Origin of the sequence: Cryobacterium cheniae, assembly GCF_004403395.1 — a bacterium.
Classification (GTDB): domain Bacteria; phylum Actinomycetota; class Actinomycetes; order Actinomycetales; family Microbacteriaceae; genus Cryobacterium; species Cryobacterium cheniae.
In genome coordinates this window covers 1-56,357 of sequence record NZ_SOGN01000047.1, presented here as the reverse complement: position 1 = coordinate 56,357, position 56,357 = coordinate 1, and the positions used below count along the sequence as shown (strand labels likewise).

51 protein-coding genes and 1 riboswitch (1 of these 52 running past the window's edge) are annotated in these 56,357 nt (G+C 69.0%); of the genes, 27 read left to right on the top strand and 24 right to left on the bottom strand.

Features of this window, described 5'->3' with window-relative positions; all coding sequences use genetic code 11:
- On the top strand, positions 1-1,427 hold the 3' portion of the coding sequence (locus tag E3T23_RS11420) for a phosphoenolpyruvate carboxykinase (GTP) (RefSeq protein ID WP_134370494.1). It extends 427 nt beyond the left edge of the window; only the last 1,427 of its 1,854 coding nucleotides appear in the window; its start codon lies beyond the left edge, outside the window; its stop codon occupies positions 1,425-1,427.
- Between the two features lie 129 nt (positions 1,428-1,556).
- On the opposite strand, the gene E3T23_RS11415 is transcribed toward E3T23_RS11420, so the two are convergent.
- On the bottom strand, positions 1,557-3,692 hold the full coding sequence (locus tag E3T23_RS11415) for an ABC transporter ATP-binding protein (protein ID WP_134370509.1): 2,136 nt from the start codon (positions 3,690-3,692) through the stop codon (positions 1,557-1,559).
- Between the two features lie 145 nt (positions 3,693-3,837).
- Here E3T23_RS11415 and E3T23_RS11410 point away from each other — a divergent pair, with 145 nt between their 5' ends.
- Genes E3T23_RS11410 through E3T23_RS11400 form a run of 3 tightly spaced genes read left to right on the top strand, consistent with a single transcriptional unit; the run spans position 3,838 to position 6,472 of the window.
- The gene (locus tag E3T23_RS11410; protein ID WP_134370493.1) at positions 3,838-4,764 is read left to right on the top strand and encodes an ABC transporter ATP-binding protein; all 927 of its coding nucleotides are present in this window, start codon (positions 3,838-3,840) and stop codon (positions 4,762-4,764) included.
- Positions 4,761-5,651 carry an ABC transporter permease gene (locus tag E3T23_RS11405; RefSeq protein ID WP_134370492.1) on the top strand — a complete coding sequence of 297 codons (891 nt, stop codon included), beginning with the start codon at positions 4,761-4,763 and terminating at the stop codon, positions 5,649-5,651. Before E3T23_RS11410 ends, E3T23_RS11405 begins: the two co-directional genes overlap by 4 nt.
- Positions 5,648-6,472 carry an ABC transporter permease gene (locus tag E3T23_RS11400; RefSeq protein WP_134370491.1) on the top strand — a complete coding sequence of 275 codons (825 nt, stop codon included), beginning with the start codon at positions 5,648-5,650 and terminating at the stop codon, positions 6,470-6,472. Before E3T23_RS11405 ends, E3T23_RS11400 begins: the two co-directional genes overlap by 4 nt.
- 193 nt (positions 6,473-6,665) lie before the next feature.
- Here the strand turns inward: E3T23_RS11400 and ribH are convergent, their stop codons facing one another.
- Genes ribH through ribD form a run of 4 tightly spaced genes read right to left on the bottom strand, consistent with a single transcriptional unit; the run spans position 6,666 to position 10,060 of the window.
- Positions 6,666-7,148, bottom strand: a complete 483-nt coding sequence (ribH, locus tag E3T23_RS11395; protein ID WP_134370490.1) for a 6,7-dimethyl-8-ribityllumazine synthase — start codon at positions 7,146-7,148, stop codon at positions 6,666-6,668.
- Positions 7,145-8,407 (bottom strand): GTP cyclohydrolase II, encoded by a 1,263-nt coding sequence (gene ribA / locus E3T23_RS11390; RefSeq protein ID WP_134370489.1) that lies wholly within the window; start codon positions 8,405-8,407, stop codon positions 7,145-7,147. Before ribA ends, ribH begins: the two co-directional genes overlap by 4 nt.
- Positions 8,404-9,036: a riboflavin synthase gene (locus E3T23_RS11385; protein ID WP_134370488.1), complete on the bottom strand. Its 633-nt coding sequence runs from the start codon at positions 9,034-9,036 to the stop codon at positions 8,404-8,406. Before E3T23_RS11385 ends, ribA begins: the two co-directional genes overlap by 4 nt.
- A 7-nt stretch (positions 9,037-9,043) precedes the next feature.
- A complete protein-coding gene (ribD, locus tag E3T23_RS11380) occupies positions 9,044-10,060 on the bottom strand; it encodes a bifunctional diaminohydroxyphosphoribosylaminopyrimidine deaminase/5-amino-6-(5-phosphoribosylamino)uracil reductase RibD (RefSeq protein WP_134370487.1) in 1,017 nt (338 codons plus the stop codon).
- Positions 10,061-10,166: 106 nt separating this feature from the next.
- Positions 10,167-10,298, bottom strand: a riboswitch (FMN riboswitch).
- A 95-nt stretch (positions 10,299-10,393) separates the two neighbouring features.
- Between ribD and glpK the strand changes: the two genes are divergently transcribed.
- Both glpK and E3T23_RS11370 read left to right on the top strand, forming a co-directional pair.
- Positions 10,394-11,908, top strand: coding sequence for a glycerol kinase GlpK (gene glpK / locus E3T23_RS11375; protein WP_134370486.1), 1,515 nt, complete (start codon positions 10,394-10,396; stop codon positions 11,906-11,908).
- A 379-nt stretch (positions 11,909-12,287) separates the two neighbouring features.
- Entirely contained in the window at positions 12,288-13,175 is an 888-nt protein-coding gene (locus E3T23_RS11370; protein WP_134370485.1) for an endonuclease domain-containing protein, read from the top strand.
- Positions 13,176-13,376: 201 nt separating this feature from the next.
- Here E3T23_RS11370 and E3T23_RS11365 read toward each other — a convergent pair whose 3' ends face one another.
- The 9 genes from E3T23_RS11365 to E3T23_RS11325 form a co-directional block, all read right to left on the bottom strand.
- Positions 13,377-14,186 (bottom strand): HAD family hydrolase, encoded by an 810-nt coding sequence (locus tag E3T23_RS11365; protein WP_134370484.1) that lies wholly within the window; start codon positions 14,184-14,186, stop codon positions 13,377-13,379.
- 93 nt (positions 14,187-14,279) lie between these two features.
- Positions 14,280-15,284, bottom strand: a complete 1,005-nt coding sequence (gene trpS, locus E3T23_RS11360; RefSeq protein ID WP_134370483.1) for a tryptophan--tRNA ligase — start codon at positions 15,282-15,284, stop codon at positions 14,280-14,282.
- A gap of 64 nt (positions 15,285-15,348) precedes the next feature.
- Positions 15,349-16,251, bottom strand: a complete 903-nt coding sequence (locus E3T23_RS11355) for an exodeoxyribonuclease III (protein ID WP_134370482.1) — start codon at positions 16,249-16,251, stop codon at positions 15,349-15,351.
- A 9-nt stretch (positions 16,252-16,260) separates the two neighbouring features.
- Positions 16,261-17,361: a YihY/virulence factor BrkB family protein gene (locus E3T23_RS11350; RefSeq protein WP_134370481.1), complete on the bottom strand. Its 1,101-nt coding sequence runs from the start codon at positions 17,359-17,361 to the stop codon at positions 16,261-16,263.
- 99 nt (positions 17,362-17,460) lie between these two features.
- Positions 17,461-18,228 (bottom strand): succinate dehydrogenase iron-sulfur subunit, encoded by a 768-nt coding sequence (locus tag E3T23_RS11345; RefSeq protein WP_134370480.1) that lies wholly within the window; start codon positions 18,226-18,228, stop codon positions 17,461-17,463.
- Between the two features lies 1 nt (position 18,229).
- Complete coding sequence (gene sdhA / locus E3T23_RS11340) at positions 18,230-20,044, bottom strand: succinate dehydrogenase flavoprotein subunit (protein WP_134370479.1); 1,815 nt, start codon at positions 20,042-20,044, stop codon at positions 18,230-18,232.
- A gap of 17 nt (positions 20,045-20,061) precedes the next feature.
- A complete protein-coding gene (locus E3T23_RS11335; protein WP_134370478.1) occupies positions 20,062-20,514 on the bottom strand; it encodes a succinate dehydrogenase hydrophobic membrane anchor subunit in 453 nt (150 codons plus the stop codon).
- 13 nt (positions 20,515-20,527) lie between these two features.
- Positions 20,528-20,941 carry a succinate dehydrogenase, cytochrome b556 subunit gene (gene sdhC / locus E3T23_RS11330; RefSeq protein WP_134370477.1) on the bottom strand — a complete coding sequence of 138 codons (414 nt, stop codon included), beginning with the start codon at positions 20,939-20,941 and terminating at the stop codon, positions 20,528-20,530.
- Between the two features lie 113 nt (positions 20,942-21,054).
- Entirely contained in the window at positions 21,055-22,209 is a 1,155-nt protein-coding gene (locus E3T23_RS11325; RefSeq protein WP_134370476.1) for a glycosyltransferase family 4 protein, read from the bottom strand.
- Positions 22,210-22,288: 79 nt separating this feature from the next.
- Between E3T23_RS11325 and E3T23_RS11320 the strand changes: the two genes are divergently transcribed.
- The 10 genes from E3T23_RS11320 (at position 22,289) to E3T23_RS11275 (ending at position 32,664) form a co-directional block, all read left to right on the top strand.
- A complete protein-coding gene (locus E3T23_RS11320; protein ID WP_134370475.1) occupies positions 22,289-23,410 on the top strand; it encodes a mannose-1-phosphate guanylyltransferase in 1,122 nt (373 codons plus the stop codon).
- 203 nt (positions 23,411-23,613) lie between these two features.
- Positions 23,614-24,714, top strand: a complete 1,101-nt coding sequence (locus E3T23_RS11315) for a BMP family lipoprotein (protein ID WP_134370474.1) — start codon at positions 23,614-23,616, stop codon at positions 24,712-24,714.
- 166 nt (positions 24,715-24,880) lie between these two features.
- Complete coding sequence (locus E3T23_RS11310) at positions 24,881-26,401, top strand: ABC transporter ATP-binding protein (RefSeq protein ID WP_134370473.1); 1,521 nt, start codon at positions 24,881-24,883, stop codon at positions 26,399-26,401.
- Positions 26,398-27,666: an ABC transporter permease gene (locus tag E3T23_RS11305; protein ID WP_174843875.1), complete on the top strand. Its 1,269-nt coding sequence runs from the start codon at positions 26,398-26,400 to the stop codon at positions 27,664-27,666. Before E3T23_RS11310 ends, E3T23_RS11305 begins: the two co-directional genes overlap by 4 nt.
- On the top strand, positions 27,663-28,958 hold the full coding sequence (locus E3T23_RS11300; RefSeq protein WP_420898324.1) for an ABC transporter permease: 1,296 nt from the start codon (positions 27,663-27,665) through the stop codon (positions 28,956-28,958). Before E3T23_RS11305 ends, E3T23_RS11300 begins: the two co-directional genes overlap by 4 nt.
- Before the next feature lie 5 nt (positions 28,959-28,963).
- Positions 28,964-29,392, top strand: coding sequence for a cytidine deaminase (locus E3T23_RS11295; protein ID WP_134370506.1), 429 nt, complete (start codon positions 28,964-28,966; stop codon positions 29,390-29,392).
- Positions 29,393-29,394: 2 nt separating this feature from the next.
- Positions 29,395-30,708 (top strand): thymidine phosphorylase, encoded by a 1,314-nt coding sequence (locus E3T23_RS11290; protein ID WP_134370472.1) that lies wholly within the window; start codon positions 29,395-29,397, stop codon positions 30,706-30,708.
- Between the two features lie 63 nt (positions 30,709-30,771).
- Positions 30,772-31,887: an adenosine deaminase gene (locus tag E3T23_RS11285; RefSeq protein ID WP_134370471.1), complete on the top strand. Its 1,116-nt coding sequence runs from the start codon at positions 30,772-30,774 to the stop codon at positions 31,885-31,887.
- 43 nt (positions 31,888-31,930) lie between these two features.
- Entirely contained in the window at positions 31,931-32,395 is a 465-nt protein-coding gene (locus E3T23_RS11280) for a PTS sugar transporter subunit IIA (protein WP_134370470.1), read from the top strand.
- Positions 32,392-32,664, top strand: a complete 273-nt coding sequence (locus E3T23_RS11275; protein WP_134370469.1) for a PTS sugar transporter subunit IIB — start codon at positions 32,392-32,394, stop codon at positions 32,662-32,664. Before E3T23_RS11280 ends, E3T23_RS11275 begins: the two co-directional genes overlap by 4 nt.
- 162 nt (positions 32,665-32,826) lie before the next feature.
- On the opposite strand, the gene E3T23_RS11270 is transcribed toward E3T23_RS11275, so the two are convergent.
- Together E3T23_RS11270 and E3T23_RS11265 are read right to left on the bottom strand one after the other, a co-directional pair.
- Positions 32,827-34,539, bottom strand: a complete 1,713-nt coding sequence (locus E3T23_RS11270; RefSeq protein WP_134370505.1) for a phospho-sugar mutase — start codon at positions 34,537-34,539, stop codon at positions 32,827-32,829.
- A 161-nt stretch (positions 34,540-34,700) separates the two neighbouring features.
- Positions 34,701-35,534: a purine-nucleoside phosphorylase gene (locus E3T23_RS11265; RefSeq protein WP_134370468.1), complete on the bottom strand. Its 834-nt coding sequence runs from the start codon at positions 35,532-35,534 to the stop codon at positions 34,701-34,703.
- 192 nt (positions 35,535-35,726) lie between these two features.
- Between E3T23_RS11265 and E3T23_RS11260 the strand changes: the two genes are divergently transcribed.
- The gene (locus E3T23_RS11260) at positions 35,727-37,163 is read left to right on the top strand and encodes an NAD(P)H-quinone dehydrogenase (protein ID WP_134370467.1); all 1,437 of its coding nucleotides are present in this window, start codon (positions 35,727-35,729) and stop codon (positions 37,161-37,163) included.
- Between the two features lie 125 nt (positions 37,164-37,288).
- On the opposite strand, the gene E3T23_RS11255 is transcribed toward E3T23_RS11260, so the two are convergent.
- Both E3T23_RS11255 and E3T23_RS11250 read right to left on the bottom strand, forming a co-directional pair.
- Entirely contained in the window at positions 37,289-39,076 is a 1,788-nt protein-coding gene (locus E3T23_RS11255; RefSeq protein ID WP_134370466.1) for an acetyl/propionyl/methylcrotonyl-CoA carboxylase subunit alpha, read from the bottom strand.
- Between the two features lie 109 nt (positions 39,077-39,185).
- Complete coding sequence (locus E3T23_RS11250; protein WP_134370465.1) at positions 39,186-39,839, bottom strand: Maf family protein; 654 nt, start codon at positions 39,837-39,839, stop codon at positions 39,186-39,188.
- A gap of 45 nt (positions 39,840-39,884) precedes the next feature.
- On the opposite strand from E3T23_RS11250, the gene E3T23_RS11245 reads away from it, so the two are divergent.
- The 4 genes from E3T23_RS11245 (at position 39,885) to E3T23_RS11230 (ending at position 44,286) form a co-directional block, all read left to right on the top strand.
- The gene (locus tag E3T23_RS11245; RefSeq protein WP_134370464.1) at positions 39,885-41,198 is read left to right on the top strand and encodes a class I SAM-dependent RNA methyltransferase; all 1,314 of its coding nucleotides are present in this window, start codon (positions 39,885-39,887) and stop codon (positions 41,196-41,198) included.
- 61 nt (positions 41,199-41,259) lie between these two features.
- On the top strand, positions 41,260-41,964 hold the full coding sequence (locus E3T23_RS11240; RefSeq protein ID WP_134370504.1) for a response regulator transcription factor: 705 nt from the start codon (positions 41,260-41,262) through the stop codon (positions 41,962-41,964).
- Positions 41,951-43,249 carry a sensor histidine kinase gene (locus E3T23_RS11235; protein WP_134370463.1) on the top strand — a complete coding sequence of 433 codons (1,299 nt, stop codon included), beginning with the start codon at positions 41,951-41,953 and terminating at the stop codon, positions 43,247-43,249. The genes E3T23_RS11240 and E3T23_RS11235 overlap by 14 nt, the downstream gene beginning before the upstream one ends.
- Entirely contained in the window at positions 43,246-44,286 is a 1,041-nt protein-coding gene (locus E3T23_RS11230; RefSeq protein WP_134370462.1) for a hypothetical protein, read from the top strand. Before E3T23_RS11235 ends, E3T23_RS11230 begins: the two co-directional genes overlap by 4 nt.
- Before the next feature lie 281 nt (positions 44,287-44,567).
- On the opposite strand, the gene E3T23_RS11225 is transcribed toward E3T23_RS11230, so the two are convergent.
- Positions 44,568-44,870, bottom strand: a complete 303-nt coding sequence (locus E3T23_RS11225) for an acyl-CoA carboxylase subunit epsilon (protein WP_134370461.1) — start codon at positions 44,868-44,870, stop codon at positions 44,568-44,570.
- 8 nt (positions 44,871-44,878) lie between these two features.
- Positions 44,879-46,492, bottom strand: a complete 1,614-nt coding sequence (locus E3T23_RS11220) for an acyl-CoA carboxylase subunit beta (RefSeq protein ID WP_420898323.1) — start codon at positions 46,490-46,492, stop codon at positions 44,879-44,881.
- 181 nt (positions 46,493-46,673) lie between these two features.
- Between E3T23_RS11220 and E3T23_RS11215 the strand changes: the two genes are divergently transcribed.
- Complete coding sequence (locus E3T23_RS11215; RefSeq protein WP_134370459.1) at positions 46,674-47,516, top strand: biotin--[acetyl-CoA-carboxylase] ligase; 843 nt, start codon at positions 46,674-46,676, stop codon at positions 47,514-47,516.
- Positions 47,517-47,522: 6 nt separating this feature from the next.
- Positions 47,523-48,080, top strand: coding sequence for a PH domain-containing protein (locus E3T23_RS11210; RefSeq protein ID WP_174843874.1), 558 nt, complete (start codon positions 47,523-47,525; stop codon positions 48,078-48,080).
- Here the strand turns inward: E3T23_RS11210 and E3T23_RS11205 are convergent.
- Positions 48,077-48,565, bottom strand: coding sequence for a GtrA family protein (locus E3T23_RS11205; RefSeq protein WP_134370458.1), 489 nt, complete (start codon positions 48,563-48,565; stop codon positions 48,077-48,079). The genes E3T23_RS11210 and E3T23_RS11205 overlap by 4 nt on opposite strands.
- Positions 48,566-48,686: 121 nt before the next feature.
- On the opposite strand from E3T23_RS11205, the gene E3T23_RS11200 reads away from it, so the two are divergent.
- The 3 genes from E3T23_RS11200 to E3T23_RS11190 all read left to right on the top strand — a co-directional run bounded on the left by E3T23_RS11200 (position 48,687) and on the right by E3T23_RS11190 (position 51,739).
- Positions 48,687-49,823 (top strand): 5-(carboxyamino)imidazole ribonucleotide synthase, encoded by a 1,137-nt coding sequence (locus tag E3T23_RS11200; protein WP_134370457.1) that lies wholly within the window; start codon positions 48,687-48,689, stop codon positions 49,821-49,823.
- Between the two features lie 87 nt (positions 49,824-49,910).
- Positions 49,911-50,378 carry a 5-(carboxyamino)imidazole ribonucleotide mutase gene (gene purE / locus E3T23_RS11195; RefSeq protein WP_134370502.1) on the top strand — a complete coding sequence of 156 codons (468 nt, stop codon included), beginning with the start codon at positions 49,911-49,913 and terminating at the stop codon, positions 50,376-50,378.
- The gene (locus E3T23_RS11190) at positions 50,375-51,739 is read left to right on the top strand and encodes an LCP family protein (RefSeq protein WP_241977859.1); all 1,365 of its coding nucleotides are present in this window, start codon (positions 50,375-50,377) and stop codon (positions 51,737-51,739) included. The genes purE and E3T23_RS11190 overlap by 4 nt, the downstream gene beginning before the upstream one ends.
- Positions 51,740-51,775: 36 nt before the next feature.
- Here E3T23_RS11190 and E3T23_RS11185 read toward each other — a convergent pair whose 3' ends face one another.
- Genes E3T23_RS11185 through rfbB form a run of 3 tightly spaced genes read right to left on the bottom strand, consistent with a single transcriptional unit; the run spans position 51,776 to position 54,758 of the window.
- On the bottom strand, positions 51,776-52,921 hold the full coding sequence (locus E3T23_RS11185) for a glycosyltransferase family 4 protein (RefSeq protein WP_134370456.1): 1,146 nt from the start codon (positions 52,919-52,921) through the stop codon (positions 51,776-51,778).
- Positions 52,918-53,772: a dTDP-4-dehydrorhamnose reductase gene (gene rfbD, locus E3T23_RS11180; RefSeq protein ID WP_134370455.1), complete on the bottom strand. Its 855-nt coding sequence runs from the start codon at positions 53,770-53,772 to the stop codon at positions 52,918-52,920. Before rfbD ends, E3T23_RS11185 begins: the two co-directional genes overlap by 4 nt.
- A complete protein-coding gene (gene rfbB / locus E3T23_RS11175) occupies positions 53,772-54,758 on the bottom strand; it encodes a dTDP-glucose 4,6-dehydratase (protein ID WP_134370454.1) in 987 nt (328 codons plus the stop codon). The genes rfbD and rfbB overlap by 1 nt, the downstream gene beginning before the upstream one ends.
- 228 nt (positions 54,759-54,986) lie before the next feature.
- Here rfbB and E3T23_RS11170 point away from each other — a divergent pair.
- The coding region (locus tag E3T23_RS11170; protein ID WP_134370453.1) for a reprolysin-like metallopeptidase at positions 54,987-56,357 on the top strand (1,371 nt) is incomplete at its 3' end.

The window sequence follows — 56,357 nt, the reverse complement described above, 5'->3', positions numbered from 1 at the left end:
GCGGTCCCATCTCCCAGCTCGGCGTGGAGATCACCGACTCGCCGTACGTGGTGCTGAACATGGGCATCATGACCCGCATGGGCCAGAAGGTGCTGCACATGATCGAGGCCGGAGCCCCATGGGTGCACACCGTGCACAGCGTGGGCTACCCGCTCGTCGACGCCGAGGGGCGCCGCCGCAAGGACGTGTCCTGGCCGTGCAACGACACCAAGTACGTCGTGCAGTTCCCGGAAACCCGGGAGGTGTGGTCGTTCGGCTCGGGCTACGGCGGCAACGCGCTGCTCTCGAAGAAGTCGTTCGCGCTGCGGATCGCATCCGTCATGGCCCGCGACGAGGGCTGGCTCGCCGAGCACATGCTGCTGATCAAGGTCACCTCCCCGGAGGGCGGAGTGTCGCACCTGGCCGCGGCGTTCCCGTCCGCCTGCGGCAAGACGAACCTGTCCATGCTGCGCCCGACCATCCCCGGGTGGAAGGTCGAGACCATCGGCGACGACATCGCCTGGCTGCGCCCCGGCCCCGACGGCCGGCTGTACGCGATCAACCCGGAGGCCGGCTTCTTCGGCGTCGCCCCCGGAACCGGCGAGGTCACCAACCCGACCGCCGTGGCCACCGTCTGGGGCAACACCATCTTCACGAACGTCGCGCTGCGCGACGACGGCGACGTGTGGTGGGAGGGTCTGACCGAGACCGCCCCCAGCCACCTGATCGACTGGGAGGGTAACGACTGGACGCCGGCCTCCGGCCGCCCGGCGGCGCACCCCAACTCCCGCTTCACGGTCGCTGCCGCGCAGTGCCCGTCGATCGCCGACAACTGGGAGGCCTTCGGCGGCGTGCCGATCGACGCCATCCTCTTCGGCGGGCGCCGCGCGACGAACGTGCCGCTCGTGGCGCAGGCCCGCAGCTGGAAGCACGGTGTGTTCATGGGCGCGACCATCAGCTCGGAGAAGACCGCGGCCGCCGAGGGAACCGTCGGCGAACTGCGCCGCGACCCGTTCGCGATGCTGCCTTTCTGCGGCTACAACATGGCCGACTACTGGGCGCACTGGCTCAAGGTCGGCAAGGGCCTCGGCAGCAAGGCGCCGGAGATCTTCCAGGTGAACTGGTTCCGCAAGGGTGCCGACGGCAGCTTCCTGTGGCCCGGTTTCGGCGAGAACTCGCGGGTGATCGAGTGGATCGTGCGCCGCATCGAGGGCTTCGCGGATGCCCAGGACACCCCGATCGGACACCTCCCGGTGGAGGGCGGCCTCGACCTCAAGGGTCTGCATCTGGCCGAGACGGATGTCGAGCAGCTCTTCGCGATCGACCCGGCCTCCTGGTTGGCCGAGTGCGACCTCACCGAGGAGTACTTCGCCAAGTTCGGTGACCGGGTGCCGCCGGCACTGCACGCCGAGCTCGCGAGCGTGCGCTACAACCTCCGACACGCCTAGCGCTGCCGCTTCCCGGGCATCCGTTCCGCGAAAGCGCACAAAATTCACCCACGGCACACCCCTGGGGGCATTTTGTGCGCTCTCGCCGCGGTGACACGCGGGCGGTGGGGGGGCGGGCGACCCCCGGGGCTAGACGAGCAGCTGGTGCTTGGCGAGCTCGCGGTAGAGCGGCGTCGAGGCGACCAGCTCGGAGTGGGTGCCGGTACCGACGACCTGGCCGTGATCGAGCACCACGATCTGGTCGGAGTCGACCACGGTCGACAGGCGGTGCGCGATCACGATCAGGGTGCGGTCCACGGCGACCGCGTCGATCGCGGTGCGCATCTTCTGCTCGTTGACGCCGTCGAGGCTGGACGTGGACTCGTCCAGCAGCAGGATCGGCGGCGCCGCCAGCAGGGCCCGCGCGATCGCCAGCCGCTGGCGTTCGCCGCCGGAGAGCATCACGCCGGACTCGCCGACGGCCGCACCCAGCCCGGCCGGGTCGCGCTCGAGCACCTCGGAGAGGTTCACGGCGTGCAGCACGGCGATGCACTCCTCGTCGGTGGCGTCGGGCGTGGACAGGGTCAGGTTGTCCCGCAGCGAACCGGCCAGCACGGGGGCGTCCTGTTCGACGTAGCCGATCTGCGAGCGCAGGGCCGTGCGGTCGAGGGTGCGGATGTCCAGGCCCCCCATCCGCACAACGCCGTCGGTCGGGTCGTAGAAACGCTCGATCAGGGCGAGGATGGTGCTCTTACCGGCGCCGGACGGGCCGACCAGGGCGGTGCGCTTGCCGCGCGGGGCGCTGAACGAAACACCGCGGAGCACCGGGCGGGGCTCACCGGCGGCGTCGGCGTCGCTGCGCTCGGTGGCGCGGTCGGCCGCATCGGCGGCGGCCTGTGCGGCCTCCCTCGTTGCGGCGTCCGATGCGGCCCGGTCGGAAGCGGCGCGCTCCGCTGCCGCGAGATCGGCCGCGGCGAGGTCCGGTTCGGCCAGCACGGCTTCCAGCACGGCCGGCACCACGATGGCCGTCTCGAGCACGAACGGAACGTCGACGGCGGACTCGATCATCGCGTTCTCGGCGGCGACGAGCTCGGCGTCGGATGCCGTGTGAGCGGAACGGCCGACGGCGGCCCCAGACTCAACCGCACCCTCACCCGACTCCGCAGCCGCGGCATCCGTCGCCGCCGGGGCGACCAGATAGCCGAACTGCACGTTCTCGAAGGAGATGGCCGGGGCGTCCGGCCGCACCGACTCGTTGGCGGCGCCGACCGTGATGGCCAGGGGCGCGATGTCGCGGTCGAACTGGTCCTCGCTGGGCAGATCGATGATCTCCTGGATGCGTCCGAGGGCGCCGAGCGCCGCGTTCACCGAGGTGATCGCGCCGAACGCCTGGCCGAGCGGCACGATCATCAGGAACAGGAACAGGATGAACGCGATCAGGTCCGCGATCGTGATGGTGCCGCTGGCCACGCGGAAACCGCCCACGCCCAGCACCACCAGGAACGACACCTGCATGGCGATGCCGGCGATCGGCACGACGAGGGCGGAGATCTTCGCGACCTGGATGCCCATCCGCCAGGCACCTTTGGCGTCCTCTTCGACGGCGGCGATCTCCCGGTCGGTGGCGTTCGAGGCGCGCACGGTGCGCACCGCGCTGATGGCGCGCTCGACACTGGCGGCGAGGTCGCCGACCTTGGCCTGCGCGGCGAGGCTGGCCGTACGGATGCGCTGCGACAGCAGTGTGACGGTGACCACCGACACGGCGATCACCAGCACGGTCAGCCCGAGCAGCACCGGGTCGATCACGAGCATGGCGATCAGCGCGCCGACGAACGTGAGTGACCCGCCGATCGCTTCGACGAGTCCCTGGGTGAGCACGGCCCGCAGCAGCGTGGTGTCCGACCCCACCCGGGAGACCAGGTCACCCGTGCGGCGGGTGTCGAATTCGCTGATCGGGAGGCGCAGCATCCGCCCGATCAGTTTGCGGCGGCTGGAGAGCACGACGCCCTCACCGGTGCGCTGCAGCAGGTAGTGCTGGTAACCGCTGATCAGGGCGGAGACGACGACGAGCGCGACCAGCGCCCAGACCAGGCCGCCGAGCGCGTCGCCCTCCTGCACGATGGTGATGACCTGGCTGACCAGGAGCGGCTGGGCGAGGCTGGCGGCGGCGCCGAGCACGCTGAGCACGACCACGAAGCCGAGCACCTTCTTATGCTCGAGCAGATACGGGACCAGCTGGCTGAACGTCGCGCGGGGCCCGCCGGCATCCGCGCCACGCCGCCCCATCCGGCCGAGGCGTCCGCGACCGGCCGGTCGGGTGGCCGGGCTGGCGGCTGGGCGGGCGGCGGAACGGCGATTGCTGGGGGTACTCACTGAATGAGCTTAACCGCATCCCGCTGCATGTCGGCCCGGCGGTCTACAGTGAGGAACTGTGCCGGAGCCAGTCATCGTTGCCCAGAACCTCGTCAAGAAGTACAAAGATTTCGCCGCCGTCGACGGCATCTCCTTCGAGGTGGCACCCGGCGAATCGTTCGGCCTGCTCGGCCCGAACGGGGCCGGCAAGTCGACCACCATGCGCATGGTGGGCGGCGTCTCCACCCGCACCGGCGGAGACCTCCGCATCCTGGGCCTGGACCCCAACCGGTACGGCCCGGAGATCCGCTCGAGGCTCGGCGTGGTGCCGCAGGCCGACAACCTCGACACCGAGTTGCGGGTGCGTGAGAACCTGCTCGTCTACGGCCGCTACTTCGGCCTGCCGCGGGCACAGGTGGCCCGCCGCGCCGACGAGCTGCTGGCATTCGCGCAGCTGGAGGACAAGGCGAAATCGAAGGTGGACGCGCTCTCCGGGGGCATGAAGCGGCGCCTCACGATCGCGCGGGCCCTGATCAACGACCCGAGCATCCTGCTGCTCGACGAACCGACCACGGGCCTCGACCCGCAGGCCCGGCACATCCTCTGGGACCGCCTGTTCCGGCTCAAGGAGCAGGGCACGACCCTGCTGCTCACCACCCACTACATGGACGAGGCCGAGCAGCTCTGCGACCGCCTGGTCGTGATCGACAAGGGCGTGATCATGGCCGAGGGTGCCCCGGCAGAGCTGATCCGCACCTACTCCTCCCGAGAGGTGCTCGAGGTGCGGTTCGGCTCCGAACTCAACGCCGACGTGGCCGGGCGCCTCAAGGGCATGGGCGACCGGATCGAGGTGCTGCCCGACCGCATCCTGATCTACAGCGAGAACGGCGAGTCCGAGCTGGTGCGCATCGTGGACGCCGGCCTCACCCCGATCACCAGCCTGGTGCGGCGCTCCAGCCTGGAGGACGTGTTCCTGCGGCTGACCGGACGGACCCTGATCGAATGAGCACCGATCCGACCGGCACCGATCAGCGCGGACCGCTCCGCATCGGGACGGCCCCGCCGCCCGGTTCGCCCGGCGACCGGGCCATCCGTGCCACCCGGCGCACCCGGCGTTGGGGCTCCTGGTACGTGGCCGAGCATCGTTTCCGGGTGATGCGCTCCTACGCCCAGACGGTGACCGTGACCGCCATCGGCAATCCGATCATCTACCTCTACGCGCTGGGGGTCGGGCTGGCCACCCTCGTCGACGCCAACCTGGGGGCGGATGCCGTGGGTGGGGTCAGCTACCTCGCGTTCGTCGCGCCCGCCCTGCTCGGCAGCGCCGCGATCGCCGTGGCGAGCGAGGAGTTCACCTACCCGATCATGCTCGGCTTCAAGTGGAACCCGGTGTTCTACGGCATGAACGCGTCCCCGATCCAGCCGGGCCAGATCATCAACGGGATCGTCATTTCGGTGGCCGTCCGCATGGTCCTGACCTGCGGCATCTTCTACGGTTTCATGCTGCTGTTCGGCGCGGTTCCCTCGCCGACCGGGTTCCTGGCCGTCTTCGTGGCGCTGCTCACCGGCCTCGGCTTCGGCGCCGTGTTGATGGCGTACACGGCCACCCTCACCGAGGACACCGGCCAGCTGGCCATGGTGATGCGCTTCGTCATCCTGCCGATGACCCTGTTCTCCGGCACCTTCTTCCCGCTCGACCTGCTGCCGGTCTGGCTGCAGTGGATCGGCTGGATCTCCCCGCTCTGGCACGGCACCGAGCTTGCCCGGGTGTTCACCTACGGCCTGAGCGAACCGCTCTGGCTGAGCGCGCTGCACGTGCTTTATCTGGCGGTACTGCTCGCCCTCGGCTGGGTCTGGGCCCGGCGGATCACGGCAAGGCGGCTGAACAAATGACCGGGACCGACCTCAGAACGGATGCCGCGGCATCCCGCCCGCTCGGCGCGCTCTACGCCGGAAACGCCCGCAGCGTCATGCTCCGGGGCTGGCAGGCGACGAGGAGCACCAACTGGCTCGTCGTGGTCAGCGGATTCTTCGAGCCGATCTTCTACCTGCTCTCGATGGGCCTCGGCCTGGGCGCCCTGGTCGGCACCATCACGACCGAGTCAGGTCAGGAGGTGCCGTACGCGGCGTTCATCGCGCCGGCGCTGCTGGCGGTCGCCGCCATGAACGGGGCCATCTACGACTCCACCTGGAACGTGTTCTTCAAGATGCAATTCGCCAAGCTCTACGAGGGCATGCTGGCCACCTCGCTCGGCCCCCTGGATGTCGCGCTCGGCGAAATCTCCCTGGCACTGCTCCGCGGGGCGCTGTACGCCACCGGCTTCCTGGTCGTGATGCAGGCACTCGGGCTCAACCTGTCCTGGTGGGCGCTGCTGGCACTGCCGGCCGTGCTGCTGATCGCGTTCGGCTTCGCGAGCGTGGGGATGGCCGTTACGAGCTTCATGAAGACGTTCCAGCAGATGGACTGGATCAACTTCCTGCTGCTGCCGATGTTCCTGTTCTCGGCCACGTTCTACCCGCTGAGCGTGTACCCGCAGCCGATCCAGTACCTGATCCAGGCGCTCCCGCTCTGGCACGGGGTCGAGCTCGTGCGCGGCCTGACCACCGGCCAGGTCGACGCCGGGATGCTCTGGCACGTGCTCTACTACCTGGTGATGATCCTGCTCGGCCTGGTCTTCACCACCCGGCGCCTGCGCACCCTGTTCCTCGACTAGCCCCCGTTCCTCACTCACTCGCTTGCTCGCCGCTCGCCCGCTCGCCGCTCGCCCGCTCGCCGCTCGCCGCCAGCGCCGGGGCTCGAGTTGCGGAGAAAACACCCTCCTTCGGCGCGGGAAGGTGTTTTGTCCGCAACTCGGCGGCCGTTTGTGGCAGCCGCCCGTGCACCCTACGGCCGGAGTCCGCGCGGGATCAGTCGAAGGTGTACGCGCGCAGCTTCTGCAGCAGCTGGGCGGTCGCGATGGCCGCCGCGGCCGCCTCCTCGCCCTTGTCCTCCTTCGAACCGGGCAGGCCGGCCCGGTCCAGGCCCTGCTGCTCGTCGTCGAGGGTGAGCACACCGAAACCCACCGGCTTGCCGGTGTCCAGCGCCACCCGGGTGAGGCCATCCGTCGCCGCCGCCGACACGTACTCGAAGTGCGGGGTGCCGCCACGGATGATCACGCCGAGCGCGACCACCGCGTCGGCGCCGTTGTCGAGGGCCACCTTGCACGCCACCGGCAGCTCGAAGCTGCCCGGCACCCGCACCAGCGAGTAGCGGGCACCGGATGCCTCGAGCACCCTGGTCGCACCGGCGATCAGCCCGTCGGTGATCACGTCATGCCACCGTCCGGCGACGATCACGATGTCCAGCCCGGTTCCGTCGATCTCAATCTCGGGGGAGCCTGCTCCGCTCATAGTGCGATTCCTTTCAGCATCTCTGCTTCTGCGATGTGGTGGCCCATCCGGTCGCGCTTGACGGCCAGGTAGCCCTGGTTGTGCGTGCCGACGCCGACGACGAGCGGCACCCGCTCGGTCACGGTGACGCCGTGCGCCTCGAGCTGGCGCATCTTCTCCGGGTTGTTGGTCAGCAGCCGCACGGAAGAGAGGCCCATTTCGTGCAGGATGGCCGTGGCGGCGCCGTAGTCGCGGGCGTCGGCGGGAAGGCCGAGCGCCACGTTGGCGTCGAAGGTGTCCAGACCGTCCTCCTGCAACTTGTAGGCCCGGAGCTTGTTGATCAGCCCGATGCCGCGGCCCTCCTGGCCGCGCAGGTAGACGACGATGCCGCCGAACTCCTGGATCGTCTCCAGGGCGGCATCCAGCTGAGGCCCGCACTCGCATTTGAGCGAGCCGAACGCCTCGCCGGTGAGGCACTCGGAGTGCACCCGCACGATCGCGCCGTCGGTGGGGGTGCCGGAGACGAGGGCCACGTGGTCGGCGCCGGTCATCCGGTCCCGGTAGGCGCGCACCTGGAAGTTGCCGTGCCGGGTGGGGACGGTGGTCTCCACCTCGAAATCGACCCGCGGCGACTCGAGGATCGGGCTGACCGTGGGCAGTGCCGTGTCGGTGTGGAATTCCTGCAGGTAGGCGATCAGGTCCTTGATGGTGATCACCAGCACGCCCTCGCGCTCGCCGAGGGCGAGGAGACCGGGCAGGCGCATCATTTCGCCGTCTTCGGCGACGATCTCGGAGATCCCGGCGACCGGCACGAGGCCGGCCAGTTTCATCAGGTCGACGGCCGCCTCGGTGTGGCCGTCCCGCTCGCGCACACCGCCGTCCACCGCGCGCAGCGGCATGATGTGTCCGGGCCGGTGCAGGCTGGACGGCGTGGAGGCCGGGTCGGCCAGCACGCGCAGGGTGTGTGCGCGGTCGGCCGCGCTGATCCCGGTGCTGAGCCGGTCGGCCGCGTCGACCGACACCGTGTAGTTCGTGCCGCGGGGGTCCTCGTTGTTCTGCACCATCACCGGCAGGTCGAGCTTGTCCGCGAGGTCGTTGGTCATCGGCGCGCAGATGAAGCCGGAGGAGTAGCGCACGGTCCAGGCGAGCCACTCCTGCGTGGCCATCTGGGCTGAGATGATCACGTCACCCTCGTTCTCGCGGCCCTCATCGTCGGCGACGATGACCGGTTTCCCCAGCCGGAGGGCATCCAGCGCGGTGGGAATGTCGGCGAGGCTCATGGGTGGCTCCTTTTCGATCCGGCGTCCGCCAGGGCGAGCATGCGCTCCACGTGGCGGGCCAGGATGTCGGTTTCGATGTTGACGTGATCATTGGCCACGCGCTGTCCCAGCGTCGTGGCGGTGAGGGTTTCGGGGATGAGCGAGACTTCGAACCACTGCTCCTGTTCGCTCGCCGGGCTGATGTTGCTGACGGTCAGCGAGACGCCGTCCACGGCGATGGATCCCTTGCCCGCCACAAGCGGGGCGAGTTCGGGGGAGAGGCTGAACCGCAGCACCCGCCAGGCCTCGCCGGGGGTGACGCTCAGCAGGGTGCTGGTGCCGTCGACGTGGCCCTGCACGATGTGGCCGCCCAGACGGTCGCCCACGAGGGCCGCGCGCTCGAGGTTGACCGGGCTGCCGGCCTGCGCGGCGTCGAGCGTCGACATCAGCAGGGTCTCTGCCATCACGTCGGCCGTGAAGGTGTCTCCGGTGCGCTCCACCACGGTGAGGCAGACGCCGTTGACCGCGATCGAGTCGCCGTGGCCGGCGTCGGCCACGACTCGCGGGCCGCGGATGGTGAGGCGGGCGGCATCCGCGGATCGCTCCACCTTCTCGACCTGGCCGAGTTCCTCGATGATTCCGGTGAACATGGGTGTCCTATCTCGGCCGGGCGACGACGAGGAGGTCGTCGCCGAGTCGGTCGTAGTGGTCGATGGCCAGGCGGCGCTGGTCGCTGATGCCCGCCACGCCGATGTCGCCCAGGGCGAGCCTCCCGCCGCCGAGCAGCGTGGGCGCGAGGTACACGAGGTACTCGTCGACCAGGCCGGCCGCGACGAACGCGCTCGCGAGCGTGGGCCCACCCTCGATGAACGCGTGACGGATGCCGCGCCGGTGCAGGTCGTGCAGCACGGCCAGCAGATCGTCGGTGGCGAAGAACAGGGGCGGATGCGGGTGGGAGCGGAGGGCCGCGTCGGCCGGGACGCCGCGGGTGCCGATCACGACCGGCACCGGTTGGGTCGGCAGGAGCTTTCCCGCGGCGTCGCGGGCGGTCAGTGCGGGGTCGTCGGCGAGCACGGTGCCGGTTCCGACGATGATGGCGCCGGCTGCCGCGCGGCGCCGGTGCACGTCCTGCCGGGCCTCCGGTCCGGTGATCCAGCGGCTCGTCCCGTCGTCGGCCGCCGCGCGCCCGTCGAGGCTCGACGCCCACTTGAGCGTCACGAACGGCCGCCCGAGGCGGGCGGCGACGAGCCAGTCGGCGAGGAACGCCTCTCCCGCGCCGGCCAGCACTCCGCCGGCGACGTCGATCCCGGCGCGGCGGAGCCGGTCGGCCCCGCCCGAGGAGTCGATGCCGGGGTCGGCGACGGCGTAGACGACCCGGGTCACGCCGGCCTCGATCAGGGCGAGCGAGCAGGGGCCGGTGCGGCCGGTGTGGTTGCAGGGTTCGAGGGTGACGACGGCGGTGGCTCCGCGGGCGGCACCCGCCGTGAGCCGGGCCAGGGCGTCGACCTCGGCGTGGGGGGTTCCGGCGCCGCGGTGCCAGCCCTCGGCGAGCACCTGCCCGGACTCGTCCAGGAGCACGCAGCCGACGCGGGGGTTCGGGCCCGTGGCCGGCCCGTTCGCGGCCAGCTCGAGGGCGCGCCGCATGGTGGCCTCGAGCGCCGCATTCTCGGTCATTCCCGTCCTGTCCGTTGGCGAAACGAACTCCGGGTTTTCGGTGCGGCGAACACCAGGTGGGTCGCGCATACGCGAAACCCGCCGACCGACCGGGATGGTCAATCGACTCGTGCGCCTCTCATCCGGACTTTAACCGTCGGTGCTGGAATTTCACCAGCTCAACCGTCACGCTCCAGGAGCGGTACGGGTCGCGGACTTTCACCGCCGGTTCGGACTTACACCGACCCCGGAGCACGTTTACTACTACTACTAGTTATATCTCAACGCGTTGTCCGCAGAAGAATTCCCGGCTGGTGCATAACCTTGTACTCACCATTGACAAAGGAGTTAATAATGGCAAAATTCGTCATCGCAATCGACCAGGGGACCACCAGTACCCGTGCGATCATCTTCGACAAGTCCGGATCGATCATCTCGACCGGTCAGCTCGAGCACGAGCAGATCTTCCCCCGCGCCGGCTGGGTCGAACACGACCCGATGGAAATCTGGAACAACACCCGTGAGGTCATCGGTTCGGCCCTGGCCAAGGCCAACCTGACCCGCCACGACATCGCGGCCGTCGGCATCACCAACCAGCGCGAGACCGCCGTCGTCTGGGACCGCCACACCGGCATCCCTGTCTACAACGCCATCGTCTGGCAGGACACCCGCACTCAGCCCATCGTCGACCGGCTCGCCGCCGACGGAGGCGTTGAACGCTTCAAGGCCAGGGTGGGCCTGCCGCTGGCGACGTACTTCTCCGGTACGAAAATCGTCTGGATCCTCGAGAACGTCGAGGGGGCCCGGGAGAAGGCCGAGGCCGGTGACCTGATGTTCGGCACCACCGACACCTGGGTGCTGTGGAACCTCACCGGCGGCCTCGAGGACGGCGTGCACCTGACCGACGTCACCAACGCCAGCCGCACCCTGTTCATGGACCTGGAAACACTGCAGTGGGACGACGAGATCCTCGCCGCCTTCGACGTGCCGAAGTCGATGCTGCCCGAGATCCGCTCCTCCTCCGAGGTCTACGGCGTCGCCAGCGGCCACAGCTTGCTGCGCGAGACCCCGATCGCCGGCATCCTGGGCGACCAGCAGGCGGCGACGTTCGGACAGGCCGCCTTCGACCAGGGCGAGGCCAAGAACACCTACGGCACCGGAAACTTCCTGATCTTCAACACCGGCACCGAGATCGTGCACTCCCAGAACGGCCTGCTCACCACCCTGGGCTACAAGCTCGGCGACGCCGAACCGCACTACGCCCTGGAGGGCTCCATCGCGGTCACCGGATCGCTCGTGCAGTGGCTGCGCGACAACCTGGGCATCATCAAGACGGCTGAGGAGATCGAGCCGCTCGCCCTGTCGGTCGAAGACAACGGCGGCGCCTACTTCGTGCCGGCCTTCTCCGGCCTGTTCGCGCCCTATTGGCGTGCGGATGCCCGTGGCGCCCTGGTCGGCCTCACCCGTTACGTGAACAAGGGCCACATCGCCCGTGCCGCGCTCGAGGCGATCGCGTACCAGAGCCGCGAAGTGCTGGACGCGGTCAACGCCGACTCCGGTGTGCCGCTGACCGAGCTCAAGGTCGACGGCGGGGCCGCGGCCAACGACCTGCTGATGCAGTTCCAGGCCGACATCCTCGGCGTGTCCGTCGTGCGCCCGGTGGTCGCGGAGACGACCGCCCTGGGTGCGGCCTATGCGGCCGGCTTGGCGGTCGGCTTCTGGAACGACCTCGGCGAGCTGCGGTCCAACTGGCAGGAAGACGCCCGCTGGGAGCCGAGCATGGACATCGCCGAGCGCGACCGTCTGCTGCGCAACTGGAAGAAGGCCGTCACCAAGTCCCTCGACTGGGTCGACGCAGACGTGGTCTAGCCCGCCGGTGCTCACCGCGCGGGGAGCACCGCACCGGTGCTCCCCGACCGGTGCTCCCCGCGCGGTGCGACGCACCCCACCGAGGCCCGGCGGCCGAACATGGCCGCCGGGTCTCGGTATCCGTGCCCCGAGCACTCCCTCCCCAGGCCTTCCGGGTCACTCCCGGTCTCTCCTCCCAGCCCACTCATTCACCGTGCTGTCCCTGTGCATAACTCCTGCAAATTCTTGGCATGTACTGCTCGAAGCCCGGATTCACGGGCTACTCGCATGGCCGCGAACACGATTTGCAGGAGTTATGCACAACCACGTGCGGCGAGGTGCTCTCCCCAGATCACGGCACGGTGCCTGCAGGGCGATCGAGTGCCGTCACGATCGCGGCATGACCCCCTTCACGAGCCTGGACTTCGGTCCGAGACGAATTGTCCATCGCCATGATCTGATCTCCGCGGGAATGACCGGAGCCCAGATCACCCTCGCTGTCCGTTCCGGGTCCCTGCTGCGGGTGCGCCGCGATCACTACGCCCGGCCCGGGACCGATCGCCACACGATGGAAGCGGTCTGCGTCGGTGGTCGACTGGCCTGCGTATCGGCCGCAAACGAACTGGGGATCTTCGCCTTCGACGCCCAGTTCACTCATCTCCACGTTGAGCGGGAAGGGTCGCGGCTGCGCGCACCTCACAGCCGTTTCGTGCGCCTGGCGGAGGCCCGGCGTGATGGCGTCGAACTGCATTGGGGGCCTCTGCTCGACTCTGGAGACGGCACGGAGTACTGCGTCGGGCCTCGGGATGCCCTGGCCCAGATCATCCAATGCCAGCCACGCAATTTCGCACTGGCCGCCCTCGACACGGCGTTGCACGAGGGCCAGATCGGCTCAGCAGATGTTCCCGATATTTTCGCGCACGTGCCGGCCAAGTACCGAGCCCTGCGATTCAGGATCGATGCGCGGTCCGATGCGGGGCAGGAAACGGTCCTCCGGCAGCTGATCCTCGATGCCGGCCTGCGTTGCGACATCCAAGTGCGCATTGACCGTGTGGGGCGCGTGGACTTGCTCGTCGAGGGGTGCGTCGTTGTCGAGGCGGACAGTCACCAATTCCATAAGAGCTGGAGCGACCACATTCGTGACCGTACCCGGGACCGATTGCTTGCTGAGCTCGGCTATCCGTCCCTGCGTGTGCTCTACCGGGACATCATGTTCGATCCTGCGGGCGTGGTCAAAGCCATCCGGAACCTGGTGAACCTTTGCCACTTCGGAAGCGCCCACGCCTGAGCACAGCCGTACTCGGCGCCCACCGCGACCGCCCACCCCGCCACCCGACAACGGGAGCAAGAGCCGACTTCGTGCATAACTCCTGCAAATTTCACGGCGGGGCACCGGCCGCCCCCGTAACGACTGGCCCCGACGAGGTGGCGTTGTCAATTTGCAGGAGTTATGCCCAGGAGAGAGGCGCGAGGGTGGGGTCGGCCGGGGCTAGGAGAAGGCGCGCGCCGTGAGGACGGCGGGCAGGGCGGCGAGGCCGGTGATCCGGAGCACGCCGAGCCGGGCGGCCTCGGCAGCATCCGGCCCAGCTCCAGCTCCAGCCCCAGCTCCAGTTCCAGCCCCAGTTCCAGCTCCAGCTCCAGCTCCAGCTCCAGCCCCGGCACCCGTCCGGTCGAGCCAGACCCCGGTCAGCCCGGCCGCGGCGGCACCGATCGCGTCGGTGCGCAGCCGGTCGCCGACGTAGACGGTCTGCTCCGGGGCCGACCCGAACACCGCGCAGGCGTGCCGGAAGATGCGGGGGTCCGGCTTGGCGACACCCAGGCTGCCGGAGGCGATCACGTGCTCCACCCGCCCGGAGAGCCCGGTGTCCGCCAGCTTGTGGCCCTGCGGCGTCGACTCACCGTTGGTGATCAGCCCGATCCGCACCCCACGGAAGGCGACGGCCAGGGCGTCGAGGCAGGGCAGCGCATCCGGGTGGAGGCGCCAGCTCGCCCGGTAATGCCGGAAGTACGCCTCGAACCAGGCAGCCGCCGCGGGCCCGGTCAGAGTGACGCCGTGCGCCGCCGCGAAGTCGCGGGCCCGCTCCCGACGCTGCCCCGCGAAGTCCAGACTTCCGGCGAGGTAGGCGTGGTAGTGCCGCTCTTCCAAGTCGTCCCAGAGCGCCAGCGCAGCGCCGGGGTCGGCGTCGGCGAAGGTGCCGCCCAGTGAATCGAGGTGCGCACGGATGCCGTCGGCCACGGCGCCGCGATGGGCGAACAGGGTGTCGTCCAGGTCGAACAGAACGACGGCGGGCGCGGGCATCAGCTACCCGACGGCACGACCGACGGCACGACCGACGGCACGACCGACGGCACGACCGACGGCACGACCGACGGCACGACCGACGGCACCGCCTCAGCGCCCCGGCAGCAGGCCGACGCGGTCGTAGGCGCGCGTCAGCGTTTCGTTGGCCACTCCCGCGGCCCGATCCGCGTTCAGGGCGAGCAGCCGGTCGAGTTCGGCCGGGTCGTCGAGCAGCTCGAGAACACGCGCCCGGATCGGTCCGAACGTGCCCGTGACCACCTCGGCGAGACCCTTCTTCAGGTCGCCGTAGCCGCGCCCGGCGTATTCGTCCTCGAGCGAGCCCACCGAGCGCTCCGCGAGCACCGAGTAGATCGTCAGCAGGTTGGCCACGCCGGGCTTGTTCTCGCGGTCGAAGACCACGCCCCCGTCGGCATCCGTGACCGCGCGCATGATCTTCTTGTGCGTCACCGCCGGTTCGTCGAGCAGCCAGATCACACCGGCGTGCGACTCGGCCGACTTCGACATCTTCGAGGTCGGGTTCTGCAGGTCGTAGATCTTCGCGGTCTCCTTGACGATGGCGACCTCCGGCACGGTGAACGTCTGCCCGAACCGGGAGTTGAAGCGCGCCGCGAGGTCCCGGGTCAGTTCGACGTGCTGACGCTGGTCTTCGCCGACCGGCACGATCTCGGTGTCGTACAGCAGGATGTCCGCGGCCATCAGCACCGGGTAGGCGAACAGTCCCACGGTGGTCGCGTCCGATCCCTGCCGGGCGGACTTGTCCTTGAACTGGGTCATCCGGCTGGCCTCGCCGAAACCGGTGATCGTGTTCAGCAGCCAGGCCAGCTGGGCGTGCGCGGCGACATGCGACTGCACGTACAGCGTCGACGCCGACGGGTCGATGCCGCTCGCGATGTACTGCGCGGCCGTGCGGCGCGTGTTCTCCCGCAGCTTCACCGGGTCCTGCGCCACGGTGAGGGCGTGCAGGTCGACGATGGAGAAGTACGCGTCGTGGGTCTGCTGCAACGCCTTCCAGTTCAGGAGGGCGCCGATGTAGTTGCCGATCTGCAGGGAATCGGCGCTCGGCTGCATGCCCGAGTAGAGGCGGGGTGTGGTCATGGGATCAGATCTTTTCGTAGCGTGGGGCCACCGGCAAGGCCGAAGGCGCGAAATGGAGGGGTGGTCAGAGTGCGTAGTCGACGACCACGGGGCTGTGGTCGGACCAGCGCCGGTCGTAGGCGGCCGCTCGGTCGACGGCGTACTCGGTGACGGATGCCGCGAGCGCCGGCGTCGCCAGCTGGTAGTCGATCCGCCAGCCGGTGTCGTTGTCGAACGCCTGACCGCGCCACGACCACCAGGTGAACGGCCCGTCCACTTCGCCGGCCCACCGGCGTCCCACGTCGACCCAGCCGAGGCCGGCCCCGGCGTTGTAGTCCGGGGCGTCTTCGGCGCCGACGATGCGGTCGAAGTAGGCGCGTTCCTCCGGCAGGAACCCGGCGCGTTTCACATTGCCGCGCCAGTTCTTGATGTCGAACCGGCGATGTCCGACGTTCAGATCGCCGAGCACGACGGCACGGTCGCTGTGCGCGGCCAGCGCGGGCAGCCGCTCGAGCATGGCGTCGAGGAACTTGAACTTCTCGACCTGCTTCGGGGTGTCCACCTCGCCGGAGTGCACGTAGGTGCTCACGACGGTGATCAATTTGCCGTTGACCTCGTAGTCGGCTTCGAGCCAGCGGCCGGCGCTGTCGAATTCGGTGGCGCCGAGCTCGACCCGGTGGATGGCCGCGGTCGACCGGCTGGCCAGGGCGACCCCGGCCCGGCCCTTCGCGGTGGCGGCGTCGTGCAGGATGCTCCACTCCGGTCCGAGCAGACCCTCGAGGTCCTCGGTCGAGGCGCGCACCTCCTGCAGGGCGAGGATGTCCACGTCGCGATCGGCAAGCCACTCAGCCATGCCCTTGCGGTAGGCGGCGCGCACGCCGTTCACGTTGACGCTGGCGATCCGCAGCCGCGTGGTGGCCGAATCGGAGGACCCGGCGGGGGCGGCGGACGAAGCAGGGTCGGGGGCGATGGTGGCGGCGGAAGGCATTCCCCGATTCTACTTTGGCTCCGGCCCGGACCCGTCGGCCGGAAGCTCCGCGGCCCGCTTCTCGGCGGCTCGCAGTCGGCGGCCGGTGAGCAGCCGGCCGGGCCAGGTCGCGTCGTCGTGCGCGAGGCGGGCATCCCGAAGCTCGGCCAGCACGACCACGCGGAACGCCTCCTCCTCCTGGCGGCGTTTCTCGGCGGCGACCTCGTCCACGCTGATCCGACGCGGTGAGAGTCCGGCGTCATCCATGCCGACGGCGATCCAGGATGCCGCGAGCAGCGTCAGCGTGCTGGTCAGGTTGAACCAGATCAGGAGCCCGATGATCACCGCGAAGGCGGCGAGCAGCGGATTGCGGCCGGCGCCGGCGAGCAGCGTGCTGCCGAGGATCTTGAGCACGCCGAGGCCCGCCGCGCCCAGGACGGCGCCGGTGATCAGCTGGCGGAACGGGATCCGCACCCGCGACAGCACCCGGAACAGTGCGGCGAGGGTGATGGTGTCGATCAGGAGCACGAGGAGCAGACCGACCGAGCGGGCGGCGGCGTTGAACCAGAACGAATCCCGGGACACCCCGAACAGCCCGAACAGCGCCCCGAGCGCCTCGGTGCTCGCGATCGAGATCAACGCCGACAGCACCAGCACCACCGCGAACAGCAGGCCGAGGCCCAGTTCCCGCAGCTTGACCAGGAGGATGAAGGTCTTGTCGGGCGGCATCCGGAAGATCGTGCGCACCGCGAGCGCCGTATTCGCGAGCCAGCCGAGCACGGTGGCGAGCAGGCCGATCAGAGCGAAGGCGCCCGACCAGCCCAAGACCCGGGCGTTGGCGAGGTCGCTCGGGTCGATCACACCGTCCTCGCCGATCAGCCCGGGGACGGACTGGTTGATGAAGGAATAGAGCGTCAGCTCCAGGTCGGGGTTCGACGTGATCCACAGCCCGGCGATGGAGAAGGTCAGCCAGAGCGCGGCGAACGTCGCGAAGATGGCCTGGTACGACATGCCGGCGGCGAGGATGCCGCCGCCGCTCTCCCCGAAACGGGTGAAGACCCGCACCGGGCGCGAACGCATGACCCGGCCGACGAGCGTCTTGGTCCGGTCGATCACCGCGGGAGTATTCACCAGTTCAGCCTAGGCGGCGGCCGTGCGGTCGAGAACGCGAAAGGCCGGTCTCGCCACGGATGTTCGTCGTGGGGAGACCGGCCGGTCGAGTTCGTGCGGCTACTGGGTGCCGCGCAGCATGGCCTGCTTGACCTCGGAGATGGCCTGCGTGACCTGGATTCCGCGGGGGCACGCCTCGGTGCAGTTGAAGGTCGTGCGGCACCGCCACACGCCTTCCTTGTCGTTCAGGATGTCGAGGCGCACGGCGGCATTGTCGTCGCGCGAGTCGAAGATGAAGCGGTGCGCGTTGACGATCGCGGCCGGACCGAAGTACTGTCCGTCGGTCCAGAACACCGGGCAGCTCGACGTGCAGGCGGCGCAGAGGATGCACTTGGTCGTGTCATCGAAGCGTTCGCGCTGGGCGACGGTCTGGATGCGCTCCTTGCCGTCGGTGGGGGCGCTGTTCGCCACCAGGAACGGCTGCACGGCACGGAACGATTCGAAGAACGGCTCCATGTCCACGATCAGGTCCTTCTCCAGCGGCAGGCCCTTGATCGCCTCCACGTACACCGGCTTGGTGATGTCGAGGTCCTTGATCAGGGTCTTGCAGGCCAGACGGTTGCGGCCGTTGATGCGCATGGCATCCGAGCCGCAGATGCCGTGCGCGCAGGAGCGGCGGAAGCTCAGGGAGCCGTCCTGCTCCCACTTGATCTTGTGCAGCGCGTCCAGCACGCGGTCCGTCGGGTACATCTGCACGTCGAAGTCGTCCCAGTGCGGTTCGGCGTCCACCTCCGGGTTGTAGCGACGGATGATCAGGGTCACGGTGAAGGACGCGATCTCCTCCGGCACGACGGGCGCGCCCACGGTTTCGGCGGTTGCGGTACTCAACTCAGTACTTCCTTTCCATCGGCTGGTAGCGCGTGATGGTGACCGGCTTCCAGTCGAGCGCAATGTGGTCGGCGGCGTCGGCGGAGAGCGGGTCTCCGGTCAGGTAGGCCATGGTGTGCACGAGATAGTTGGCGTCGTCGCGCAGGGGGAAGTCGTCGCGCATGTGCCCGCCGCGGCTTTCCTTGCGGTTGCGTGCGGAGAACACGACGACCTCGGCCAGGTCGAGCAGGAAGCCGAGTTCGACGGCCTCGAGCAGGTCCGTGTTGAACCGGCGACCCTTGTCCTGCACGCCGATGTTCTTGTACCGCTCGCGCAGACCGTGGATCACGGTGGTGACGTCGGAGAGCGACTCGTCGGTGCGGAACACCTGCGCCTTGGCGTCCATCGTCTCCTGCAACTCCTTGCGGAGCACGGCGATGCGTTCGGTGCCGGTGGAGGTGCGGATGCCCTCCAGCAGTTCCCGCACACCCTTGGCCGGGTCGGCCGGCAGCGGCGTGAACTGGGCCGTCTTGACGTAGGCGACGGCGTTGTTGCCGGCGCGCTTGCCGAAGACGTTGATGTCGAGCAGAGAGTTGGTGCCGAGACGGTTGGACCCGTGCACGGACACGCAGGCGCATTCGCCGGCCGCGTAGAGGCCGGGAACCACGGTGGTGTTGTTGCGCAGCACCTCCGCGTCCACGTTGGTGGGGATGCCGCCCATCGCATAGTGCGCGGTCGGCATGACCGGCACCGGCTCGGTGACCGGGTCGACGCCCAGGTAGGTGCGGGCGAACTCGGTGATGTCGGGCAGCTTGGTCTCGAGCACCTCGGCGCCGAGGTGGGTGCAGTCGAGGTAGAGATAGTCCTTGTTGGGCCCGGCGCCGCGGCCTTCCGCGACCTCCTTGACCATGCAGCGGGCGATGATGTCACGCGGGGCGAGGTCCTTGATGGTGGGCGCGTAGCGCTCCATGAACCGTTCGCCGGCGGCGTTGCGGAGGATGGCTCCCTCGCCGCGCGCGCCTTCGGTGAGCAGGATGCCCAGGCCCGCCAGGCCGGTCGGGTGGAACTGGAAGAACTCCATGTCCTCGAGCGGCAGGCCCTTGCGCCACACGATGCCCACGCCGTCGCCGGTCAGGGTGTGCGCGTTCGAGGTGGTCTTGTAGATCTTGCCGAACCCGCCGGTGGCGAAGATGAACGCCTTCGCCTGGAAGACGTGCAGCTCGCCGGTGGACAGGTCGTAGGCGACCACGGCCGACGGCTGGTCGACCCCGTCAACCTCGGTCATGACCAGGTCGAGCACGTAGAACTCGTTGAAGAAGTTGATGCCGCGCTTGACGCAGTTCTGGTAGAGCGTCTGCAGGATCATGTGGCCGGTGCGGTCCGCGGCGTAGCAGGCCCGGCGGACCGGTGCCTTGCCGTGGTCACTGGTGTGTCCGCCGAAGCGGCGCTGGTCGATCTTGCCCTCGGGCGTGCGGTTGAAGGGCAGGCCCATGTTCTCGAGGTCGATGACCGCGTCGATGGCTTCCTTGGCGAGGATCTCGGCCGCGTCCTGGTCCACCAGGTAGTCGCCGCCCTTGACCGTGTCGAAGGTGTGCCATTCCCAGTTGTCTTCTTCGACGTTGGCGAGGGCCGCGGCCATCCCGCCCTGCGCCGCACCGGTGTGCGACCGCGTCGGGTACAGCTTGGAGATCACGGCCGTGCTGGCGCCGGAGCCGGCTTCGATGGCGGCACGCATGCCGGCACCGCCGGCTCCCACGATGACGATGTCGAACTTGTGGTAGTGCACGCCGTCGACGACGGTGGGCTCGGAGGGCGCGGTTACAGCATCCGTTGACATATGAGTGTTTGCAGCTCCTAGCTGGCCGAGCAGAACGAGGGAAGAAGATCGGCGGGCGAGCCGGCCGGGCAGGGATCGAACGTGAAGACCACGAGCGTGCCGAGCACGATCAGGATCACGACGGCCGCCAGGATGGCGGACTTCAGGATGCCGCGGGTGAGGCGCTGCGTGGCGTAGTCGTTGACCAGCGTGCGCATGCCGTTGCCGCCGTGGATCAGGGCGAGCCAGAGCATCAGCACGTCCCAGACCATCCAGAACGGGGTGGTCAGCTTGCCGGCGACGAAGGCGAAGTTGAGGGCGCTGACGCCCTCGCCGACCATCAGGTTGACGAAGAGGTGGCCGAAAATGAGCACGACCAGCACGACGCCGGAGACGCGCATGTAGATCCAGCCCCATTTTTCCCAGTTCACGCCGCGGGAACGCGGAGCGCGGGAGTAGGGGCTGCGGGGAGCTTCGATTGTGGATGTCATGGCTCTCCCCGTTCTAGTGGCTGAACACGTTGATCAGGTGGCGCGGCACGAAGGCGAGCATCGTTACCACCCACAGGGCGATCACGACGTAGAACATGGCCTTCTGATACTTGGCGTTCCAGAAGTCGATCAGGATGATCCGCAGCCCGTTGAAGGCGTGGAACACGATGGCCGCGACGAGCGCGGTCTCACCGAGACCCATGATCGGAGTCTGGTAGCTGCTGATGACCGCGTTGTAGGCTTCCGGGCTGACACGCACCAGCGCGGTGTCCAAGATGTGAACCAGCAAGAAGAAGAAGATCGCAACACCCGTGATGCGGTGGAGGACCCATGACCACATGCCCTCGCGGCCCCGATACAGGGTTCCGGCGGGGCGACGTGACGTCGTCTTCTGCTGGGATGTCAGTGTCGCTGCCTGCTCTGGCATGACCAACCCTCCCTGGCTGAATAGCGGCCTCGACGAAGCAGACCGGCAATGCGCAATACGCACGTAACACAATCATAAGTGTCTCTGCGCCGAGATAAAACGCGAATGCCCGGCTAGCGCTGCATTGACAGCGGAACCGCAACCATGGCGCGAACGGCGGCCCGTTCGTCGATGACCTGCTCGTAGTGCCCGAGCAGTGCGCCGCAGACGTTCTCCCAGGACCGGCCGAGCACGCTCCGGCGTCCCGCCTCGCCCATCCTCCGCCGGAGGCCGGGGTCCAGGACCAGCCGGCTGACGCAGGCGCGCAGGTCCCGGTCGTCGTCCGGAACGAAGAGGAAACCGTTTTCGCCGTGGTTGACCAGGTCGATCGGGCCCCCGGCCCGCGGGGCCACGACCGGCAGGCCGGCGGCGTGCGCCTCCTGCAGGGTCTGGCCGAAGGTCTCCTCCGTGCCCGCGTGCAGGAACAGGTCGAAGCTCGCGTAGGCCCGAGCGAGGTCCGGCCCATCCAGGCGGCCGAGCCAGGTCACCGGCATCCCGGCCAGCTCCCGCTCGAGCGCCGGCCTCGAGGGGCCGTCGCCGACGAGGGCGAGACGGATGCCCGGCATCCCCCGCAGGGCCCGGAACCTCTCCACCTGCTTCTCCGGTGCCAGGCGGCCGACGTAGCCCACGACGACTTCGCCGTTCGGGGCCAGCCGGCGCCGGAGGGCGGTCACCTCGGGGTCGGATCTCCGGTTCGGGTGGTAGCCGACCAGGTCGACACCGCGGCTCCAGTGCGCGAGCCGGCGCAGGCCGACCCGGCGCAGGTCCGTCATCGATGCGGAGGAGGGAACCAGGGTGAGGTCGGCTCCCTCGTGCACCCACTTGACGAAACGCCAGGCCGACTGCGCGGCCGGGCCGAGCCGGTTGCGGCGGGCGTAACCGGCGACATCCGTCTGGAAGACGGCGACGCTGGGCACGTCCTGCCGGTTCGCGGCCGCGATGCCCTGGGCGCCGAGCAGGAACGGCGAGGCGGCGTGCAGCACGTCCGGGGCGAAATCGGCCAGCAGACGGTGCACCTGGGGACTGGGCATTCCCACCGGGAATTGCCGGTAGCGCGCCGCGGGGACGGCGTGCACCGGGAACCCGGCGTATTCGGCGGGAGCGCCGGCCGGAGCGATGACCATCGCGTCGTGGCCGGTGCGGGCGAGGTGCTCGAGCACCTTGCACACGCTCGTCGTGACTCCGCTGATCGTGGGCAGGAAACTTTCGGTGATCAGGGCAACCCTCATGAGGCGAGCGTAGGCACGCCCTCCGGCGGGCAGGTGAACGCACCGTGAACGGCACGGACCGGGCGGGTAGTCTGGCCGCATGCTTGAATCAACGGAACCACTCGATCGTTTCTACAGCGTGATTCCGGCCGGCGGAATCGGATCCCGGCTGTGGCCGCTGTCCCGCGCCGACGCCCCCAAATTCCTGCACGACCTGACCGGCTCCGGCCAGACCCTGCTCCGGGCCACCTGGGATCGTCTCGCGCCGCTGTCGGGCGAGCAGCGCATCATGGTCGTCACCGGCCGCGCGCACCGGGCCGCCGTCGAAGCGCAGCTGCCCGAACTGGCCGACCTGAATGTGGTGCTCGAAAGCGAGCCGCGCGAATCGACGGCCGCCATCGGCCTGGCCGCGGCGATCCTGCAGAAACGCGAACCGGGCGTCATCATCGGCTCCTTCGCCGCGGACCATGTGATCAAGGGCGAGGCCCAGTTCCGCCAGGCGGTCGCCGACGCCGTGCGCGCCGCCGATGCCGGGTACATCGTGACCATCGGCATCCAGCCCACCGAACCGGCGGTCGGCTTCGGTTACATCAAGACCGCCGGCCCGCTGGACATCGCCGGCGCCGCCAGCGCCCTGTCGGTGGACTCCTTCGTGGAGAAGCCCGACCTGGCCACCGCCCAGGAATACCTGGCCACCGGCACCTATTACTGGAACGCCGGCATGTTCATCGCCCGTGCCGACCGCCTGCTCGAAGAGATCGGGGCGTCCGAGCCCGACCTGCTCGCCGGACTGCTCGAGCTGGCCGACGCCTGGGACACCCCGCGCCGCGGCGCCGTGGTCGACCGCGTCTGGCCCCGCCTGAAGAAGATCGCGATCGACTATTCGGTCGCCGAACCGGCGGCCACCCGAGGCAAGCTCGCCGTGATCCCCGGCCAGTTCGACTGGGACGACGTCGGCGACTTCGCCTCGATCGCGAAGATCCACGCCAATGGCCGCAAGCGCGACCTCGCCATCCTCGGCGAGGGTGCCCGGGTCCTCGCCGACTCCTCGAGCGGGATCGTGGTCAGTCACACCGGGCGCATGATCGCCCTGATCGGCGTCGAGGACATCGTGGTGGTCGACACCCCGGACGCCCTCCTCATCACGACCAGCGCCAACGCGCAGAAGGTCAAGGCCGTCGTGGATGCACTGAAGCTTTCGGGCAGCAGCGACGTCCTCTAGCCGACACCGAACCCCCCGATCGGGGGCGATTTCGCGCTCGACGCGGCCGGGGTGGCGGGCGGCACCGCCACGGCCGAGTATCGCGTCTTGATAACCTTTCGCGCGCAGGCCGGGTTTGCTCCTTTGAGCAGAGAATCATTCGGTAGCGTGTACTCCAATACAGCCCCTTGCGAACCCGCGCCGGGCGACCATTGGAGGTCATTATGACAATCATGAAACGACGGGTCGCTTTCAGCGGCCTTGCCACGCTGGGCGTCGTGGCCCTTCTCGCAGCCTGCGCGCCGGCGCCGACCGATGAGGGTTCCGGGAGTGGCGCCGAATCGGACTACCTGCCCTGCATCGTCTCCGACTTCGGCGGCTTCGACGACAAGTCCTTCAACCAGTCCAGCTTCGAGGGCATCACCAAGGCGTCCGACGAGCTGGGAATCGAATTCCAGCAGGCCGAGTCCAAGTCGGAAGACCAGTACGGCCCGAACGTCTCCAGCATGGTCGACCAGGGCTGCGACTTCGTCCTCACGGTCGGCTTCGCCCTGGCCAACGCCACCCGCGACGCCGCCCAGGCCGCGCCGGACACCAACTTCGCACTGATCGACTCCGCGCTCTCCAACGACGACTTCAGCCCGCTGGAGCTCGAGAACGTGAAGCCGGTGCTGTACGACACCGCGCAGGCCGCGTTCCTGGCCGGGTACCTGGCTGCGGGCACCAGCAAGACCGGTGTGGTCGGCACCTTCGGTGGACTCCAGTTCCCGTCGGTCACCATCTTCATGGACGGTTTCGTCGACGGCGTCGCGTACCACAACGAGAAAAAGGGCACCAACGTCACGGTCCTCGGCTGGGACAAGGCCGCACAGACCGGTCTGTTCGCCGGTGGCTTCGACGACATCAACCAGGGCAAGGCGCTGAGCACCGGGCTGATCGACGGCGGCGCTGACATCATCCTCCCGGTCGCCGGACCGCTCTTCCAGGGCACCGCTCAGGCCATCCAGGACTCCGGCAAGGACGTCGCCATCATCGGTGTCGACAGCGACCTGTTCGAGACCACGCCCGAATTCGCTTCGCTGTACCTCACCTCGGTGCTCAAGCAGATGACGGATGCCACCGAGCAGATCATCCTCGACGACGCCGAGGGTACATTCTCGGCCGACCCGTACGTCGGCACGCTCGAGAACAAGGGCGTCGACATCGCCCCGCTCCACGACTGGGAATCCAAGGTCGACCCCGCGGTCATGACCGAGATCGAGGCCATCAAGGCCGACATCATCAGCGGCACGCTCAAGATCGAGTCGCCCGCGACCCCGAAGTAGCACTAAAAGGCAGTCGGGGGAGGCACGCACCATGCGGGCCTCCCCTCCTGCGTTAACCGGGCGGCAGCGCCGGCCGGCCTGATACACAGTCGAACGAACCCCGCCACCCCGCCAACATATGAGCAAGAGCATCAACTTTCGCTCGTCACTGAATAGAATCGTCCACATGAAGCTCGAACTTCGAGGCATTACGAAGAGATTCGGTGCCCTGGTCGCGAATGACCACATTGACCTCACCGTCGAGGCCGGAGAAATCCACGCACTGCTCGGCGAAAACGGCGCGGGGAAATCCACCCTGATGAACGTGCTCTACGGCCTGTACCGGGCCGAGGAGGGCGACATCCTGCTCGACGACGTGGTGCAGCACTTCAGCGGCCCCGGCGATGCCATGGCCGCGGGCATCGGCATGGTGCACCAGCACTTCATGCTCATCCCGGTGTTCACCGTCGCCGAGAACGTCATGCTGGGGCACGAGGAGACCAAAAGCGGCGGTCGTCTCGACCTGCCGGCGGCCCGCAAACACGTGCGTGAGATCTCCGCGCGATTCGGGTTCGACGTCGACCCGGATGCGCTGGTCGAAGACCTCCCCGTCGGCGTGCAGCAACGGGTCGAGATCATCAAGGCGCTCTCGCGCGACGCGAAGGTGCTCGTCTTCGACGAGCCCACCGCCGTGCTCACGCCGCAGGAGACCGACGAACTCATGGTCATCATGCGCCAGCTCAAGGCCAGCGGAACCTCCATCGTCTTCATCACCCACAAACTGCGGGAGGTGCGCGAGGTCGCCGACCGGATCACCGTCATCCGTCTGGGCAAGGTCGTCGGCGAGGCGTCCCCGACCGCCAGCAACGTCGAACTGGCCACCCAGATGGTCGGCCGTGCGGTCGACCTCACCGTGGACAAGTCCCCGGCCGTGCCCGGTGAGGCGGTTCTCTCGGTGAAGAACCTCACCGTGCTCGACCCTCACGGCCAGGTTTTGGTCAACAGCGTCAGCTTCGACGTGCACCGGGGCGAGATCCTCGCCATCGCCGGGGTGCAGGGAAACGGCCAGACCGACCTCACCGAGGCGCTGATGGGCCTGCAATCGCGGGTTTCGGGGGAGATCATCCTCGAGGGCAAGTCGCTGCGCGGGCACTCGGTGCGCCAGGTGCTCGACGCCGGAGTCGGTTTCGTTCCCGAGGACCGCAACGAAGACGGCCTGGTCGGCGAGTTCACCATCGCCGAGAACCTGATGCTGGACCGCTCGAACGCGCTTCCCTTCGTCAAGCGGTGGAACGTGCAGCGCACTTTCCTCGCCGCGTTCGCCGAGAAGAAGGTCACGGAGTTCGACGTGCGGGCCCAGGGCATCGAGACCCCGGTCGGCAAGCTCTCCGGCGGCAACCAGCAGAAGGTCGTGCTCGCGCGCGAGCTCGGCCGCGACCTGCGCCTCTTCATCGCCGCCCAGCCCACCCGCGGGCTCGACGTTGGATCGGTGGAGTTCGTGCACGAACGCATCGTGGCCACCCGCGATGCCGGCACGCCCGTCATCGTCATCTCGACCGAGCTCGACGAGGTGGCCGCCCTCGCCGACCGGATCATGGTCATGTACCGCGGTCGCATCGTCGGCATCGTTCCCGGTGACACGCCGCGCGCCGTACTCGGTTTGATGATGGCCGGCGAAACGCCCGCCGGAGAAGGAGCTGCCGCGTGAGCGCGACACAGGGTCCCACGACCACGTCTGGAACACCGGCGAAGCCGGAGCCCGACCAGCCGTCCCGCTGGAACCAGGCGTTCCGCGAGATCACCACCGGCAACGCGATCATCTCCGTGCTCGCCGTCGTGCTCGCCCTCTTCGTCGGCGGCATCATGATCGCCTTCACCAACGACGGAGTGCAGGAGGCGGCCGGCTATTTCTTCTCCCGGCCGGGCGACCTGCTGCGGGAAATCTGGAACTCCGTGGCCGGCGCGTACTCGGCCCTGTTCCAGGGCTCGGTCTACAACTTCCGCCGCCCGAGCTTCGCGGCCGGCATCAAGCCGCTCACCGAGACGCTCACCTTCGCGACCCCGTTGATCATGGCCGGGCTCGGCGTGGCGCTGGGCTTCCGGGTGGGAATGTTCAACATCGGAGGCCGCGGTCAGATGCTGATCGCCGCGGCCCTCGGCGGCTGGGTCGGCTTCGCGGTCGACCTGCCCTACGGCCTGCACATGGTCGCGGCGCTGGTGGCCGGCATCCTCGGCGGCGCCCTCTGGGGTGGGATCGTGGGTCTGCTCAAGGCCCGCACCGGCGCCCACGAGGTGATCACGACGATCATGCTCAACTACGTCGCGTTCTATCTGGTCAGCTACCTGCTGCGCGAGGGCTTCCTGAAGACCCCGGGATCGAACAACCCGAAGAGCCCGGCGACGAAGGCCACCGCGGTCTTCCCCGATCTGTTGGGCTCGACCTATTCCCTGCACTTCGGGTTCATCCTGGCCATCGCCGCCACGGTCTTCACCTGGTGGCTGCTGTCCCGGTCGAACCTGGGCTTCCAGTTCCGGGCCGTGGGACTGAACCCGAACGCGGCGCGCGTGGCCGGCATCAGCGTCAAGCGCATCTACGTCTACGCGATGCTGTTCTCGGGCGGACTGATCGGCCTGGCCGGCATCAACCAGGTGCTCGGCACCACGACCAGCGGTTTCGGCGCCGGACTCGACTCGGGCATCGGCTTCGACGCGATCACGGTCGCGCTGCTGGGCCGGTCCAAACCCTGGGGTGTGTTCGCGGCCGGCATCCTGTTCGGCGCGTTCAAGGCCGGCGGCTTCTCGATGCAGGCGGCCGAGGGTGTGCCGATCGACATCGTGCTCGTCGTTCAGTCTCTGATCGTGCTCTTCATCGCGGCCCCGCCGCTCGTGCGGGCCATCTTCCGCCTGCCGGCTCCTGGCTCCGCGCCCCGCCGTGCACGGCCCAACGTTTCCCAGGAGGTGGCTGCAAAGTGAGCACCGTTGCTCCGGCCGTCCAGCCCGTTTCGCCCGCCGCGGACGATCGCCCCGACTTCGAGAATGTGAAGAGCTGGAAGGCTCCGATCGCCCTCGGGATCTTCACCGTCTTCGGGTTCCTGCTCTTCGTGGCCTTCGGCCGCGAGGGTGTCAGCACCATGCGGCTCTCCACCACGAGCGACCTGATCCAGCTTCCCGATCTCGAGCTGCCCACCCTGCTGACCGGCATCGTCATCAGCGTGCTGCTGCTCCTGATCACGGGCGTGAGCGCCGCTCTGGTGCAGTCCCGGCGCAAGGTGCCGATCTGGCTGATCGCCGTCTTCGCCGTGCTTTTCCTGATCGGATTCCTGGCCTGGGCCGCCGCCGGCGAGACCATCCCGGTGCCCGGGCTGCTCTTCGGCTCGCTCAGCCTGGCCGTGCCGCTGATCTTCGGTGCTCTCGGCGGCGTCATCTCGGAGCGGGTCGGCGTGGTCAACATCGCCATCGAGGGCCAGTTGCTCGCCGGGGCGTTCACCTCGGCCATGGTGGCCTCACTGACCAACCAGCCCATCCTCGGCCTCATCGCCGCCATGTTCGCCGGTGTGCTCGTCTCGATGGTGCTCGCCTCGTTCTCGATCAAGTACTTCGTCGACCAGGTCATCGTCGGTGTCGTGCTCAACGTGCTCGTGATCGGCGTCACCGGCTTCCTCTACTCCCAGGTGATGGCGCCCAACGCGGCGCTGCTCAACCAGCCGCCGCGTTTCGAGCGCATCAATATCCCGCTGCTCAGCGAGATCCCGATCATCGGACCGGTCTTCTTCCGCCAGACGCTGATCGTCTACATCATGTACGTGGCCGTCGCCGTGGTGTACTACGGCCTCTTCCACACCAAATGGGGCCTGCGCCTGCGCAGCGTGGGCGAGCACCCGCAGGCGGCCGACACCGTGGGCATCAACGTCGGCCGCACCCGGTTCTGGAACGTGTCGCTCGCCGGCGCGATCGTCGGCCTCGGCGGCGCCTACTTCACCCTCGGTTCGGTCGGCGCGTTCGGCAAGGAGATGACCGCCGGAGCCGGCTTCATCGCCCTCGCGGCCGTGATCTTCGGCCGCTGGGATCCGATCCGGGCCACCCTGGCCGCCCTCCTGTTCGGCTTCGCGACCAACCTGCAGAACGTGCTCAGCATCATCGGGTCGCCGGTGCCGAGCGAGTTCATGCTGATGCTGCCGTACCTGGTCACCATCTTCGCCGTCGCCGGGTTCGTTGGAACGTCCCGGGGACCGGCGGCATCCGGCAAGCCGTACATCAAATCGTGACCGCCATGATGCCGGGCGCGCTGCCCGCAGCCGGCGAGATCGACTGGGGTGTGCTGCGGGAGGCCGCGACCGCCGCCATGGGCAAGGCCTACGTGCCGTACTCGAAGTTTCCGGTGGGCGCCGCGGCGCTCGTCTCTGACGGGCGGGTGATCAGCGGATGCAACGTCGAGAACGCCTCCTACGGTCTCACCCTCTGCGCCGAGTGCGCCCTCGTCTCCGTGCTGCACCTGACCGGTGGGGGCCACCTGGTGGCGTTCACCTGCGTCGACGGCCACGGGCGCACGCTGATGCCCTGCGGCCGCTGCCGCCAGTTGTTGTACGAACACTCCGCACCCGGCATGCTGCTGGAAACCGTGTCGGGTGTGCGCACCATCGATGAAGTGCTGCCGGACGCCTTCGGGCCGAGGCAGCTCGCCGAATACCAGGAAGAGTAGCCGTGAGCACCAGCCAGAACCGTATCGAGGCCTTCGACGCCGTGGACCTGATCCACGCCAAGCGTGATCGGGGAGAACTCAGCACGCCGCAGATCGACTGGCTGATCGACGCGTACACGCGCGGCTACGTCGGCGACGAGCAGATGGCCGCGATGACCATGGCGATCTTCCTGAACGGCATGAACCGCCGCGAGATCAAGGATCTCACCATGGCCATGCTGAACAGCGGTGAGCGGATGAGCTTCGCCGGCCTCGGCAAGCCGACCACCGACAAGCACTCCACCGGCGGCGTCGGCGACAAGATCACCCTGCCGCTGATGCCACTGGTGGCCGTCTTCGGCGCGGCCGTGCCGCAGCTTTCCGGGCGCGGCCTCGGCCACACCGGCGGCACCCTCGACAAGCTCGAATCCATCCCCGGCTGGCGTGCGCATCTGACCAACGAGGAGATGTTCGCGCAGTTGCAGGAATTCGGCGGCGTGATCTGCGCCGCCGGCGGCGGTCTGGCCCCGGCCGACGGCAAGCTCTACGCGCTGCGCGACATCACCGGCACCGTCGAGGCGATCCCGCTGATCGCGTCGTCGATCATGTCGAAGAAGATCGCGGAGGGCACCGGCGCCCTCGTCCTGGACGTCAAGTTCGGGTCGGGCGCGTTCCTGAAAGACATCGAACGCTCCCGCGAACTGGCCCACACCATGGTGGCGCTCGGGGAGGACGCCGGTGTGGCGACATCCGCTCTGCTCACCAACATGAACGTGCCGCTCGGGCTCGCGATCGGCAACGCCAACGAGGTGCGTGAATCGGTCGAGGTTCTCGCCGGCGGCGGGCCGGCGGATGTCGTCGAGCTCACCGTGGCCCTGGCCCGGGAGATGCTCGCGCTGGTGGGCATCACCGACGTCGATGTGGAGTCCGCCCTCACCGACGGGCGCGCCATGGACAAGTGGCGCAATGTGATCCGCGCGCAGGGCGGCGACCCCGACGCGCCGCTGCCCGTGGCCCGCGAGACCCACGTCGTCACCGCCACGCGCGACGGGGTGCTCGTGGAGCAGCAGGCCCTGCCGTTCGGCATCGGCGCCTGGCGCCTCGGCGCCGGCCGCGCCCGCAAGCAGGATCCCGTGCAGCACGCCGCCGGTATCGACCTGCACGCCAAGCCCGGCGACACCGTGCGCGCCGGCCAGCCCCTGTTCACCCTCAGTGCCGACGAACCCGAGCGTTTCGCGCGGGCCCTGGAGGCCGTGGAGGGCGCCTACCGGATCGGCGACCCCGGCGAGCCCGTGCAGGACGGCGGACCGCTGATCGCCGAGCGCATCGGGCGCTGAACCGCCGGGTCGGTCAAAACAGTGAGACTCCCAGCACCCAGAGGCTAGATTAGGGGGGTGAACATGAGCCTTGAGGACTACCTGCTGCCCGGTGTCGGCACCAGCATCAACGCGCTACCGAAGATATCCCTGCACGACCACCTCGACGGCGGCCTGCGCCCGCAGACCATCATCGAGCTGGCCGACACGGTCGGGCTGGCGCTGCCGGCGACGGATGCCCGCACGCTGGGTTCCTGGTTCAGCACCCAGGCGGACTCCGGCACCCTGGTCGACTACCTGAGAACCTTCGAGGTGACCTGCGGCGTGATGCAGACCCGCGAGGGTCTGGTCCGCGTGGCCCGCGAGTTCGTGGAGGACCTCGCCGCCGACGGCGTGATCTACGGGGAGATCCGCTGGGCCCCCGAGCAGCACCTGACCCGCGGCCTCACCCTCGACCAGACGGTCGAGGCGGTGCAGGAAGGCATCGAGGCCGGCATCGCGCTGGTCGCCGGCACCGGGTCCCGCATCCGGGTCGGCCAGCTGATCACGGCCATGCGCCACGCCGAGCGCAGCCTGGAGATCGCGGAACTCGCCGTGCGGCACCGCTCCAACGGGGTCGTCGGCTTCGACATCGCCGGCGCCGAACTGGGGTTCCCGGCGCACCACCACAGGGACGCGTTCGATTTCCTCGCCAAGGCCTTCCTGCCCGTCACCGTGCACGCCGGCGAGGCCGACGGTCTGGAAAGCATCCGCGGGGCGCTGTACGACGGTCGGGCACTGCGCCTCGGCCACGGCGTGCGCCTGGCGGAGGACATCGTGATCGGCCGCGAAGACGCGGAGAACACCTATGTCACGCTCGGCCCGGTGGCCCAGTGGGTGCGCGACCGCGAGATCGCCCTCGAACTCAGCCCGTCGTCGAACCTGCAGACCGGCGCGATCGCGGCCTGGGGCGACGACCTCCTGGACCACCCGTTCGACCTGCTCTACCAGCTCGGCTTCCGGGTCACGGTGAACACCGACAACCGCCTGATGAGCAACACCACACTGAGCAAGGAACTCGCGCTGCTCAGCGATGCGTTCGGCTACGACCTCGACGATCTCGAGGTGTTCCAGCTCAACGCGGCGCAGGCCGCGTTCCTGCCGCTGGACGAACGAGAAGAGCTGGCGGACACCATTGTCGCCGGGTTCGAAAGCGCCTGAGCGACTCGCGAAGCCGACCACCCAACATCCCGTGAGAGTTCCCATGCCCCTTCCGCCCCTGCCCCCCGAAGCCATCGCGATCGGCGTCCATGTCGACGACTGGCGCGCAGCGGTGACCGCCGCCGGCGAGGCCCTCGAGCGCTCCGGCGCCACGGCGCCCGAGTACACCCAACGCATGATCGCCGTGATCGAGGAATTCGGTGCCTACGTGGTCATCGCCCCCGGGCTGGCGCTCGCCCACGCCCGGCCCGGCCCCGACGTGCACTCCGAAGGCCTCAGCATCGTCACCCTGGCCGATCCGGTCGCGTTCGGGCACCCGCACAACGACCCGGTCAGCGTGGTGCTCGGGCTCGCCGTCACCAGCTCCGACGAGCATGTGCTGCTCGTGGCCGAGCTGGCCAACGTCTTCAACGACGCGCTCGTCATCCCCTCCCTCGCCGCGGCGACGGATGCCGACACCATCCGCGCCCTGCTCGGCGTGCCCACATCGACCGAGGAGCCCTCATGAAGATCGTCGCCCTCTGCGGGGTGGGAGTGGGAACTTCCGCCATCCTCAAGATCAACGCCGAGCGCGCGCTGGAGCGCCTCGATATCGAGGCCGACGTGACGGCGACCGACGTCGCCGGGGTGAGCACTGTCGGCGCGGATGCCCAGGTCATCCTGACCTCGTCCGAACTGGTCGCCGCCATCGGCAAGACCAACGCCGACATCGTCGTGATCGACAACTACTTCGACGTGGACGAACTCGCGGCCAAGCTGGAAATCGCCCTGGGCTGACCGCCGGTCTGCTGCCCGGCGGGGCCCCCGGCTGCCGGTGGCTCGTTCGCCCCGTGTCGTGGCGCTGTAGCTGCGCCGCTGCGCCCATGGCGTGCCACGCGCGCAGCGGCGCGGCACCAGCGCCGTGCGCACCGGTGCCGCTCCGCTCCGCGGATCGTGTTGTTAGGCGATCAGCTCGTGCATGCCCCGGTCGAGCTCGGCCAGGGTCGCCTCGGCGGCGGCCCGGCGCTCGGCGACCGTGCCGACGGAACTGCTGGTGTCCAGGTAGACCTTGAGCTTGGGCTCGGTGCCGCTCGGGCGCACCATGACGCGTGAGCCGTCGGCCAACCGGAGGCGCAGCACGTCGCTGGGCGGCAGGCCGTTGAAGCCGGCGGAGAGGTCGTCGATGTGGTCCACCGCGAGGGTGCCGACGAAGGCCGGGGGAGTCTCGCGCAGCCGCGTCATGACCCGCTCGATCTCGGTCAAGTCGGTGACGCGCACGGAGATCTGGCCGGAGGCGAAGTGGCCGAAGCGTTCGCTGAAGTGGTCGAGGTGCTGGGCGAGGGTGACACCCTGCGCCTTCAGCTCGCTGACCAGGGACAGCAGCGCCACGGCGGCGGAGATGCCGTCCTTGTCGCGCACGCTTTCCGGGTTCACGAGATAGCCGAGGGCTTCCTCGAAACCGAAGATCAGGTCGGGCGCACGCGACACCCACTTGAAGCCGGTGAGGGTGTCGGTGAACCGCAGTCCGTAGGCCTTCGCCACGGCCTCCAGGGCCGGGGTGGAGACGATGGAGCAGGCGAGGGTGCCGGTGGCACCGCCGTCGCCGGTGACGCTCGCGGCGAGTTCCGCGGCCCGCCAGCCGAGGATGGCCCCGACCTCGTTGCCGCTGAGGCGCCGGTAGCCGGGGAACCCCTCCTGCGGGATGGCGATCGCGAGGCGGTCGGCGTCGGGGTCGTTGGCGATGATCAGCTCAGCGCCGGCCTCCCGGGCCGTCTCGTAGGCGAGGTCCATCGCGCCGGGTTCCTCGGGGTTGGGGAAGGAGACCGTGGGGAACGCGGCATCCGGGGCGATCTGGGCATCGACGAGCGTGGGCAGATCGAAGCCGGCGGCCTCGAACACGCGGCGGGTGGTGTCCCAACCGACGCCGTGCAGGGCCGTGTAGACGGTGTTGACCTGCACGCGCGGCCTGGCCGCGAGGCCCGCCGTCGCGTCGATGTAGGCCTGAACGACCGATTCGGGGGCGGTCTCGTAGGGCGCCCGGGGCAGATCGGGAACCCGTTCCTCCGCGGCGACGCGCAGGATCTCGGCCGCGATCGCGGCGTCGTCGGGGGAGACGATCTGGGAGCCCTGGTTGGCGTCGCCCAGGTAGACCTTGTAGCCGTTGTCCTGGGGCGGATTGTGCGAGGCGGTGACCATGATGCCCGCGCCGACGTCGAGGTGGCGCACTGCGAAGGCGAGCACCGGGGTCGGCAGCAGGCGGGGGAGCAGGATGGCGCGGACCCCGGCGCCGGCCATGATCGCGGCCGAGTCGGTGGCGAAGACCTGCGAGTTCTTGCGGCCGTCGTAACCGATGACGACGGAGGGGACCCGCCCCGGGGCGGTGGTCTGCTTCAGGAATGCGGCCAGGCCGGCGGCGGCCTGGCCGACGAGCACCCGGTTCATCCGGTTGGAGCCGGCTGCGATGGCGCCGCGCAGCCCGGCCGTGCCGAAGGCGAGGCGCTCGTCGAAACGGTCGTGCAGTTCCGCGAGTGCGGCGGCGTCGCCGTCGCCGGCCCCGCGGAGCAGGAGACGCAGTTCGGCCTGGGTTTCGGGATCGGGGTCCTGGCCGAGCCAGGCGTTGGCCACGGCGATCACGGTCGCGTCGGCGTCGGCGCTGATGGTGGCGATGACCATCGTGTCGGGGAGGGTCGTCTCGGTGGCACCGGAGTCCGGAACGGCCTCCGCGGCGGAGGAGTGCCGGCCGCGTGTTGCCGCGGTGGCGGCAGCATCCGTGCCGTCGGTTCCCGCGCCGGTGTTCTGCGGGCCGGTGTTCTGCGGGCCGGTGTTGTCGAGGCTCACAGTGCGGCCACGATCCGGGCCAGCAGTGCGCTGATGACGGGCTCGGCGAGCTTGCCGGCCTCGAGCACCTCGGAATGGCTGAGCGGCTCCTGCTGGATGCCGGCCGCGAGGTTGGTGATCAGTGACAGGCCGAGGATTTCCATGCCGGACTGGCGGGCGGCGATCGCCTCGAGGGCGGTCGACATGCCCACGATGTGGCCGCCGATGACCTTGGCCATCTGCACCTCGGCGGGCGTCTCGTAGTGCGGGCCGCGGAACTGGCAGTACACGCCCTCGTCCAGCGACGGGTCGATGCTGCGGGCCAGGTCGCGCAGGCGGCGCGAGTAGAGGTCGGTCAGGTCGACGAACGTGGCACCCTCGAGCGGAGAGTCGGCCGTCAGGTTGATGTGGTCGCTGATCAGAACGGGGGTGCCGGGCTTCCAGGTCTCCCGGATGCCGCCGGCACCGTTGGTGAGGATCATGGTCGTCGCCCCGGTGGCGGCGGCGGTGCGCACGCTGTGCACGACCCGGCGAACGCCGTGGCCCTCGTAGTAGTGCGTGCGGGCGCCGATGAGGAGGGCGCGCTTGCCGCTGGGCAGCAGCACCGAGCGCAGCGTGCCGGCGTGGCCGGCCAGTGCGGGTGCGCTGAAACCGGTGATGTACTGCGCGTCGAGGGTGTGCGTGGTCTCGCCGATGAGGTCGGCCGCCTTGCCCCAGCCGCTGCCGAGGGTCAGGGCGATGTCGTGGCGGGCCACGCCGGTGGCCTCGGCGATCTCAGAAGCGGCGGTCCGTGCAACATCGAACGGGTCGGTTTCTGGCACGTCGAGGGGATTAATGTCGGTCTTCAGCATCCCCCTACTCTAATTGCCCCCCGATTTCGTTCACGGTCCGTTGTCCGAAAGTGGCGGAGATTCTGCATATGAGCAGCCGGAAAGGGGACGGAACGTCAGTTTTGGGCAGAATCGCCGTCGAATCGGTGCGTGCGGGGCGAGCGGGGACCGCGGGGTTTGGCGGCGGACGCGCCGGGGCAGGAGAATATGAGCATGGCCTACGACTTCGAACGCAAGCAGCGCATCGCTATCCTCGGCGGAGGCCCCGGCGGGTACGAGGCCGCCCTGGCCGGCGCCCAGCAGGGCGCCGAGGTCACCCTGGTCGAGCGTGTCGGCGTCGGCGGGTCGGCCGTGATCACGGATGTCGTCCCGTCCAAGTCCCTCATTGCGACGGCCGAAGCCACCAACTCGATCCATGACGCCACCGAGCTCGGCGTGCAGCTGTTCGTGCGCGGTGTGAGGGACAAGCCGGCCCGACCCGAGGTGGCGATCAACCTCGCCGCGGTCAACAAGCGGCTTCTCGCCTTGGCCCGGCAGCAGTCCGAAGACATGAAGGCGACCCTGATGCGCGCCGGGGTCAACCTGGTGCACGGCCACGGCCGGCTCGACGGCACCAGCGGCGTGATCGTGTCCACGGCCGAGGACGGCTCCGGCATCGACTTCGACCGGATCGAGGCCGACACGATCGTCGTCTCCGTCGGGGCGACCCCGCGCATCCTGCCCACCGCGATCCCCGACGGCGAACGCATCCTCACCTGGACGCAGCTCTACAATCTGCGGGCCGTGCCCGAGCACCTCATCGTGGTGGGCTCCGGCGTCACCGGGGCCGAATTCGCCTCCGCGTACCGGGCCCTCGGCGCCCAGGTCACCCTGATTTCCAGCCGCGACCGGGTGCTGCCCGGCGAGGACGCCGACGCCGCGAACGTGGTCGAGAACGTCTTCAAGCGCAACGGCATGGTCGTGCTCAGCAAGTCCCGCGCCGAGTCCGTCGTGCGCACGGAGGGCGGTGTGCTGGCCACGCTGGCCGACGGCCGCACCGTCGAGGGCAGCCACTGCCTGATCGCGGTCGGATCCGTGCCGAACACGACGGGCCTCGGCCTCGAGGAAGCCGACGTGCAGCTCACCGAATCCGGTCACATCCGGGTCAACCGGGTCGCGCGCACGTCGATGCCGAACATCTACGCGGCCGGGGATTGCACGACCGAGCTGCCGCTGGCATCCGTCGCCTCGATGATGGGGCGCACCGCGGTGTTCCACGCCATGGGCGACGCGGTCAACCCGATCGAGATCCGCAATGTCGCGGCCAACATTTTCACACAGCCGGAGATCGCCACGGTCGGCTGGAGCCAGAAGCAGATCGAGGACGGCCTGACCCGGGGCAGCATCTACAAGCTCCCGCTGGCGTCGAACCCGCGGGCCAAGATGATGGGCATCAAGGACGGCTTCGTGAAGCTGTTCGCCACCACCACCACGGGTACCGTCATCGGGGGCGTGATCGTGGCCCCCAAGGCCAGCGAGCTGATCTTCCCGCTCGCCCTGGCCGTGGAGCACCGCCTCACCGTCGACGAGGTCGCGCGGGCGTTCCCGGTCTACCCGTCGCTGACGCATTCGATCACGGATGCCGCCCGCGCCATGCACATCGTGCTCTGACCTTCCCCCACCGGTCTTCCGCCTCAACGCCGAGTTGCGGACATGACGCCTTCGTTTCCGTAGCGAGGGTGTTAATGTCCGCAACTCGCGGGTCAGCGGTCAGGGGTCAGGTCAGGGGGCAGGCGTTAGGCGTGAGTCGTCACGTCGACGTCGATGACGGCCATCAGTAGGAAGCCGGAGGCCACGGTCGCGCCGATGATCGCTCCGACGTTGCCGACGACGCCGTCTTTGTGGGCGGTCAGCGGCTGCTCCATCTTCATGGCCTCGAGCACGAGCAGCAGGTCGCCCTTGACGACCAGGTCGCCCTCGGCCACGGCCAGCTTCACGATGGTCGCCTGCATCGGGGCGTGAACGGCATCCCCGGTGGCGGAGCTGACGGCGTGTGAGCCGGCGCGGCGCCGAGGTGCGGGCCCGCCGGTGACCTCGAAGGCCCCGCCGGGGAGCAGGCGGACCGGCAGGCTGACCTCGATCCGGCGCCCCTCCACCTCGACGACGACGTTGTGCCGCTTCGCGGGGCCGGTCAGCTCTTCCGGCGACCCGTTCCACGGTTCGATGTCGTTGACGAACTCGGTTTCGATCCACCGGGTATAGATGGAGAACGGCTGACCGTCGGCCGGGGCGAACGCGGGGTCGCGCACGATCCGGCGGTGGAACGGAAGCACGGTGGGGAGCCCCGCGACCTCGAACTCGTCCAGGGCCCGGCGTGAGCGCTCGAGCGCCTCCTCACGGGTGGAACCGGTGACGATGAGCTTGGCGAGCAGGGAGTCGAACGAGCCCGAGATGACGTCACCGGCCGTGACGCCGCTGTCCACGCGCACGCCGGGGCCGCCGGCCGGTTTGAAGACGTGCACGGGGCCGGGGGCCGGCATGAAGCCACGACCGGCGTCCTCGCCGTTGATGCGGAACTCGAAGGAGTGCCCGATGGGCTCCGGGTCGGGATAGTCGAGGTGGCCGCCCTCGGCCAGACGGAACTGCTCGCGCACCAGGTCGATGCCGGTCACTTCCTCGGACACGGGATGCTCGACCTGCAGTCGGGTGTTGACCTCCAGGAACGAGACGGTGCCGTCCTGGCCGATCAGGAATTCGCAGGTGCCGGCGCCGACATAGCCGACCTCGGCCAGGATCGCCTTGGACGCGCGGTACATCTCGTCCCGCTGCGCGTCGGTGAGGAACGGCGCAGGGGCCTCCTCGACCAGCTTCTGGTGACGGCGCTGCAGCGAACAGTCGCGGGTGGAGACGACGACGACGGTGCCGTACGCGTCGGCGAGACACTGAGTCTCGACGTGGCGTGGCTTGTCCAGGTACTTCTCGACGAAGCACTCGCCGCGACCGAACGCGGCAATGGCCTCGCGGGTGGCGGAATCGAACAGTTCGGGCACCTCCTCGCGGGTGCGGGCGACCTTCAGGCCGCGGCCGCCGCCGCCGAACGCCGCCTTGATCGCGACCGGCAGGCCGTGGAGGTCGACGAAATCGAGTACCTCCGCGGCATCCACCACCGGGTTGAGGGTGCCGGGTGCCATGGGCGCATGCACCTTCTCGGCGACGTGGCGGGCGGAGACCTTGTCTCCGAGCTTTTCGATGGCGTCGGGGGAGGGGCCGATCCAGATCAGGCCGGCCCCGATCACGGCGCGAGCGAAGTCGGCGTTCTCGGCGAGGAACCCGTAGCCGGGGTGCACGGCATCGGCGCCGGACCGTCGGGCCACGGACAGCAGCTTCTCGATAACGAGGTAGGTCTCGGCGCTCGTGGTCCCGTCGAGACCGTAGGCCTCGTCGGCCAGATGCGAATGCATCGAGTCGCGGTCCTGGTCGGCGTAGACGGCAACCGAACCGATGCCGCTGTCTTTCGCGGCTCGGATCACCCGGACGGCGATTTCGCCCCGGTTTGCGATGAGGACCTTCGTTATTGGGGGCACAGTGCCTTAGCTTATGGGGCCGAGCGGTCGGGTTTTTGGTTCCCTCCCACAAAAAGAGACGCAAGAAAGGTGCGGATGCCTACAATCGGCCGCGAAAACCGGCCCGATGTCAGTCCGCGGGGCGGTTCCATAGGCTCGGCCACGCGTGCCCGAGACCGGTCACGAGCCGGCGCAGGGTCGGCAGTGAGAGCCCGACGACGGTGGACGGGTCGCCGCTGATGTGGGTGATGAACGGCGCGCCGAGACTGTCGATGGTGAAGGCCCCGGCCACGAACAGAGGCTCACCGGTGGCGATATAGGCGTCCAGCTCCGCATCCTCGATATCGTCGGCGAAGGTGACGTCGGCGACGGCGACGGCGCCGACCCCGCGCCCGGCCACGCCACCTCTATGGTCGATCAGCCAGTGGCCCGAGAACAGCTGCCCGGTGCGGCCGCGCTGCAGGTGCCAGCGCTCGCGTGCCTTCGCGGCCGTATGCGGCTTGCCGTAGATGACGTCGTCGATCACGAAGACCGAGTCGCCGCCGAGCACGAGGCCGTCGTCGATGTCGCCGCTGCGCGTCAGCGCACGGGAGACCGCCTCCGCCTTGGCCCGCGCCAGCAGCTCCACGACCCGGTGGGGGGTGAGCGGCCCGCCCGCGGCCCGGGCCGCCTCCGCCGCGACGACGTCCTCGTCGACGTCGGGCGCGATCGTGACGGGCTCGATTCCCGCGGCGCGCAGCAGCATCAGCCGGGCCGGAGACGTGGACGCCAGGTACAAGCGCATGGGTTTCCTTCGGTGGGGGTGGAGGCGGTGTGGGATCATCGAAGGATGGGCACCAGCAATGACATTCAGGCAGATTCGAGCGGGCACTCCGCAGAAGTGGGCGCGGAACTCGAACTCGACGTCACCAACGTAGCTCACGGCGGCATCTTCATCGCGAGAAACGAGGGCCGCGTGGTCTTCGTGAGCGACACGCTGCCGGGGGAGCGCGTGCGCGCCCGGCTGACCTCGGCCAGCCACAAAAGCTTCTGGCGGGCGGAGACCGTCGAGGTGCTCACCCCGGCACCGGAACGCCAGCCGCACATCTGGGCCTCCGCAGCCCTCGACCGCGACCCCGTCGACCGCGCCGGCGGCGCCGAGTTCGGCCACATCGAACTCGGTTTCCAGCGCGAGCTGAAGCGCCAGGTTCTGGCCGACGCCCTGAAACGGATGGCCGGCACCCTGTCCGACGTCACGGTCGAGCCGGTCCCGGTCGGCCCCAACGCTTCGCCCGGCGACGCCGCCGACGGCACCGGCTGGCGCACCCGCGTGCGCCTGCACGTGGACGAGGACGGCTCGGTCGGCCCGTACGCCGCCCGCTCCCACCGGGTGATCCCGGTCGGCGACCTGCCGCTGGCGGACCGCCTGCTGGAGGCGGCCGCGCCGCTGGACAAAATGTTCCCCGGCGCCGCATCCGTCGATATCGTCGCCCCGAGCCTCGGCACCGTGCAGATCCTGGTGGCGGAGCAGGACGACAAGGGTCGCCGCCGGCCCACCCCGAAAACACTGATCCGCGAGGTTGTCGGCGACCGCGAGTTCCGCCTCGACGCCGCCGGGTTCTGGCAGGTGCACACCAGCGCCGCCGAGACGCTCTATCGTGCGGTGCAGGACACCGTCGACGCCGACGCCTTCGACCCGCGGGCCGCGAACCTGGACCTCTACGGCGGTGTCGGCCTGCTCGCCGCCGCCGTGGGCGACCGGTTCGGCAGCACCGTGCGGATGACCAGCGTGGAGAGCGACCCGCAGGCCACGGATTTCGCGGCGGAGAACCTCGCCGAGTGGGTCGGGGCCAGCGTGCAGACTTCCCGCGTCGACCGCTTCCTGAACGCGCTGGTGCGCGATTCGAGCGCCGCCGAGCGGGCCCGCCAGTCGGCCGCCACGGTGATCCTCGACCCGCCGCGCTCCGGCGCCGGCAAGGAGGTCATCGACCTGCTCGGTGCCCTCGGACCGGCCCAGATCGTCTACGTGGCCTGCGACCCCGTCGCCCTGGCCCGCGATATCGCCCTCCTCGCCGGTCACGGGTACACCCTGCGCCGGCTGCGTGCCTTCGACCTCTTCCCGAATACCCATCATGTCGAAGCCGTCGCGCTCCTGTCCCGATAGCTATCGTTGACCTGTACGACAACGTGAGGATGTAGGAATCGTGAACCAGCCAGCAACACCTCTGCCTGCGGCCCCGGAAACCCTCGGCGCCGGCGCGCACGACCGCCCCGTGCGGGTGGGCATCGCCGACGATCACGAGTCGGTGCGCCTGGGCATCAAGGCGGCCTGCGAGAACGTCGGCTACGAGGTCGTCTTCACCGCGCCCACCGTGCAGGAGCTTGTGGACGGCATCGACGGCCGCTCCGTGGATGTCATCGTGCTCGACCTGTCGCTGGGCGACGGATCCCGCGTGACCGACAATGTGCACCGGGCCCAGAGCACGGGCGCGTCGGTGCTCGTGCACAGCATCGCCGACCGGGTCGCCCTGGTGCGTGAGGCGCTCGCCGCGGGCGCGGCCGGTGTCATTCCAAAATCGTCGCCGACGACCACGGTCATGGCGGCCGTGGCATCCGTCGCCCGCGGCGACGTTCTCAACAACCTCGAGTGGGCCACGGCCATCGACGCCGACCGCGACTTCGCCAAGGCCCAGCTCGGCCGGCGGGAACGCGATGTGCTGCACCTCTACGCGTCGGGCCTGCCGCTCAAAATGGTGGCCATGCAGCTCGGCATCGCGCACTCGACGGCCCGTGAGTACCTCGACCGGATCCGCGTGAAGTACGTGGAGGTCGGCCGTCCGGCACCCACCAAGGTGGACCTGCTCCGGCGCGCCGTCGAAGATGGAATCCTGCCGGGCCTCGACCCGGATGGTGGAGATGGCCGCCGCTAGGCTCGTCGGGGCCGGCCCGCCGGACTCCGCCGAGGCGCACCCGGACGCCGACCGGGTCGATTCGGACCTGATGATGGGGCCCAAACAGCCGCGCAACCCGATCAGTCGTACCCGGATCGAAGTCGTGGCCTCGCGTTCCGTCGCCGGCGTCGGCGTGGTCTTCGCGCTCCAGGCGCTGCCGATCATGATCGCCCAGGCTCCGGTGCGGATGCCGGTGATGGGTGTTCTGGGGCCGCTGCTGCTCGGGTTGTCCTTGGTGGCCGTGGTCGTGGCCGCCGTGACCAAGGTCGGGGTGCGGGCATCCGCCGGCACCGCGGCACTGTTCTACCTGGCGGCACTGCTGGCCTGGCCGCTGCTGATGCGAGACCCCACGGCCGTGCTCGACGGCAAACCGTGGCTCTGGTACGTGTGCACCATCGCAACGGCCTGCGCCGCCCTGGCTTTCCCCGTGCTCTGGGCCGTGATCTACACGCTCGTCGTGCCGACCGTCTACGGCGTGGTGCGGTCGACGCCGTCCGGCGGCAACGCCGACCTGCTCCTGTCCTCCCTTGACGCCGTCTACGCGATCATCCTCGGCCAGGTCATCCTGATCATCATCTTCATGCTGCGGCAGACGGCCCTCGCGGTCGACAATGCCCAGTCCAACGCGCTGCACCAGTACGGCAACGCCGTGCGGCAACACGCCACCGAGGTCGAGCGTGTGCAGGTCGACTCGATCGTGCACGACAGCGTGCTGGCCACGTTCCTCGCCGCGGCCGCGGCCGGCAGCCCGAAGGCGGCCGAGCTGGCCTCCGGCATGGCCTCGGAGGCCCTCACCCGGCTCAACGACGCCGCCATCGTGCCGGCCGGTGACGACAGCATGGTTCGCTTCAGTGTGCTCAGCGCGCAGATCCGCGCTGCCGCAGACCGGCTCCCGGTGCCGTTCGCCGTCAATGAGTGCGAGATCGACGGGCTGCGCCTCCCGGCCCACGCGAGCGAGGCGATCCTTGCCGCGAGCGTGCAGGCCATGGTGAACAGTGCCCAGCATGCCGGCACGCCGAGCTTCGAGCCCGACCGCACCCTGACGATGAGCGGGAACGCCCAGGGTGGCTGCACCATCACCGTTGCCGACACCGGACTGGGCTTCGACCCGGATCAGGTGCCGGCGGAACGTCTCGGCCTGCGCATCTCGATCCAGGACCGGGTAGCCAGCGTCGGCGGGGCCGTGCGTGTGCGCGCCGCGGTCGGCCGCGGCACGACGATCACCATCGAATGGCCGCCGGCCATCGACGGACGCCCCGAATGATCACCGTCCCGCGCGGACTCGTGCTCTCCCTGGCGGCCATGTTCTCCGCCTACCACGTCGTGCTCGGCTTCTACTCACTGACCCAGCCGCGCAGCCCGGTGCCGGCGATCCTGGCGCTCGTCGTCTACGGCGTCGCGACCGTGCTCAGCCTGTGGCCGGCAAGCCCGATCCGGATGCCGTTGTGGCTGGCGTACTTCAACATCGCCGTTTGCGCGATGCTGCCCCTGCTCGTGGGGAGCCAGCTCGACGGCTCCGTCGACAACGGTTACGCCACCTGGTACGTCGCGGCCGTGGGCACCCTGATGACCATCACCGCCACCCGCCGTCGGCCGTGGCTGGCCGGGGTCGGTACGGCGGCGCTGGTAGTGCACACGGTCTTCTGGGCCGGCCCGGCGGCCCTGGGCTCGATGGGGGTCATCGGCAGTGTGGTCTGGGTCGCGGTGGCGGTGATCCTGGCGCGGGCTCTGGCCAAGGCCGGCCGCGACGCCCGGCAGTACGCCCTGGCCGAACAGGAGGCCACCGAGTGGCAGGCCGCCCAGGAGGCGCACCTGTACGAGCGCCAGGTGCGGCTCGCCCAGACCATCCGGCTCGCGGCCCCCATGCTGCGCCGGATCATCGACCAGGGCGGGGAACTGAACGACGAACAGCGCCAGGAGTCACGCTACCTGGAGGCGGCGGTGCGGGACGAGATCCGCGGACGCAAACTACTCAACGACGCCGTTCGGGACGCGGTCATGTCCGCCCGCCGCCGCGGCGCCATCGTGACTCTTCTCGACGAGGGCAGCATCGACGACATCCGCGGCGCGGAGCTGGATTCGGTGCTCAACACGCTGGCGTCCGCGATCGACGCCACCACGGCCGACACGATCATCGCCCGCACCGCCGGGGATGGATCCGCGACCGCGGTCACCGTCGTCGGTCTCAGCAGCGCGGACGCGAAGCTGAGCGCCCTCGGCCAGGAGTCGCCGGAGCCCGAGGTCAACCTCTGGCTGGAGATCCCGCGCAACCCGGTGCTGATAGCCCGCAGCCAGCGCTGACCCGCCGGGGCATCCGTCGCCGCAGCAGCACACGAACCGCGTCGACAAATGCGAAAGGGACCAACCGTTGGTTGGTCCCTTTCGACTTTCGTGCCAGGGCGACAACCCGAATGTCACCCTGACTGCCCCCAAAACCCGACTTCTTACCCTAGTCGACGGGCTTGGGCGGTGATTCTCAAAGAGCTTCACCTGGCAAGATCAATACTCGTTGAACCGGTTCGGCAATAAAAGTCGGCATTTAGGGGGACCGGGAAGCGCCCCCGCCCGGCAGGACGGTCAGGTCAGGCCGAGAAGCCGCGCCAGCGGCCCGGGCCGGGCGTCAGCGGCACCCGGATGCTGCGCTGGCTGCGTTGCCAGGCGCTCTGGCCGCGCACCGGCGCCTGGCGCAGGTGGTCGGACTCCTCCCGCACCAGGCCGTGCAGCACGGCCGACACGGCGGCCGCTTCGGTGGGGGTGACCCCGCGGGTCACGAAGCGCAGTCCGGGCACCGCGGGAACCTCGGGCGTCTCCGGGGCGGATGCCTCAGAGCTTCTCGGTTCGCCCGGGGCGGTCGGGGCGTTGGCCGGTGTCGATGAGTCGGTCATGGCCCCGCCTACAGCGGAATGTTCCCATGCTTCTTGGGCGGCAGGCTCGCTCGCTTGGTGCGCAGGGCTCGCAGGGCCTTGGTGACCGCGACACGCGTCGTGGCCGGCTCGATGATGCCGTCCAGCTCTCCACGCTCGGCCGCCAGGAACGGGCTGGCCACGTTGTAGGTGTACTCGTTGGCCAGGCGGGTGCGCACGGCGGCAACATCCTCGTCGGCCGCTTCGGCCTTCTTGATCTCGGCGCGGTACAGGATGTTCACGGCCCCCTGGCCGCCCATCACGGCGATCTCCGCGGTGGGCCAGGCCAGGTTGATGTCCGCGCCCAGCTGTTTGGAACCCATCACGATGTACGCGCCGCCGTAGGCCTTGCGCAGGATGACGGTGACCAACGGCACGGTCGCCTCCGCGTAGGCGTAGAGCAGTTTGGCGCCGCGGCGGATGATTCCGGTCCACTCCTGGTCGGTGCCGGGCAGGAAGCCGGGCACGTCGACCAGGGTGAGGATCGGAATCGAGAACGCGTCACAGAACCGCACGAACCGGGCGGCCTTCTCACCGGCCGGGATGTTGAGCGTGCCGGCCATGGCGCTGGGCTGGTTGGCGACGATGCCGATCGAGCGTCCTTCGACCCGGGCGAAGCCGACGACGATGTTCGGCGCGAACAACGGCTGCGTCTCGAGGAAGTCGCCGTGGTCGACGATGTGCTCGATCACGGTTTTCACGTCGTAGGGCTGGTTCGGGGAGTCGGGGATGATCGTGTTCAGCTTCAGGTCGGCATCCGTCGTTTCCAGCTCGATATCGCTGTCGAAGACGGGCAGGTCGGCCAGGTTGTTGTCGGGCAGGAAGCTGAGCAGGGTGCGGGCGTAGTCGAGGGCGTCGGGTTCGTCGCTCGCCAGGTAGTGCGCCACCCCGGAGATCGTGTTGTGGGTGAGCGCGCCGCCGAGCTCCTCCATTCCGACATCCTCACCGGTGACGGTTTTGATCACGTCGGGTCCGGTGACGAACATCTGGCTGGTCTTATCGACCATGATCACGAAGTCGGTCAGGGCGGGGGAGTAGACGGCGCCGCCGGCGGCCGGGCCGCAGATGATCGAGATCTGGGGGATGACGCCGGACGCGGCCGTGTTGCGGCGGAAGATCTCGCCGTATTTGCCGAGGGCGACGACGCCCTCCTGGATGCGGGCTCCACCGGAGTCGAGGATGCCGATGATGGGCACCCCGGTCTTCAGGGCGAGGTCCATCACCTTGATGATCTTCTCGCCGGCGACCTCGCCGAGCGAACCGCCGAAGATGGTGAAGTCCTGCGAGTACACGCACACCTGGCGGCCGTGGATGGTGCCGGTGCCCGTGACGACGGCGTCGCCGTAGGGCCTTTTCTTCTCCATTCCGAACGCGTGGGTGCGGTGCCGCACGAACTCGTCGAGCTCGACGAAGGAACCCTGGTCGAGCAGCAGGTCGATGCGCTCCCGGGCGGTCATCTTGCCTTTGGCGTGCTGTTTCGCGATCGCGGCCTCGCCGCTGGCCGTCACGGCTTCGTGGTAGCGCAGCTTGAGGTCGGCGAGCTTTCCAGCCGTCGTGTACAGGTCGGGGCCCGCAAGGGGCGAGTTCTCAGTCACGCGGTTCACTCTACCGGCCAGCCCCTGCCCCAGATCGTTGACGATTGTCTACAAAAACCGGCCGGTTTGCTGGTCGGGAACCCCCGCCCCCACGCATAACTCCTGCAAATTCTCGGATTCGGGGCGGAATTGTGCCATTCGAGCCGGTTTTCGGGAGAATTGCAGGAGTTATGCAAGGGGAGAGAGCCACATGGAGTTTCCGGTCAGCCGCGAGATCGTGCCGCGTTTCGAGTACCTGGCCGAGACCGGGTCCACGAACGACGTTCTCGTCGCCCACGCGGCAGGCGAGGATGCCGCCGACTGGCCCGACCTGTCGACGGTCGTCACCGACAACCAGACTCGCGGTCGCGGCCGACTGGGCCGCACCTGGCTCGCCCCCACCGGCAAGTCACTTGCCATCTCGGTGCTGCTCCGCCCGCGGGTAGCCGGAGCCCCGCTCCCGATCGACCACTTCGGCTGGTTCCCCCTGCTCGCGGGGGCGGCGATGACCCGGGCCGTGCGCGCGGTCGTCGAGGAGAGCCTGGCCGACGCTGCCAACGACCCCGGCGCGGAGGCCCCCCGGCACGAGGTCACCCTGAAGTGGCCCAACGACGTGCTGATCGACGGCTACAAGGTGTCCGGCATCCTCTCGGAGCTGCTGCCCGACGCACGGGGGCTGGTCATCGGCGCAGGCCTGAACGTGTCCCTCGACGAGCACGACCTGCCCACGCTCACCTCGACGTCGCTGCTGCTGGTCACCGGTGCGGCCCCCGACCCGGATGCCGTTCTCGCCCGCTACCTCACCGAACTGCGGCACCTCAGCCGGGCCTTCGTCGACGCGGGGGGAGACCCGGTGCGGAGCGGACTGCTGCAGGCGGTGACCGAACTCTGCGCCACGATCGGCGGGGTTGTGCGGGTGGAACTGCCCGGCGGCACCGACCTGGTCGGCACCGCGATCGCCCTCGACCGGAGCGGTCGCCTCATCGTCGAAGACCAGATGAACGGCGAACTGCAGGCTGTCGCCGCCGGGGATGTCACCCACCTGCGGTATTAATGGGTTATGACAAAGACAGCGGGCTTCGGCGCGGCCGAGGTGCTTCCCCCGGCCGAGTCGGTCGTGGCCGGACTCCGGCCGCACGCCCGGGTCTTGTTCTGGCCCAGCCTGGCGCTGCTGGCAGTCGTCGGTGCCACCGGGTACTTCTACGGTTCCCTGCCGGAACCGTGGGAGAACCTCGCGCTGCTGGCCGCCGCCGCCGCCCTCGTGCTGCTGCTCTGCCTGCTGCCGCTGGCGTCGTGGCTGAACAACCGCTACACGATCACCACCCGGCGCATCATCTTCCGGCACGGATTCTTCGTGCGCACCCGCCAGGAGTTGCTGCACAGCCGCGGCTACGACGTGACCGTGCGCCAGAACTGGTTGCAATCGCTGGCCCACTCGGGCGACGTGCTGATCAACGCCGGGTTGGAGCATCCGCTCGTGTTGAAGGATGTGCCCGACGCCGACCTGGTGCAGCAGGTGCTGCACGATTTGATGGAGTCGTCCCGCACCCTCACCGGCTCGCACCATCAGGAACAGTCAGCGCTCGCGGACGAGACCGCGCGTTGGGGCTCCCGCTAAGCCGCCAGCGCACGCTCCGAAGCCGCCGCTCGGCGCCGCGGGGAGAACACCCAGTGCCGGTAGAGCACGAAGCGGAAGGCCGAGCCCAGCCCCAGCCCGATCACGTTCGACGAGATGTTGTCGGCGAGCAGACTGGTGTAGCCGAGCCCGTAGCGGCTGACCCAGAGGCAGGCGAGCCCGATGGCCATACCGAAAAGGCTGACGGCCAGGAACTCGGTCGCCTCGCGCAGCGTGCGCGACTGGCGGTTGGCTCCGAAGGTCCAGAACCGGTTGCCGATCCAGTTCACAATGATGGCCAGAGTGGTCGACACGACCTTGGCGTAGATCGGTCCTGCCTCCACCGAGGCGGGGTCGAATACCGTGGTGCGCAGCAGGTTGAAAACCGTGAAGTCTACGGCGAAGCCCACCAGTCCGACCGCCCCGAACTTGCCGAGCTGACCGGCGACGGCCAGAAGCCGTGCGGATCGGGGCTGTGTACTCGGCATGCATCCCTCCGGATGATGGGCAAAGATAGAGGTCGAGACCCCGAGTCTACGGTGAGGCACTGCCTCCCGCCTGAGAGAACCCGCACCGGAGAATGACCGGTATACAGGAATTGGTGGAGCGATGAATACGACTGTGGGCGTTATCGGCGGCGGCCAGCTGGCCCGGATGATGATTCCGGCGGCCGTCAACCTGGGCATCCGAATTCGGGTGCTGGCGGAGAACGAGGGCATGTCTGCCGACCTGGCCGCCGTCCAGGTGGGCGACTACCGCGACCGGGACGTGGTGCTGGCCTTCGCCGACACCGTCGACGTCGTCACCTTCGACCACGAGCACGTGCCGCAGGATATCCTGCGCGAGCTCGTGGCCAGGGGCGTGGCCGTGCACCCCGGCCCCGACGCGCTGCTGTACGCGCAGGACAAGCTGCTGATGCGTCAGCGCCTGAGCGAGCTGGGCCTGCCGGTGCCCGACTGGGCGCGGGTGGAGAACGCCGCCGAACTGGGCGTGTTCCTGGCCGCCCACAACGGTCGCGCGGTCGTCAAGACGGCCCGCGGCGGCTACGACGGCAAGGGTGTGCGGCTGGTCACCCACGAGCACGAGGCCGACGACTGGTTCGCCGCACTCGCCGAAGACGGCAACGACGGCGCCCTCCTGGTGGAGGAACTCGTCGAGTTCCGCCGCGAACTCGCCCAGCTGGTCGCGCGTCGGCCGTCCGGTCAGATCGCCGTCTGGCCCGTGGTCGAGACCGTGCAGCAGGGCGGCGTCTGCGCCGAGGTCATCGCGCCGGCGCCCCAGTCGGAGGGTCGGCTGGCCCAGGCCGCGGCCGACATCGCCGTGCGCATCGCCGAGGGCATCGGCGTCACCGGCATGCTCGCCGTCGAACTGTTCGAGACGACGGATGAGCGCATCCTGGTCAACGAGCTGGCGATGCGCCCGCACAACAGCGGCCACTGGTCCATCGAGGGGTCGACGACGAGCCAGTTCGAGCAGCACCTCCGCGCCGTGCTCGACCTTCCCCTCGGGGCGACCGACGCCCGGGACCCGTGGACGGTCATGGTCAACATCCTGGGCGGACCGGCCGAGGAGCCCCTGGCCGCGCGCTACCCGGCCGTTTTCGAGGCCTTTCCGGCAGCCAAGGTGCACACCTACGGCAAGGACCCCCGGCCGGGGCGCAAGGTCGGCCATGTGACCGTCGGCGGGGACGATCTGGACCTCGTCGCCTACCAGGCGCGGGCCGCATCGGCGATCTTTCAGGACTGACCAAATAGACTCGTCTGCGTGACAGACAACCCTGTGCCCGAAACCGCTCCACGCGAGGCCGCCCTGACGCCGCTTGTGGGCGTCGTGATGGGCTCCGATTCCGACTGGCCCGTGATGAGCGACGCGGCACAACTGCTGCGCGACTTTGGCGTGCCATTCGAGGTGCAGGTCGTCTCGGCTCACCGCACCCCGGAGAAAATGATCGCCTACGGCCAGAGCGCCCACGCGCGCGGCCTCCGGGTGATCATCGCCGGTGCCGGCGGCGCCGCGCACCTGCCCGGAATGCTCGCGGCCGTGACCACCCTCCCGGTGGTCGGCGTTCCCGTGCCGCTCGGCCGGCTCGACGGCCTGGACTCGCTGCTGTCGATCGTGCAGATGCCGGCCGGGGTGCCCGTGGCCACCGTCTCCATCGGCGGCGCGCGCAATGCGGGCCTGATCGCCGTCAAGGTCCTGGCCACCGCCGACGACTCCCTGCGGGTCAAGCTGGTCGGCTATATGGAGATGCTCGCCGCCCAGGTGGAGCAGAAGAACCTGGACCTCCAAGCCAAACTATGAGTAGTGCACGCACGCCGATCCGGTACCCGGATGCCGGGTCCGCCCCGATCATGACCCGCCGGGCCTGGTGGCTCGTGGTGCTTAATTTCGTGCTGCCCGGCTCCGCGCAGGTGCTGGCCGGCAACCGTCGGCTTGGTCGTTTCGGCCTCGGCGTGACGCTGACACTGATCGCCCTCGCAGCGGTCGTGGGGGTGGTCTACTCCCTCTGGCCCGCCGTGGTGCTGACCGTCTTCACGAACTCGATCGGCCTCTGGGCGGCCGCCCTCCTGCTGGCGTTCTACGGTGTGGTCTGGCTGATCCTGACCCTGGACACGCTGCGTCTCGTGCGTCTCGTGCGCGCCACCCCCAAGGCCCGCCCGATCATCGCCGGGTTCGCGACGGTGCTGATGGTGGGCGTGGTCGGCACGGCCGGATACGGCGCCTACGTGGCCACCACGGCCAGCGGGTTCCTCTCCTCGGTCTTCGTGGCCGGCCCGACCGAGCCGCCCTCCGACGGCCGTTACAACATCCTGCTGCTCGGCGGCGACGCCGGCCCCGACCGGGAGGGCCTGCGCCCCGACAGCATCTCCGTGGTCAGCATCGACGCGGACACCGGCCAGGCCACCATGATCGGGCTGCCCCGCAACCTGGAGGACGTACCGTTCCCCGACGAGTCGCCGCTGGCATCCGTCTACCCGGAGGGGTACGGCTCGATCGACGGCTGCGAGGTCTCCGCCTGCATGCTCAACTCGATCTACACCGAGGTCGAGTTGAAGAGCCCGGAGATGTACCCGGACGCGGTCGACCAGGGCAGCGAACCGGGCATCGAGGGCATGCGCGACGCGGCCGAGGGTGTGACCGGGCTGTCGATCCAGTACTACGTTCTGATCGACATGCAGGGCTTCTCCGAACTGATCGACGCCCTCGGCGGTGTCGACATCAACGTCGACCACCGGGTCCCCGTGCACACCGACGACACCTTCACCGAGGTTGCCTTCTGGTTCGAGCCCGGCATGCAGCACATGGACGGGTACCACGCCCTCTGGTATGCCCGCTCACGCCACGACACGAGCGACTACGACCGGATGGTGCGGCAGCGGCAGGTGCAGGAGGCGATCGTGCAGCAAGCGAGCCCCGCCAACGTGCTGACGAAGTTCCAGGCGATTGCCACGGCCGGCAGCCAGGTCGTGAAGACCGACATCCCCCAGGGCATGCTCGGCTATTTCGTGCACCTGGCGTCGAAGACGAAGACCCTGCCGATCCAGTCCGTCGAGCTGGTCCCGGACAACGACGTCGACCCGGAAGATCCCGACTACGACGTCATCCGCAGCCTGATCGAGAGCGCCCTGACTCCGCCTGCGACGGAAGAACCGGCCCCGTAAGGCCCTGCTGCGGGGCCGGTCTCGCTGCCGTCGTTTCTAGAGGTCGGCGTGCAACAGCCAGACCTGCTCGGCGGAATCGCGCCAGGTGAAGGCCCGTGCCCGGTCGGCGCCGACGATGCTCAGCCGGTTTGCCAGCGTGGTGTCGGTCAGTGCCCGGGCCACGGCCGCAGCCAGGCGCTCGGGGTACCCGGCGGCATCCGCACGCTCGACGACCAACCCGGCGTCGCCGGCGGCCTCGACCAGGGCCGGGGCGTCCGAATGCACGACCGGGGTGCCCAGGTGGAACGCCTGGATCATCGGGCCGGCGAAGCCCTCTTCCAGACTGGGGTAGACGAACACGGCTGCGCGGGCGATGACCACCGCGAGTTCCTCGTCGGTCAGGCCGTTCATGGAGCGCACCCGGCCGAATGGGAGGCCGGCCTCGTCGGCGACGGATGCCACGTCGAGTTCGCCCCAGGAGCCGGGTCCCAGCACGATCAGAGGCAGATCCGGCGCTCCCGGCAGGCCCAGGCCCGTAATCAACGCCGTGATCGCCTTCCGCGGTTCGAGCGTGCCGACGGCGACGATGTATTCGCTCGGCAGCCCCAGGCGTTCCCCGATGATCTCCGTCGCGGAGGAGTTCGCCGGCAGGTGGAGGCCGATTCCGACGCCGCCGCCGATCACGCGCACGCGATCACCGAGGTCTACGATGTCCGCGAGCTGGTGGGCCACGGCGTGGCTGGGCACCACGATCGCATCCGCATGTTTGCGGGCGCGCTTGACCATCACCTTCGTCCAGGCGACGGTGGCCGGGGTGAGGGCTTCCGGATGGGTCCAGGCGAGCACGTCGTGAACGGTGACGGCCACCTGGGTGCCATTGTCGACGATGCTGTGCCGGCGCAGGGGCGCCAGCAGCGACGGGGCGTGGATCAGGCCTGACCCGGAGCTGTTGGCGATGCCCAGCTGCCAGGCCGCCGTGAGCTCGCGGCGCGGGAGCGCGGTTCTGTGCAGGCCCGCCAGCCCTGGCAGGGAGGCCTCGATCTGGGCGCAGTGCTCGGCCGGCGACGACGACACGATTCCTTCGACGTCGCAATCGGCGGGTGCCGCCGCGATCAGCGCCCGGGTCAGTTCTTCGGTGTAACGCCCGATGCCGCCCGGGACCGGAGCAGTCATCTGGTCCAGGACGACCCGCAGTGTGGTCATCGGTCCGCGAAGATCCCCTGCTCGGCCGCCGCGGCCAGAGCCTCACGCCAGTCGCGGAGGGGGGACAGCCCGGCAGCAGCCCACGCGTCGTGGCCGAGCACCGAATACGAGGGGCGGGGGGCCGGGCGAACGAACTGGGAGCTGTCGGTCGGGGTGACCCGCTCCGGGTCGAGGCCGGCCGTGGCGAAGACCGCCTGCGCGAAGCCGAACCAGCTCGTCACACCCGAGCTGGTGCCGTGGTAAATGCCGGCGGGGGCGCCGGAATCGAGCAGGGTGACGATCTGCGCGGCCAGGTCAGCGGTCCAGGTGGGCTGGCCGACCTGGTCGTCGACGACGCTGAGGGTGTCGCGGGCAGCGGCAAGCTTGAGCATGGTCTTCGGGAAGTTCGGGCCGTGCTGGCCGTAGAGCCAGGCCGTGCGCACGATGTAGCTCCCGGTCGGGTGTTCCTGCAGCACGAAAGCCTCGCCCGCTGCCTTGGTACGGCCGTAGGCAGAGATCGGGTTGATCTCGGTGTTCTCGGCATACGGGGCGGTGGCGCTGCCGTCGAACACATAGTCGGTCGAGACCTGCACGAGCTTCGCCCCGGTGGCGGCCGCGGCCAGGGCCAGGTTCCGCGGTCCGGTCGCGTTGATCGAGTACGCCGTGTCCTCGTTCGTTTCAGCATCGTCCACCAGGGTGTACGCGGCAGCGTTGATGATGACGTCGTAGCCGACGACCGCGGCGAGAACCGCGTCCCGGTCGGTGATGTCCAGCTCGGTGCGGTCGGACGCCGTGACGTCGCGGCCGGTGAGAGCGGCCTGCAGGTCGCGGCCGAGCATCCCGGCAGCACCGGTGATCAGATAGCGGGTCATCAGTTCAATTCCGCACGGGCCTTGAGCGGCTCCCACCAGGTGCGGTTGTCCCGGTACCACTGCACGACATCCGCGAGTCCCTGCTCGAACGGGACGAGCGGTGCGTAGCCGAGTTCGGCCTGGATCTTGGAGATGTCCACGGAGTAGCGCAGGTCGTGACCGAGACGGTCGGCGACCCGGTCGACGTAGGACCAGTCCTTGCCGGTGGAGTCGAGCAGCATCTGCGTCAGCTCCTTGTTGGTCAGCTCGGTGCCGCCACCGATGTTGTAGATCTCGCCGGCGCGGCCGCCGACGAGCACCATCGCGATGGCGCGGGTGTGGTCGTCCACGTGCAGCCAGTCACGGATGTTGTTTCCCTCGCCGTAGAGGGGAACGTGCTTGTCGTCGATCAGGTTGGTGACGAACAGCGGGATGACCTTCTCCGGGAAGTGGTACGGGCCGTAGTTGTTCGAGCAGCGCGTGATCGAGATGTTCAGACCGTGCGTGCGGTGGTAACTGCGCGCGAGCAGGTCGCTGCCGGCCTTCGAAGCGGAGTACGGGGAGTTCGGTTCGAGCGCGCGCTCCTCGTTCCACGAGCCCTCGGCGATGGAGCCGTAGACCTCGTCGGTGGAGACGTGCACGAACCGGTCCAGGTCGTGGCGGAGCGCCGCGTCGAGCAGCTGCTGGGTGCCGAGCACGTTCGTCTCGACGAAGATCGACGCGTCGCGCACGGAGCGGTCCACGTGCGACTCGGCGGCGAAGTGCACCACGGCGTCGAGACCGGGGAAGAGCTCGTCGAGCAGTGCCGCATCACGGATGTCGCCGTGCACGAACGAGTACCGCGGGGAAGCGGCCACCGGGGCCAGGTTCTCGAGGTTGCCCGAGTAGGTGAGGGCGTCGAGCACGACGACCTCGGCTCCTTCGAGGCCCGGGTAGGCATCTTCGAGGGTGCGTCGAACAAAGTTCGAGCCGATGAAACCGGCTCCGCCGGTGACGAGGATCTTCATATGTGTGTGCCCTGTCTGTAAACGTAAAGTGCCGGGCCTATACTACCGGGCGCCCAGTGGGAGCTTGACGATGGTCCCGGGCGGGCAGTCCCCCAAAATGCCGACTGTGCAATATTTTGAAATGTGATTTGCTTCGAGCAGGGGAGCGCATCGGTGCTCGCGCAACGGATGAGACGAGTGCTGACTGTGCGTTCCTGGGAAATGAATCGTCGTCGGGTCGCGGCAATTGTGACCACTGCCATCGTGTGCCTGGGGCTCGTGCCCGCGGCGACCGCCGGGGCAGTCCCGAATGCGCGGCCCGCGGCGTCGGGCCAGGAAGCGCCGCGAGTGCTCCCGCTGGACCAGGACACGGTGAACCCGGCCGACCTGCTCGGGCTTCCGGCTGCGCCGCCGGCGCGCCCCGCTGTCCCGTCCCCGTTCGCCGTGGCCCCCTTCGCCGCCGCCGCCCACACCATCGACGTGGCGGTCGTCGCCCCCGCAGGCTCCGGCGGGACCGACTTCATCACCGACCAGGCGGTACGCGACCTGGTCGCACGCACGGGAGCCTATTGGAAGGCCCAATCCAACAACCAGGTGATGTCGCTCACGCCCAACGCCACCATCCACCGGTTGGCGAGCACCAACTCCTGCAGCCAGCGTGACGCGATCTGGGGCGAGGCGGCGGCGCTGTTCGGTCATTCCAACCTCGGCTATTACGTCTCGACCGGGGCACGCCACCTGCTGGTCCTGGTACCCAACGGCTGCGGCCAATTCGGCGCCGGTACCCTCGGCAGCTACTCGGCGCCGGTCAGCGGCACTAACGGCGGGGCTGTCTGGGCGTCACTCAACGGCGTCAACGACCTCGACGTCCTCGCCCACGAATTCGGTCACAACCTGGGGATGATGCACTCCAACACGGTGATCTGCCCGGACGCGTCAATGACCGAAGGCGTGCTCGATACGTCGACGAACACGTACTCGGACGGCTGCCGCGACGACCCGTACACTGACCTCTACGACGTGATGGGAGCCGCCTTCACCTTCAACGGAGCGGCCAACCCCGCTCCCACCGCGCTGAACATCAACCACAAGGTTCGGATGGATGCGGTGGCCGCGGGCGAAATACAGTCCGTGTCCCTCGCCGCCGACCAAACCCAACAAGACATCGTGAGCACACTGGCATCCACCGGTGCCGCATCGGGCCGGCGGGCGCTGTCGGTGACCGACCCGCGCACGGGGCGTGTCTACTACGTCGACTACCGCGGCGGCGGCGGCATGGATGCGGGCGCCCTGTACACGAAGGGGCTCCCCGCCAGCTCGGGTGTCAGCACGGGCGTGCGCGTACTGACGACCCGCGACGACGGCTCGTCGGTCGTGCTGATGAGCCCCGACAGCGCGGCCGCCAATGGACACCGGCTCTACCTGTCCGCCGGGCAGAGCCTGAGTACGCGTTCGCGCGGCGTGACGGTCTCCGTTCAGGGCATTTCCGCCGGTACGGCATCCGTCAAAGTGTCCTTGAGTCTCCCGACGACGGCCGACAGGAACCATGATTTCGACGGTGATGGCCTGGTTGATGTTCTGGCGCGGGACTCGGCGGGAACGCTGTGGCTGTACCCGGGG

Bases quoted from the DNA above. Each gene is read 5' to 3' on its own strand.
- E3T23_RS11415 (WP_134370509.1), bottom strand. From the start codon at position 3,692: ATGGGGCGGCGTGGCGCGGATGCCGGCGGGCCCCGCGCGACGTTCAGC.
- E3T23_RS11405 (WP_134370492.1), top strand. From the start codon at position 4,761: ATGAGCACCGATCCGACCGGCACCGATCAGCGCGGACCGCTCCGCATC.
- E3T23_RS11400 (WP_134370491.1), top strand. From the start codon at position 5,648: ATGACCGGGACCGACCTCAGAACGGATGCCGCGGCATCCCGCCCGCTC.
- ribH (WP_134370490.1), bottom strand. From the start codon at position 7,148: ATGAGCGGAGCAGGCTCCCCCGAGATTGAGATCGACGGAACCGGGCTG.
- ribA (WP_134370489.1), bottom strand. From the start codon at position 8,407: ATGAGCCTCGCCGACATTCCCACCGCGCTGGATGCCCTCCGGCTGGGG.
- E3T23_RS11385 (WP_134370488.1), bottom strand. From the start codon at position 9,036: ATGTTCACCGGAATCATCGAGGAACTCGGCCAGGTCGAGAAGGTGGAG.
- ribD (WP_134370487.1), bottom strand. From the start codon at position 10,060: ATGACCGAGAATGCGGCGCTCGAGGCCACCATGCGGCGCGCCCTCGAG.
- glpK (WP_134370486.1), top strand. From the start codon at position 10,394: ATGGCAAAATTCGTCATCGCAATCGACCAGGGGACCACCAGTACCCGT.
- E3T23_RS11370 (WP_134370485.1), top strand. From the start codon at position 12,288: ATGACCCCCTTCACGAGCCTGGACTTCGGTCCGAGACGAATTGTCCAT.
- E3T23_RS11365 (WP_134370484.1), bottom strand. From the start codon at position 14,186: ATGCCCGCGCCCGCCGTCGTTCTGTTCGACCTGGACGACACCCTGTTC.
- trpS (WP_134370483.1), bottom strand. From the start codon at position 15,284: ATGACCACACCCCGCCTCTACTCGGGCATGCAGCCGAGCGCCGATTCC.
- E3T23_RS11355 (WP_134370482.1), bottom strand. From the start codon at position 16,251: ATGCCTTCCGCCGCCACCATCGCCCCCGACCCTGCTTCGTCCGCCGCC.
- sdhA (WP_134370479.1), bottom strand. From the start codon at position 20,044: ATGTCAACGGATGCTGTAACCGCGCCCTCCGAGCCCACCGTCGTCGAC.
- E3T23_RS11335 (WP_134370478.1), bottom strand. From the start codon at position 20,514: ATGACATCCACAATCGAAGCTCCCCGCAGCCCCTACTCCCGCGCTCCG.
- sdhC (WP_134370477.1), bottom strand. From the start codon at position 20,941: ATGCCAGAGCAGGCAGCGACACTGACATCCCAGCAGAAGACGACGTCA.
- E3T23_RS11325 (WP_134370476.1), bottom strand. From the start codon at position 22,209: ATGAGGGTTGCCCTGATCACCGAAAGTTTCCTGCCCACGATCAGCGGA.
- E3T23_RS11320 (WP_134370475.1), top strand. From the start codon at position 22,289: ATGCTTGAATCAACGGAACCACTCGATCGTTTCTACAGCGTGATTCCG.
- E3T23_RS11315 (WP_134370474.1), top strand. From the start codon at position 23,614: ATGACAATCATGAAACGACGGGTCGCTTTCAGCGGCCTTGCCACGCTG.
- E3T23_RS11310 (WP_134370473.1), top strand. From the start codon at position 24,881: ATGAAGCTCGAACTTCGAGGCATTACGAAGAGATTCGGTGCCCTGGTC.
- E3T23_RS11295 (WP_134370506.1), top strand. From the start codon at position 28,964: ATGATGCCGGGCGCGCTGCCCGCAGCCGGCGAGATCGACTGGGGTGTG.
- E3T23_RS11285 (WP_134370471.1), top strand. From the start codon at position 30,772: ATGAGCCTTGAGGACTACCTGCTGCCCGGTGTCGGCACCAGCATCAAC.
- E3T23_RS11280 (WP_134370470.1), top strand. From the start codon at position 31,931: ATGCCCCTTCCGCCCCTGCCCCCCGAAGCCATCGCGATCGGCGTCCAT.
- E3T23_RS11275 (WP_134370469.1), top strand. From the start codon at position 32,392: ATGAAGATCGTCGCCCTCTGCGGGGTGGGAGTGGGAACTTCCGCCATC.
- E3T23_RS11270 (WP_134370505.1), bottom strand. From the start codon at position 34,539: ATGGTCATCGCCACCATCAGCGCCGACGCCGACGCGACCGTGATCGCC.
- E3T23_RS11265 (WP_134370468.1), bottom strand. From the start codon at position 35,534: ATGCTGAAGACCGACATTAATCCCCTCGACGTGCCAGAAACCGACCCG.
- E3T23_RS11260 (WP_134370467.1), top strand. From the start codon at position 35,727: ATGGCCTACGACTTCGAACGCAAGCAGCGCATCGCTATCCTCGGCGGA.
- E3T23_RS11250 (WP_134370465.1), bottom strand. From the start codon at position 39,839: ATGCGCTTGTACCTGGCGTCCACGTCTCCGGCCCGGCTGATGCTGCTG.
- E3T23_RS11245 (WP_134370464.1), top strand. From the start codon at position 39,885: ATGGGCACCAGCAATGACATTCAGGCAGATTCGAGCGGGCACTCCGCA.
- E3T23_RS11235 (WP_134370463.1), top strand. From the start codon at position 41,951: ATGGCCGCCGCTAGGCTCGTCGGGGCCGGCCCGCCGGACTCCGCCGAG.
- E3T23_RS11230 (WP_134370462.1), top strand. From the start codon at position 43,246: ATGATCACCGTCCCGCGCGGACTCGTGCTCTCCCTGGCGGCCATGTTC.
- E3T23_RS11225 (WP_134370461.1), bottom strand. From the start codon at position 44,870: ATGACCGACTCATCGACACCGGCCAACGCCCCGACCGCCCCGGGCGAA.
- E3T23_RS11215 (WP_134370459.1), top strand. From the start codon at position 46,674: ATGGAGTTTCCGGTCAGCCGCGAGATCGTGCCGCGTTTCGAGTACCTG.
- E3T23_RS11210 (WP_174843874.1), top strand. From the start codon at position 47,523: ATGACAAAGACAGCGGGCTTCGGCGCGGCCGAGGTGCTTCCCCCGGCC.
- E3T23_RS11205 (WP_134370458.1), bottom strand. From the start codon at position 48,565: ATGCCGAGTACACAGCCCCGATCCGCACGGCTTCTGGCCGTCGCCGGT.
- E3T23_RS11200 (WP_134370457.1), top strand. From the start codon at position 48,687: ATGAATACGACTGTGGGCGTTATCGGCGGCGGCCAGCTGGCCCGGATG.
- purE (WP_134370502.1), top strand. From the start codon at position 49,911: ATGGGCTCCGATTCCGACTGGCCCGTGATGAGCGACGCGGCACAACTG.
- E3T23_RS11190 (WP_241977859.1), top strand. From the start codon at position 50,375: ATGAGTAGTGCACGCACGCCGATCCGGTACCCGGATGCCGGGTCCGCC.
- E3T23_RS11185 (WP_134370456.1), bottom strand. From the start codon at position 52,921: ATGACCACACTGCGGGTCGTCCTGGACCAGATGACTGCTCCGGTCCCG.
- rfbD (WP_134370455.1), bottom strand. From the start codon at position 53,772: ATGACCCGCTATCTGATCACCGGTGCTGCCGGGATGCTCGGCCGCGAC.
- rfbB (WP_134370454.1), bottom strand. From the start codon at position 54,758: ATGAAGATCCTCGTCACCGGCGGAGCCGGTTTCATCGGCTCGAACTTT.